A 57,671-nucleotide genomic window follows, 5' to 3' on the forward strand; every position below is an offset into this window, starting at 1 on the left:
GCCGGGAAATGCGTGCATTTTCCACCTGGGCACTTCGATGCCGTTGGCCCGCGAGGATCCACCTCCTGCTTCTGCTCCCACGTTCACGGGTGGGACGCGTTCATTTCAATTCTCCTTGCGAAGGGCCGACGTCGATTCCGTCTGGTCAGTCCAATTCAGAAGAAACCCATCGATTCACCCATCATTGGTCAAGCCAATTTATATATTCACATCCGATCTTACCAATGGTAAAAACCCGGACATCTGCATGGACAGGCTGCCGTCCGAGGCGATACGGCGCCCGTGATAGACTCGACCACGCGCGCCTGCGCGGAAAGCGTATTGACAAAGATCCATCGAATGAAATCGACAGAACCAAAGCGGCTTTACCAATCGGTCGCGGCCCAGATCGTCGCGTTGATTCGTCAGGGCGAATTCGTCGTCGGCGAGCGCCTGCCGCCCGAGCGCGAACTGGCGCTGACGCTCGGCGTCTCGCGCCCGTCGCTGCGCGAAGCGTTGATCGCACTGGAAATCGGCGGCCAGATCGAGATCCGGATGGGCTCCGGCGTCTATGTCCGCGATACGGCGGCCGACGATGTCGGCCCGATGGCCACGCTGGGCGACAGTCCGTCGGAACTGATGCAGGCGCGCGCGGCCATCGAAGGCAGCGTCGCCGCGCTGGCCGCGGCGCGGATGACGGCCGCGATGCTCGACCGACTGCGCCGCACGGTCCAGCGCATGAAGCGGCTCGCGGAGGCCGGCAAATCGCCCGTCGAGGCCGATCGGCAGTTCCACATGCTGATTGCGGAAGCCGCCGGTAATTCGGTGCTGACCCGCTTCGTCGGCGAACTGTTCGACAGCCGCCACGACCCGATCGCGGCGGCCATGCGCGGACACGCCGAGAATCCGCAGACCTGGACTGCCGCCGTGCAGGAGCACGAGGACGTGCTCCACGCGTTGCAGGCCGGCGACCCGATCGCGGCCCAGACGGCCATCCGCGCCCATCTGCGCGCGTCCGAAGCGCGATGGATCGACGGCGGCCTGAAATCCGACCCGGATTGACCCGCACACGGCTGCCTGCACGCGTTCGCGCCCTTTGCAGCGCGTCACACGGCACCGTGTGTAAACCCGATCTCAAAAATTAAATCAAATCCCCTATAATGGGATTTATATAATTTATTTCACGTTTATAAGCGGACTACAATCTGAATTGTCCCGCATCTCGGATTTTTATTTCATTCTCCTTGCAGCCGCCCGTTGCCATCCGCGACGCAACGCCTGCAGGTGACGCGGCCAGCGGCAGGCGCCGGCCAACGCGTCCACCCGACGTTTTATTTCTGGATATGATCGTCGGCACCGATCGGGTTGCACGATCCCGGCCGGGAGACGACAGACGGACCGCGCGTTGCGCAACCGTGCTGCTCGCGCCCGGGCAGCATGAGCCGGCTTCGGCTGGCATCGAATTTGAGAAGAGACGCACTGGCCATACCATGAACCTGCACGCTGAAACACTGCGCTTCTCGGATGTGTTCCTCCATTCCCAGGCGATCGTGAACTGGTCGCAGCACTACGACCAGATCAGTCCCGGCACCGCCACGACCACGCTGCGCCAGGTCGCCGGCCAGCGCTTTCACGTCTTTCGCGAACGCATCAACCAGCGCGTGATGCAGCACGGCCTGGCGCCGCGCGACCGCCTCTGCTTCGCGTTGCCGATCGCCAGTACCGTCGCGCCGGTGGTGCAGGGGCGCACCGTCGAGCGTCCGAGCCTGCTGACCTTGCGCGGCGGCGAGGAGTTCGTCGCGCATCTTCCGTGCGACACCGAAGTGCTCGCCTTCACGATCGATCGCACGCTCACGGCCGATCGCGGGCTCGACGAACTCGCGAACCTGCCGGCGCGCATCCTGAAGCAGCCGGTGCTCCCGATCTCGCCGGCGCGCTACGGCAATGCGCTGGACGGCCTCGAGCGTGTGCTCTGCCAGGCGCTCGACAGCGGCTCGCTCACGACTCGCGATGCGTTCGACGAACGCGTGCTCGCGCATAGCGTCGTCGGCATCCTGCTCGACCTCGTGCAGTCCGACGACCCGGATGCCGGTGCGCTGCCGTCGGCATCGACGCAAAGCTACATCGTTCGCCGCAGCCAGGAAATCGCGCTGGAAAGCGACGACGTACCGACCGTCATCGATCTCTGCCATCACCTTCGCATCAGCCGCCGCACGCTGCAATACAGCTTCCAGAACGTCGTCGGCACCACGCCGACGGCCTATCTGCGCTCGATCCGGCTGAACGCCGTCCGACGCTTCCTGATGACGACACCCGAAACGATGCGGATCGGCGATGCGGCAGCGCAATTCGGCTTTTGCCACTTCGGACGCTTTTCCTCCTACTACCAGCAACATTTCCACGAGCTACCGTCGCACACGCCCCGCCTGAGCTGAGGCCGCGCCTATGCGGTGCCCCGCATCCGGGTAATCCCCTGCCGCCCGATGCATGCGGATTGCCGATAGCGGACAACGTCCGGTATTTCGGCACCGTAAATTTTGTCGTCGGCTCGCTCGCGCGCTGCGCGCGCCTCACCGGGCGGCCGTCGAAGCGCATACCTGTGTCGCCGGCAAACGGCAGCCATCGCTGCCGGATCGTCAGGATCGGCCCGCGACGCAGGGACTTTGATCAGGCATGCCGCGGTCGATTCCTGACGGACGACCCGGTCAGCGGGACTACTCATGAACGAACTGTCATCCCGGTCCGAAGCGGGGCTCAGCAAAAACGCCGTCGGACTTTCACACATCGTCTTCTTCGTCGTCGCCGCGGCCGCGCCGCTCACCGCGATGGTCGGCGCAACGCCCGCCGCGTTCTCGCTCGGCAACGGTCCCGGCGTGCCCGGCGTATTCGTGCTGGCGGGCATCATGTACCTGATCTTCAGCATCGGCTACGCGGCGATGAGCCGGCACATCTCCAATGCGGGCGCCTTCTACGCGTATATCGCGAACGGGCTCGGACGTCCCGCCGGCGTGGGCGGCGCGTTCGTCGCGATCGTCGCGTACAACGCGGTACAGATCGCGATCTACTGCATGTTCGGCTTCTTCCTGAACGACAGCATCCAGCGGCACTACGGCGTCGACGTGCCGTGGTGGGCGTTCGCGCTCGCCTGCGTCGCCGCGGTCCACTTCTGCGGCGCGCGACGCATCGAGTTCAGCGGCCGGCTGCTCGGCATGCTGATGATCGGCGAGATCGCGATCGTGATGCTGCTCGATCTCGCGATCGTCGCGCACGGCGCGAGCATCGGCGGCTTCAGCGCGAAACCGTTCAGCCCCACGATGGTGTTTGCCCCCGGGCTCGGCACCGCGCTCGTGTTCGTCCTCGGCTCGTACATGGGCTTCGAGGCAACGGCCATCTTCTCCGAGGAAGCCCGCGACCCGAAGCGCACGATCCCGCGCGCCACGTACCTGGCCGTGATCCTCATCATGGTGTTCTACGCGCTGTCGTCGTGGGCGATCGTCGAGGCGTGGGGCGAGGGCCAGATTGCCGCGCAGGCTGCCCGCGATCCGGCCAATCTGTGGTTTGCGGTGAGCGGCCGGCTGCTCGGCGGCATCGCGACGGACGCGATGAACGTGCTGCTCGTCACGAGCCTCTTCGCGGCCATCCTGTCGTTCCACAACACGATCACGCGCTATTTCTACGCGATGGGCCGTGAACGCGTGCTGTGGCGCAAGCTCGGCCATACGTGCCCCGTGCATCGCTGCCCCGACGTCGCCGGCAAAGTGCAGACGCTGATCGCACTCGCGGCCATCGTCGGCTCGGCCGCCTTCCGCCTCGACCCGTTCGCCGTCGTGTTCTCGTGGATGAGCGCGCTGGCCACGATCGGCATCATTGCGGTGCAGATCCTCGTGGCAGCCTCGGTCATCGCGTTCTTCGCGCGCGACCATCGGGATGCGAGCGTGGTGCACCGCCTGATCGCGCCGCTCGTCAGCGTGATCGCACTCGGCGCGTGCCTCGTGCTGGTCGTGCGCAACCTGTCCGTGCTGAGCGGATCGGATTCGACCTTCGTCGCGATGTTTCCGTATTTCCTGCTCGCGATCGGCGCGCTCGGTATCCGTGCCGCATTGCGATTGAAGCGCAGCGATCCCGACCTGTATCGCGAGCTCGGACGCGCCACGCCGTAACCTCCGCCTGGCCGGTGCCGCACACGGCACCGGCATCGCCTTGCCCCACCCCTGACACTGTCTCGCCGTCGGAGTGCGATCCATCGCGTCGGCACTGCCCCTGCGCGGGTATTCCCTATCCCGGTCGTGCGGCAACGATTGCCGATAGCGGACAAGGCCGGCCATTTCATCGACATACAGTGGATCCGACGTTGAAGCCGTGCCGTGGCAGCCCTCATCGCCTCGACCGGCACGGCCCGACGACTCGCCCCTGTGAAATACGGACACCATGATGAAAATTCAGAACCTGATCGGCGGCCAGCATTGCGACGCATCTGCCGGCCGCACCTTCGAAAAGCTGGCGCCGGCGACCGGCGACTACGTCGCCGCCGTGCCGGCGTCGAGCGCCGAAGACGTCGACCGTGCCGTGCGTGCCGCACACGATGCGCTGCACGACGACGCATGGGCACGCGCGGGCGGCTCGGCCCGGGCGCGCTGGCTGCTTCGGCTGGCCGACCTGATCGAGCGCGACCGTGACACGCTGGCGGAATGCCTGGCCGTCGAACAAGGACGTCCGCTTGCCGAAATGCGCATGATGGACATCCCGATGAGCATCGACACGCTGCGCTACTTCGCCGGCTGGGCCGACAAGCTCGAGGGCCGCACGATTCCGACCGACGGCTTCATGGGCCGCCCGACACTGAACTACACGCGGCGTGCGCCGGTCGGCGTCGCCGGGCAGATCATCCCGTGGAATGCGCCGCTCATGATCGCCGTGTGGAAACTCGCACCGGCGCTCGCGGCCGGCTGCCCGGTGGTCATCAAACCGTCGGAGGACACGCCGCTTGCCCTGTCCCGGCTCGGCGAACTCGTTTGCGAAGCCGGCCTTCCCGCCGGGGTCGTCAACATCGTCCACGGCGTCGGTTCGGAAGTCGGCGCCGCGCTGGTCGCGCACCCGCTCGTAAGCAAGATCAGTTTCACGGGCAGCACCGAAGTCGGCCGTGCGATCGCCGCCGAAGCGGCCAGGACCTTCAAGCGCGTCACGCTCGAGCTCGGCGGCAAGGCAGCGCAAATCGTCTTCGCGGATGCCGATCTCGACCGCGCCATTCCGTCGCTGATGGCCGGCATGTTCGCGAATCAGGGGCAGACGTGCGCGGCCGGCTCGCGCGTGCTCGCGCACCGCTCGATCGCGCACGCGCTCGAAGAACGCCTCGCAGACGCCGCCCGCGCGATCCGCGTCGGCCCGCCGTCGGAACCCGGCGTGCAGATGGGCGCGCTCATCAACCCGCGTCACCTCGCACGCGTGCGAGCGCACGTCGACAGCGCGCTCGCCGAAGGCGCGGTCATGCTCGCGGGCGACGAACAGGTGCCGCCGCGCGGCTGCTTCATGCGCCCGACGATTCTGGGCGGCGTGCATCCGGACATGCGGATCGCCCGCGACGAAGTGTTCGGCCCGGTCGGCATGGTCATGCCGTTCGACACCGAGGACGAAGCCGTTCGCATCGCCAACGACACGCCGTTCGGCCTGTCCGCGTCGGTCTGGACGCAGGACATCGGCACCGCGCACCGTGTCGCCGAGCGGCTCGACGTCGGCGCGGTCGCCATCAATGCATGGAGCCCGATCGACGCGCGCCTGCCGTGGGGCGGCACCAAGCAGAGCGGGATCGGACGCGACCTGTCGAAGGCCGCGCTCGACTCGTACCTCGAGGAAAAGATCATCAGCGCAGCCCTGTGATCCCGCGGCGCACGCTGCGCCGCACTGTGTTCAAGCACTTCGTGAGAGAAAGACCATGGACTATCAAAAGCGACAAAAGCGATTCTGGCATCCGATGAGCTCGGCAGCCGCCGGGCACACAACCCCCACCGTGATCATCGAGCGCGGCGACGGCAATTACGTATACGACGTCGAGGGTCACCGCATGCTCGACGGCGTCGGCGGACTCTGGAACGTCAACGTCGGCCACAACCGACCGGAAGTGAAGGCCGCGATCGCTCGCCAGATGGACGAGCTGTCCTACTACCAGACCTTCGACGGCGTCGCCCATCCGCGCGTGTACGACCTGGCCGACCGCCTGTGCGCGATGTTCGCGCAGGAGGACATGCAGCGGGTGATGTTCGGCAGCGGCGGTTCCGACGCGGTCGAGACCGCGCTCAAGATGGCGCGCCAGTACTGGGTCGCCGCAGGCGAGCCGTCGCGCACGAAGTTCCTGTCGCTGCGCAACGGCTATCACGGCGTGCACGTCGGCGGCACGTCGATCGGCGGCAACGGCGTCTACCATTACAATCACGGTCCGCTGCTGCCCGGCTGCGTGCTGCTCGACACGCCGTGGCTCTATCGCAACCCGTGGAACTGCGACGATCCGCAGCAACTCGTCGAGCATTGCATCCGGCAACTCGAGGAAACGATCGCGTTCCACGGCCCGCAGACCATCGCCGCGTTCGTCGCGGAGCCGGTGCAGGGCGCGGGCGGCCTGATCGTCCCGCCCGCCGACTACTGGGCGCGCGTGCGCGCCGTGTGCGACCGGAACGGCATCCTGCTGATCGCCGACGAGGTGGTTACCGGTTTCGGCCGCACCGGCAGCATGCTCGGCAGCCGTGGATGGGGTGTCGCAGCCGATATCCTGTGCGTCGCCAAGGGCATTTCCGCCGGCTACGTACCGCTCGGCGCGACGCTGTACAACGGGCGCATCGCGCAGGCGATCGAACATGGCGCGGGCTTCTCGCACGTGATCATGCACGGCTATACGTACAGCGGGCATCCGCTCGCGTGCGCCGCATCGCTCGCGGTGCTCGACATCGTCGAAGCCGAGGATCTGCCGGGCAATGCGGCACGGGTCGGCCAGCGCCTGCTCGAGCAACTGCTGCCGCTGAAAGCCGACTTCGAGACCGTCGGCGACGTCCGCGGCAAGGGGCTGATGCTGGCGCTCGATCTCGTGACCGACAAGGCCAGCCGCACGCCGCTCGATCCGGGCAAGGGGTTCGCGGCGCGCGTGGCCGATGCCGCGCGCAGGCGCGGGGTCCTGGTCCGGGCGATCGCCAACAAGGTCGTGATGTCGCCGCCGTTGACGCTGCAGCAGGACGAGGCCGACTTCATCGCGGTAACGCTGCGCGAGGCGCTGCAGGAGTGCTGCGCGGATTCGCGATCGATCGCCTGACCGCTGGGACAGCCGGGCGCACGGATCTTTCGTCGAAGGTTCGTGCGCATCGCGATCCGGCTCGGGTTCGACGAAGATCGCCGCGGGACGCCGAAATGACGATCGGCGTCCCGCCCGTAGCAATTTCGCTTTCAAGGAAGACAAGCCAAATGGAAAACCAGGCCATTGCATTCACGGTCGAGAAATATCCGCTCGCGCTTCGGCTGCTGCACTGGGCCAGGGCGATCCTGATCGGCGCGCAGCTCTGGACCGGATGGACGATGGTCCGGCTCGACGACAACCTGCCGGCCAAGTTCGACTGGTACTACCCGACCCACAAGGAGTTCGGCGTGCTCACGCTGCTGGTGGTCCTGACGCAACTGGCGATTCGCTCGATGAAGCCGTTGCCGCCGCTGCCGGCGAGCCTGCCGAAGCTCGACCGCAAGCTCGCCAAGATCGCGCACTACCTGCTGTATGCGCTCGCGATCATCGTGCCGCTGATGGGCTATTCGATGTCCAGCACGTATACGCAGAGCGACGGCGTGCCGTTCTTCTTCTTCCGCGTGCCCGAGCTGCTGCCGAAGAACGACCACTGGTTCGAGGCATTCCAGTGGCTGCACCGGACACTGGCCTACACGCTGCTCGTGCTCGTCGTGCTGCATATTCTCGCCGCGCTGAAACACCGGTTCTTCGACTCGAATCGCGAGAACGACGTACTGCGCCGCATGCTGTAACACCGCTCCACTGCGTTGCCGCGATCCCGGCAACGTTCGACGTTCGGGCCGCTCGACGACAGCGACCCGATCTCTTTGATTTCATACATTTCGTTTTACTAACTACAAGCGGACCGTTTCGATCGTCCGGCGTACCCGCACGTCATCGAAAACAGCACCGCACGGCCCTACCGGCCCTCAACTGGAGATCGACGATGAAGAAGATGATTGTGGTCGTTTCGACCGCCGGCGCCATGGGATTCAGCCTCACGGCATACGCGCAAAGCACCGTGACGCTCTATGGATTGATCGACGAAGGCATCAATTTCACGAGCAACGCGGGCGGCAGCAAGGCCTACCAGATGGTCAGCGGCGATACCGTCGGCAGCAACTGGGGGCTGAAAGGCACGGAAGACCTCGGCGGCGGACTGAGGGCGCTCTTCCAGCTCGAGAACGGCTTCAACGCGAGCACGGGGGCGCTCGGCGTCACGTCGCGGATGTTCGGCAGGCAGGCTTACGTCGGGCTCGATTCCGACCGGTTCGGCACGCTCACGCTCGGCCGCCAGTACGATCCCACGCTCGATATGTGGAGCTCCTTTACGTCCACCGGCAACTGGCTCGGCGACTTCGGCGCCCACCCGTACGACAACGACAATGCCGACTGGGACTACCGTATCCAGAACAGCATCAAGTACGTGTCGCCCGCGTACGCCGGCTTCAAGGGCGAGGTGCTCTACGGCCTCTCGAACCAGGCGGGCGGGCTTGCCAGGAACCGTGTTTACAGCGCCGCGGTGCAGTACCAGATGGGCGCGTTCTCCGCAGCAGTCGCGTATCTGAAGGCCAACAACGGCGGCGCGAGCGCAGGCGGCGCATTGTCGAGCGACGATACGGTCTTCAGCGGCCGCTCGCAGCAGAACATCGATGCCGGCGCGTCGTACAAGTTCAGCGACAAGCTGACGCTGTCCGCCGCGTATTCGCACGTCGACGTGACCAACCCCGAGTCGAATCTGTACTTCGCGAACCAGCCGGCGACGGGCTCGCAGAACGCGTGGAAATTCGACAACTTCGAGGTCAACGGCCAGTATTTCTTCCGGCCGGACTTCTGGTTCGGCGCGGCGTATACCTATACGCACGCACATGTGACGACGACGGCGGGCGATGCATCGCCGAGCTGGCACCAGCTGTCGATGATGCTCGACTACGACCTCAGCAAGCGGACCTCGACGTACATTCAGGGCGCGTACCAGCATGCAACCGGCAACACCGGCACCGACTTCGACTACGCGCACGTGCTCGGCACCGCCGGGCAGTCGTCGGGCCGCAATCAGCTGGCCTTGCGCGTCGGGATGATGCATCGCTTCTGAACCCGTCAGGCAACGCACGGGCTCGCGCGCGGCGTACGCGGCAGCCCGTGTTTTCCCGTGCCGTCAGAACTGATGCCGCACCCCGACACGCACCGCGGTCTGCGTCGAGCCGGCCGCCGCGCCGCCGAGCGCGGCCTCGACCTGGGCGCCATAGGCGCTGTCGTGCCCGCGTGCGAACACCGCGTACAGGCCGGTACGCTTCGACAGCGAATAATCGGCGCTCAACGTGACCTGATTGGCCGAGCCGACGTCGCCGCCGCGCTGCTGGAACTGGAAGCCGCCGCCCAGCTGCAACGACGGCGTGAGCGCATAGGTCAGCCCGGCGTCGTAGGTGGTTGCCCGCAGCGGCGCGGCGGCGCTGATCCGAACGTCGGACACCATGCCGAAGACGCGAAGCCGGTCGAAGTTGTAGCCGGCCCCGCCCGAGAAGTTGCGAAGATTGCCGCCGCCGGTGACGTCGTGCTGGCCGAAATAAGCGAGCGCGGCGCTGAACGCGCCCTGCGTGTAGGACAGCATCGCGCTTTGCACGCTGCTGCGCGCGACCGTGCCGGGCACGTTGCCGAAGCCCCACATGCCGCCGAACGCGATACCGCCGAACGTCGGACTCACGTACTTCACGGCGTTGTTCACCTGAACGCCCCACACGCGGTTGTCGAGCGCACCGCCCGCCGACGCATTCGTCGGCAACCCCCACGCGAGTAGGCCAGCCGGCGTGTTCGCAGCGACCGCGAAGGCCGGCATGAGATCGCCGACGAAATCGAACTGGCGCCCGAGCGTCACGGTGCCCCAATCGCCGCCGAGCCCGACGTACGCCTGCGAGCTGAACGCGGAGCCCGGCACGGTCAGCGTGCCGTCCGACGTCTGGAACTGGCTTTCGAGCCGGAACACGGCGAAGTTGGCACCGCCGAGATCCTCCCTGCCCGTCAGGCCCCACACGTCGTTGCGCGACACGCCCGCCTGCAACGCGAGCTGACGCCCGCCGCGCGGGGCAGACGCCACGTCGCTCGTATAGGTCACGCCCGTGTCCAGCGAACCGTAGAGCGTCACGCTCGATTGGGCGAACGCCGGCGCAGCCGCACCGCAACCGCACAACGCCACCATCCGGAACCACGCTTTCATCTTCTTCTCCTCATCGAATTTTCCCGGTCGATGCGCCCGTGAACCGACCGGCACGGCAACGGCATTGATCCGGCATGCTTTTCACGATTAAAATAGGATTCCCTATCAATAGACGGCGAGGCGATCCAATTCACCGCATCCGGACCGCTTCCCGAACTCCGCTCATGCGGTTCAGGTTGCCGCCCGCGCGACATAAGTTAGACTACGGCCCTGTCGCCCCCGGTGCCGCACGCCGTGCCGCAGCCCGGCAGCCCGAACCGAATTCGTCCTTCCCGTTTCATTGCCGCAAGCCGTCTGAATCCCGGATCACGTCATGTCGAGCCTCACCAAAATGCTGTCCATCCTCGACGTCTTCTCTTCGTCCGCGACGTCGATGACGGCCGAGGAAATCGCCGAACACATGGGCTTTTCGCGAACCACGTGCTACCGCTACGTGAAGGAACTGGCCTCCGTCGGCCTGCTCGTCGGCAGCAACGGCCGCTATACGCTGGGCCCGCGCATCATCCATCTCGACTACAACATGCGGCAGTCGGACCCGACGCTCACCGCCGCGAAACCCGTCATCCAGAAGCTGGTTCAGGTCACCGGCGGCGACGCGCTCGTGTCGACGCTGTTCGACGAGCAGATCATCAACGTCATGCACGAAACCGGCGCGGAGAACCTGCAATTGGGCTTCGGCCGCGGCCGCATCATGCCGCTGTTCCAGGGCGCGTCGTCGAAGGTGATCGTGGCCGCGATGTCGCGCGCGCGCCTGAAGCGCCTGCACGAACGGCACAACGCCGAGCTCGGCGAGTTCGCGGCCGACTGGACGCAATTCTGGCGCGCCTGCCAGCAGATCGTCGACACGGGCTACTGGATCTCGCGCGGCGAGCTCGACGAAGGGTTCGTCGGCATCGCCGCGCCGATTCGCACCGCCAGCAGCGGCGAAATCAACAGCAGCCTGTCGCTGGTCTTTCGCGCCGAACACTTCGCGCTGTTCGACGAGCATGTGCTCGGCAAACTCCTGATCGACGCCACCGCACGGATCGGCGCGGCCACCTGAGCATTCGCGCGGCATCGCGCGCGACGCCACCCGTGATCGTCGGCGTGCGCGCCGTCAGTTCATCTGCGTGATGAATTTGGTGACCAGGTAGCCGTCGAACGTCTCCGTTCCTCCTTCGCTGCCGAAGCCGCTGTCCTTCACGCCGCCGAACGGGATCTCCGCCGGCCCCATCCCGAAGTGATTGATGTTGACCATGCCGGCTTCGAGCGAGCGGCTGATCCGGTGCGCGTTGCGCGCCGACGCCGTGAACGCATACGACGCGAGTCCGAACGGCAAGCGGTTGGCCTCGGCGAGCGCATCGTCGAGCGCGTCGAACGGCACGATCCCGACGATCGGGCCGAACGGCTCCTCGTTCATCAGGCGCGTGTCGCGCGCCGCACCCAGCACGACCGTCGGCGCGAAGTAGTGCCCCGGCCCCGGCAAGACCGTTCCGCCCGCGGCAATATCGGCCCCTTTCGCCCTTGCGTCGGCGACGAAGGCGTCGATCTCGGATACGCGTCGCGCATGCGCGAGCGGCCCCATCGTGGTCCCCTCTTCCAGCCCGTAGCCGACGCGAATCCGGCCGACCGCGTCGAGATACGTGGCGACGAACCGTTCGAACACCGGGCGTTGCACGAAAAACCGCGTCGGCGATACGCACACCTGCCCGGCGTTGCGAAACTTGTACGCGGCCAGCATCGTCGCGGCGCGCTCGATGTCCGCATCCGCGCAGACGAGCACCGGCGCATGCCCGCCCAGCTCCATGGTCATGCGCTTCATGTGCGACGCGGCAAGCGCGGCCAGCTGCTTGCCGACCGGCACCGAGCCGGTGAACGAAATCTTGCGCACCAGCGGCGACTCGATCAGCTGCTTCGACACGTCGCCCGGCACGCCCCAGACGATGTTCAGGCAACCCGCAGGCAATCCGGCATCGTGAAAGATGTGCGCGAGCGCGACGATCGCGCTCGGCGATTCCTCGGGCCCTTTCAGCACCAGCGTGCACCCTGACGCAAGCGCGGCCGCGATCTTGTGCATCGCCTGGCTGAACGGGAAATTCCACGGCGAGAACGCCGCGCACACGCCGATCGGTTCCCGCAAAACCGTCTGCGCGACGTCGGGAGAACGCGACGGCACGACGCGGCCGTAGGTGCGGCGCCCCTCTTCCGCATGCCATTCGAGCTGTTCGGCGGACGACATGACCTCGGCGATCGCCTCGCGAAGCGGCTTGCCCTGGTCCATCGTGATATGACGGCCGATCGATTCGGCACGCTCGCGCACGAGCGCAGCGGCGCGGCGCAGGATGTCCGAGCGCGCAAGCGGCGATTCGCGCCGCCACGCCGCGAACGCGCGATGCGCGGCGCGCGCCGCGGCGTCGATATCGTCCGGCGTCGCATGCGGCAGTTCGCCGAGCACGCGGCCGGTTCCCGGATCGAGAACGGGCTGCGTGCGCCGGCCGTCGGCCTGCAGGAACCGGCCATCGACATACAGATGGAGCGGAGCGTAATCGCGTGGCGCGTCAGGCGTCATGCGCGATGTCAGCGGTGTAAACGGAATCAAGACGGATACCTCGGTAGAGACTGCACGATGGGCGCGGACGGTGCGGCGACCGCATCACGCGGCCGGGCTCGGCGCACGCAACAGGCCGCCGATTTCCTGCCGGAGAATCTGGTTTTCCTGCCTGACGAGCAGATGCCGGACCTTGCCGCGAAACGTCCTGAACTCGGGATCGGCCATCAGCGCGGCGCGACGCCGCGCACGATCGTCCAGCGAATCGAATGCCCACAGATAGACAAGCTGGTTCAGCGGCCCGACTTCGGTCGCAAAACAGCCGACCATCGTGCCGAGCGCCTGCTCCTGTGCCGTGCGCCCGCATTGCGCGTACACGCGCAGATATTCGGCGACGCCGCCCGGCACCAGCGTATAGGTGCGTTGCTCAACAAACATGTGCTTCCTCTCGTTGTCGCGGCGCGAACGCCTGAAAGGCTTCGGTCACGCGAGCCATCCCCACCGCATCCGTCTGCGCGGCCACATAGCGATCCGGGCGCACCACCACGAGCGGGCCCGCATGCCGGTCGAACCAGTCGGCCAGTGCGTTATCGACGTCTTCGACGCACGTGCTGCCGTGGCCGCTGGCCAGCCGCCCCGCGCGGCCGGTGCCGCTGCGCGAGCGGTTGACCTGGACGAAGGTCGCGCCCAGCGCCGCCCAGTACGCCCGATCGTCGTCGCTCAGGCAGGCCTGCGGATCGCATTGCCAGCCGACGATCGAGAACCACGGGCCCAGCACGTCGTCGAGCTTGCGGCGCACGCCGTCGGCCGTCTCGACGTCCGGCTGCGCGATCATCCTGCCGACTGCGGTGTCCGGCGCGCCCGGCAGCACGACGCCGCGCGTATAGCTCGGCATCGGCTTGAAACGCATCTGCAGGATGTAGTCCTTCAGGCCCGGTGCGTAACGCGTAAGCCCGAGGAAACGATCGCGCAGGAATGCGACGAGCCGGTTGGTCGGCATCAGCATCGCGCCGAACGTGTCCGCCAGGTCGATCATCGCCTTCGCGTGGTCGCGCCGCTCCGATTCGTACGTGTGGATCACGCCGGGATGCAATGCGCCGTTGACCACGCCCGCCAGCTTCCACGCGAGATTGCCCACGTCGCGCAACCCCGCGTTCAGGCCCTGGCCGATCCACGGCGGCGTCAGGTGCGCCGCATCGCCGATGAGCGCCACGCGGCCGACGACGAACCTTTCGGCCACGCGCGAATGGTGCGTGTAAGTCCGGGCGCGCACGATCTCGAGGCGGTCGACATCGTCGACGTAAGGCGCGATCAGCGCGCGTATCGATTCCGGTTTCGCGATCGCCTCTTCGTCCTCGTGCGGGAACACGAGAAACTCCCAGCGCCGGAAATTGAACGGCAGATAGATGCAGACGTTCGGGCGGCGCGGGTCGCAGTTCAGCGCCGTGCACGGCTGGTCGAGCCCGGCATTCTTCACGTCGACCACGACCCATTTCATCGGATGGGTGGTGCCGGCCAGCTTGACGCCCAGCCATTCGCGCATCGGGCTGCGGCCGCCGTCGGCCGCCACCACGTAGTCGGCCTCGAGCGCGTAGTGCTGGCCGTCGGCGCGGCGCACCTGCAGCGTGACACCTTCGTCATCCTGATCGATGCCGACCACTTCTTCGCCGGTGCGCAGCGACACGTGCGGATAGCGCGCCAGCCCGTCGCGCAGCGTTCGCTCGGCCAGTTGCTGCATGAAGATGTTGCGCCGCCACCAGCCGAACTCGCGCATCGACGGACGGATGTCGGCAAAGCATTCGCCGTTCGCCTTGAACATGCGCAGCGGCACGTTCTGGATGATGTCACGGCTCAGTTCGTCGGCGAGGCCCGCGGTCTGGAACAGCCGCAGCGCCTCGTCGTCGATACCGACCGCACGCGGGAACTCGACGATCTGCGGCGCCTTCTCGATGATCACCGTCGCGATGCCATAGAGGCCGAGCAGGTTCGCCATCGCCGCACCGTTCGGCCCCGCGCCGACGATCGCGACCGACGTCCGGTTCGCATGGTTCATGTTCATTCGTCAGACTCCCGCCCGCCACGCCGGATCGTCCAGGCGATCGAGCCAGGTGCGCAATGCGTGATTGAACGCGGCCGGCTGATCGTCATGGACGTAATGCGTCGCACCGGGAATATCGATCCGCTCGATTCCCGTATTGGCGGCCGTCATTTCGGCCGCCACGTCCGCGGACAGGAAATCCGATTCGCCGCCGCGCAGCAACAGGGTCGGCACGTGCAGGTTGAGGATCAGCGGCCACAGATGGACGAGTTGCTCCGGCGTTGCGGTGAGCCGCGCCGCCGCAATCCCGTCGGCGTCGTGACGCCATACGATCCGCCCTTGCCCGGCCTCTTTCAGCGAGTGCGCGATGCGCGAATCGAGCGCGGATTCCGTGATGTTCGGCCGCTGGCGCCGCCAGAACGCACGCGCCTCGTCCCACGACGCGAACGCGTCCGGCGTTTCCTTCAGCTCGCGCTTGATGCGCTCCGAGCCCTGCGAACCGGCCGACGCGCCCGGGCCCATGTCCTCGATCGCGAGGCCGGCGAGCCGTTCCGGTTGCGCCGCGGCATAGACGAACGCATTGGCGCCACCCATCGAATGCCCGACCAGCACGAATCGTTTCAGGTTCAGCGCGCGCACCAACGCGTCGAGATCACGCACGTAGGCCGCTGCGTAATAGTCACGCTGCGGATCCCAGTCGCTCCGTCCGCGTCCGCGCTGATCGAGCGCGACGACCCGGTAGCGGTCGACCAGCGCGTCGGCGACGGGCGCCCACGTATGTGCGTAACTGCGCAAGCCGTGCAGCATCACCACGGCCGGCGCATCGTCGCGCCCCCAGCTCACGTAGTGCAGCCGCAGCCCATCGCTGTCGACCCACCCATCCTTGACGGATGCCGTATTCATCATGTGCTCCCCGGCCTGCATCCGTGATCAGACCAGGCCGTCGCGGCCGACGATCTCGCTCGCCTTCAGCCCGCCGAGCCGTGCATGCAGGCGGCCGCGCGTCGCGAATGCGAAGATCACCAGCACTTCGTCGTCGTTGGGCGCATCGGGGAACAGGCACGTCACCGTGTCGTAGTGCGAGCGCACGTAGAGCGCATCCTTGTGCGCGAGCGGTACGTCGATCACCGTGTTGATCGGGCCGCGCTTGCCGCTCGACGGCACCCACGACTTCCCGCCGCCCAGCGCCGCGCGGATCGGCTCCGCGAAGATCGACGTCAGGAACGCGTTGCCGTGTTCGTACTCGCCGGCCGAGCCGACCAGGCAAGCCTTGCCGTAGCTCTCGATCGCACGGCCCGCCGCGAGCGACTCGATGCGCCGCGCGAACTCCTTGCCGAGCGCGGGCGACGGGCGCACGAGGTCGTCGAGGTTTTCGCTGAACCGCCCCGCATACGGGTTGTGAACGGCCGCGGCGATCACGATCTTGCGCAGCGGCTCGCCGTCCGCGAGCTGGCCGGTTTCGTTCGCGAGCGAATCCTCGATCTGCGTGTACCACTTGCGGATATGAAAGCCTTCGAAATTTGTGATCTTGCTCATCAGGAATCCTCTATTCAATGTCGGTTATGCGGAAATGAAAGGCCGGTGCATCAGTCGAACAGCGGCTCGAGTTGCACGGGGTCGCTCGGCGCGTTGTACCGGTGCAGCACGCGCTTGCCCTCTTCGTCGTCGGTGACGGTCTCGCAGAAAAATTCGAGGCGGTTGCCGTCCGGGTCCGCGAAATACACGCCGATCCCGACCTTGTGGTCGGTGATCTTGACGATCGGCACGTTGCGGCGGATCAGCATGCCGTACAGGCGACGCAGCTCGGTCAACCCGCCGGCGATCTCGAGCCCGTAGTGCTGCAGGCCGATCGTGCCGAGCTCCGCGTCGGACGCCGCGCGAATCAGCGCGATGTCATGGTGCTTCTGGCCGAAGGACATGAACACCCACTGCTCGCCGCGCGCGGTTTCCGTCATGCCGAGCACCTCGGCATACCAGGTGCTCGAGCGCACGGGGTCGCGCACGAACAGCGACAGGTGGGTGCGCTGCACGCGCGGCGTCGGCAGCGGCAGCCCGCTCGCGTTCGCGCGCTCGGCGTGTTGCTGGATGTCGGACGGTGTCATCGTTCGCTCCGCTCAATTCAATTGATCGACTGCGCGTGGGCAACGAGCGGCGCTTCGAACGGCGTCCACGCGACGGCCGTGATCTCGCTGAAGTCGCGCCATTCCTTGGTCCAGTTCCGGCCGCCGTCGCGCGAACGGAACAGGTGCCCGTACTTGGTGCCCGCATAGACGAGCGCCGGTCGGGCCGCATGGACGCCGAATGCCCAGAACGTGGAATTCGGCGGCGTCTGCAGATCCGCTTCGTGCCACGCGTAGCCGCGATCGGTCGAGCGGTAGATGCGGCTGCGGGTGCCCGGCGTGCCGTCGCCGATCGCCATCAGCAGGTCGCCTTCCGGCTCCGGCAGTTGCACGACCGTACGCGTGTAATAGAGCCCGTCGAAGCGGTCGCGCGACGCCTTGGCGTCCCAGGTCTGCCCGTCGTCCTCGCTCACGTACACCGCGTTGACCGTCAGCAGCACGGTGGTTTTGGGCCGGTCCGCCGTGGCGGACAGCACGGCGATCGCATGAATGTCGCTGTTGCGGATCGCCGTGCCGGGGCCGTCCACGCGCGTCCAGCTCGCACCGGCATCGCGGCTGCGCCACGCACCGCCCTCCTCCACGCCATACCAGACGTTGCGGCCGTCGTCCGGATCCACGCAAATCGTCAGCAGCCGCGGGCGATTGACGCCCGCGCAAAACTCGGGGAACTCGGGCGCCGTTCGCTCCCACGTCAGGCCCGCGTCGCTCGACTTGTACAGCGCGGCGCGTGACGGCGCGCCGGTGCCCGCATAGAGCACCGCGGGGTTCGCCGGATCGATCGCGATGGACCAGACAGTCTGTCCGTTCAGCACGTTCTCGGGCCGAAACCAGTGCGCGCCGCCATCCTCGCTGATGCACAGCCCCGCATCAGCGCCCGCATAGACGCGCGACGGCGTCGCGGAATCCACCGCGAGCGCGCGCACGATGCCGTCGAACTCGATCGGCTCGGCGAGCCCGAGGCGATGCCAGGTCTTGCCGTCGTCGTTCGAGCGCAGGATGCCTTGCCCGGCCGTGGCGACCAGTACGGTTGCGGTCATGAAATGCTCCTTGTGTCAGAGAAAAATGCCGCGCGTGAGCCCGCCGTCGCAGCCGATCGACTCGCCGGTGATCGACCCGGATTTCGGCGATGCGAGAAACGCGACGATCCACCCCATTTCTTCGGGTTGCAGCACGCGCCGGATCGGCGTGACCTTCACGTAGTTCGCCTCGACCTCCGCGGCCGTGAGCCCCTGCTTCTGCGCCTCTTTCTCGTAGAGTTCGTGGATGTGCGGCGTCTCGACCACACCCGGGTGAATCGTGTTGACCGTGATGCCGAACGGGCCGAGCTGGTCGGACAGCGTCTTGGTGAGGTGCACGATCGCCACGTTGCGCATGCCGGACAGCTGCTTGCTGCCACGGCCCGTGAGGCCGCCGATGTTGACGATCCGGCCAAAGCCGTTGCGCCGCATGTAGGGCGCGGCCGCCTTCGCGCAACGCAGGTAGCCGACCACCTTGATGTCGATGTCCTGGAGCAGCCCCTGCGGGTCGGCGTTTTCCAGCTCCGCCCGCACGAGGCCGCCCGGATGCGCGGCGCCGTTCAGCAGGATGTCGAGCCGGCCGAAGCGCTCGACGCTCGCGGCCATCGCCGCCTCGACGGACGCCATGTCGGTCGTGTCCACCGTGACGGGCAGGATCGCCCCCGCCGTGTCGCCCAGCGGCGCGAGTTCCGCGCGAATGTCGGCGGCGGCCGCTTCGAGGTGTTCCATGCGCCGCGCGGCGATGGTGACGTTGACGCCTTCGCGGGCCAGCTCGAGCGCGACTGCCTTGCCGATGCCCATGCTGCCGCCGGTGATGAACGCGGCTTTTCCGTGGAGTTGCAGATCCATAGCGATGAAAGGTGAGAGTCGGGATTGAAGGGAAAAGCGGGTGGCGCGATCAGGACAGGCACATTTCGATGAGCCTCGGCCCGTCGGTATGGGCGAGTGCGTCGTCGAGCGCCTGCGCGAGCGCTTGCGTCGTGCTCGCGCGCTCGGCCGGCACGCCGTAGCCGCGCGACAGCGCGAGCCAGTCGATCGGCGGATCGTCCAGCAGCGTCAGGCGGCTGGCGTGCGGCGTGTCGGCCGGCAGGCCACTGCGCGCGAGTTCGGTCTGCAGGATGCCGTAGCGCCGGTTCGACGCGATCAGCATCACGATCGGCAAACGCTCGCGTGCCATCGTCCACAGCGCCTGGATCGTGTACTGCGCACTGCCGTCGGACTGCAGCGCGAACACACGGCGTTCCGGACACGCGACGGCGGCGCCGAGCGCGACCGGCAAACCCTGGCCGATCGCGCCGCCCGTGTTCGTGAGGATCGTGTGACGACGGGCGCGTGCCGATGCGGTCACGAACGGATAGCCGCACGTGCCGCCCTCGATCGACACGATCGCCTCGTCGGGCAATGCGTTCGCCAGCACGCGGCCGACGGCCTGCGGCGTCAGCGGCCCCTCTTCCACCTGCCAGCGCTCGACCGGCACGCCGTCGGCGTTCTCCGGTGCGCCAATGCGGTCCGCCAGCGCTTCGAGCGCGTCGTCGGCCGCGTCGCCCGCTGCGGCGAGCGTCACGATGTCCTCGGGCCGCGCGAGTTCACCCGGAATGCCTTCGTAGCCGAAGTAGGTGACGGGCGGAAGCGCGCCCGCCAGCACCACGCGCCGGCAAGCCAGCGCGGCCAGCGCCGGCTCGGGGAAATAAGGCAGCCGGTCGATGTCCGGCAGGCCGCCGCCGCGCTCGGCGCGCGCCGGGAAGGTCTCGCTGAAGCAGGTCGTGCCGGTCGCCGCCGCGATGCGCGCCGCCGCGCGCTGCCCGCGAGCCGACAGTGCACGGCCGCCCATCAACAGCACGGCGCGATGGCCGCTGAGCAGCAGATCCGCGACCCGCTCGACCTGCGCAGGGTCGAACGACACCTCGGCCGGGCGAACGACGGCGGGTGACACCGCATCGCGCACCTTGGCCGACTGGAGATCGACCGGCAGCACGAGGGTCGCGACGCCGCGCTGCGCGCCCATCGCGGCCGAGATCGCATCGGCCGTATCCGTCGCGAGATCCGTGTCGCGCGCGACGCTGCGGTACCACACCGACACGGGGCGGGCGAGCGACTCGATGTCCGACGTGAGCGGTGCGTCGTACTTCAGATGGTCGCGCGTGTGATCGCCGACGATGTTCAGGATCGGCGTGCGGGCGCGGCGCGCGTTGTGCAGGTTGGCGATGCCGTTTGCGTGGCCCGGCCCGAGATGCAGCAGCGTCATCGCCGGCTTGCCGGCCATGCGGCCATAGCCGTCCGCCGCGCCCGTGCAGACGCCCTCGAACAGCCCGAGGATCGAGCGCACGCCCGCCACGGTGTCGAGCGCGCCGACGAACGGCATCTCGGTGGTGCCGGGATTGGCAAAACAGACGTCGACGCCGGCATCGCGCGCCGTCTCGAGCACGACGCTCGCTCCGCTTCGTGTTTCGGTATCGATGTCCAACTGTGGGATGTTCATGCGGCAGCTCGACGGTTTGAATGGGATGGATTTTACTTTAATCCCGAAATACGGGATTTGTCAAACATCAAAAGCGTCGCCGCCGCGGCAACACGATCCACGTTAACCCGATCTGCGTCGCGTATTTACGGGGAAATTCACCAGCCCCCGGCTCTCCACACATCGCTAAGGGTTAACAAAATTCCCGCCATTCGGAATTTAGCGACAAGAGCGATCGAGCAAACGCCCGCGACCGCCGTCCCGTTGCCGGTTGCTTCGCATTGCACGCCTGGATCCAAACTTACGATTGCAAATGCCTCTCATTTGCATTAAATTTCCGCGCGAATGTACTGTTTGGAACACGGACGTCGGCGCGAGGTCATCGGCCATGCCCGAACGCAGATCACATCAAAGGACGGGGTATGAGCAGGAAGAACTGGGCGGCCGCACCGATGGCCATCGTCGTCGGCACGGCCGGCCTGAGCGCAGCCGATGCGCAGGAGTTGTCGCTGCCCGCCATCGAGGTCTCGGGGCAACGCGCGAGCGCGCCGTTTCGCGCGCCCGAATCGACGAGCGCGACACGCACCGAGACGGACGTGATGGAGATCCCGTTCGCGGTCAGCAGCGTCGATACGAAACTGATCAAGACAGTGGCCGCGACGCGCGGCGAAGACCTGTACGACTGGGTCGCGGGCGTCGCGCGGCAAAACAACTTCGGCGGCCTGTGGGACAACTACGCGGTGCGCGGCTTCGCCGGCGACGGCAACACCTCGGGCACCGACTACCTCGTCAACGGCTTCTCATGGAATCGCGGGATCAGCGTCCCGCGCGACACCGCCACCCTCGAGCGCATGGAAGTGCTCAAGGGGCCTGCGTCCGCGCTGTACGGCCGCGGCGATCCGGGCGGGCTCATCAGCTACACGACGAAACAGCCGCAGTTCGCGCGCTCGAACACCATCGGCGTGTCGGCCGGCAGCTACGGCGCGCTGCGCCAGACGCTCGATTCGACCGGGCCCGTCACGAAATCGCTCGCGTACCGCTTCGTCGCGATGAACGAGAACAACGGCAGCTTCCGCGATACGGTGTCAAGCAAACGCTACCTGTTCGCCCCCTCGTTCACGTGGGACATCGGCACGGACACGACGCTCCACTACGAGTTCGAAAGCGTGCGCCAGCGCGCGCCGCTCGATCGCGGCGTGGTGGCGGTAAACGGCCAGCTCGGCGTGATCCCGGCGTCGCGCTTTCTCGGCGAGCCGCGCGACGGCGACTACGACGTGCGCAACACGGGCCACCAGTTCACGCTCGAGCATCGCATCGATGCCCGCTGGTCGATCAACGCCGGCTTTGCACAGCGCGACACCGACCTGTCCGGACGCTCGTCCGAGGCATTCTCGCTGCAGCCGGACGGCCGCACGCTATGGCGCCGCTATCGGCAGGTCGCGTTTCACTCGAACGACCTGCAAGGCCGGCTCGAAACGACCGGCAAGTTCCGCACCGGCGGCATCGGCCACACGCTCGTGATGGGTGTCGATGCGTATCGCTTCAACTACGACCAGTTCGTTGCGCGCTCGACGCCGACCGCCGCCGCGCCGTATGCGATCGACATCTTCGATCCGGTCTACGGCCAGCCGGCGCCCGCGCTGCGCACCGCGACCAACCTGCTCGAGCGCGACGACGGGCAAGGCGTCTACGCGCAGGACACGCTGGCGTTCGGGCCGCACTGGAAAATCCTCGCCGGGCTGCGCTGGGATCGCTTCCACCAGTCGGTCGAGAACCGCCTCAAAGGCGTGACGACCAGCCAGTTGCAGACCGCGCTGAGCCCGCGCATCGGCGTCGTGTACGAAATGAGCCCCGCGCTGTCGCTGTATGCGAACACGGCGTACTCGTTCCGGCCGAACAACGGCGCCGATGCCGACGGCCGCGCGTTCGATCCCGAGAAAGGGCATGGTTACGAAGCCGGCGCGAAATGGGCCGGCACGCGCTGGCTCGCAACCGTCGCGGCGTTCCATGTCAACAAGCGCAACGTGCTGACCGCCGATCCGGCGAATGCCGGCTTTTCGCGCGCGGCCGGCGAAGTGCGCAGCCGCGGCGTCGAATTCGAATGGAACGGCGACCTGGGCCACGGCCTGCGCGGCATCGTCAACCTCGCGTACGTCGATGCCGAAGTCACGCGCGATACGGTGCTGACGCCCGGCGCGCGGCTCGTCGACATACCGCGCCTGAGCGGCAGCGCGCTGCTCATGTACGAAACCGCGCTGCCGTTCGCGGAGAAGGCGGGGGTCGGCACGGGCGTGATCTATGTCGGGCGCCGCGCCGGCAACACCGCGAACACGCAGGACGGCTTCGCGCTGCCCGCCTATGCGACCGTGCAGCTCAACGGCTACGTGCAGCTCGACAAGCATCTGCGTGCGTCGGTCGTGCTGAACAACCTGTTCAATCGCACGACCTACGTCAGCTCGTACAACAGCTTGTGGGTCACGCCGGGCGCGCCGCGCAGCCTGTTCGCGTCGCTCGCTTACTCGTTCTAGGTCGAATCGGGCGCGTGGCGTGCGTAACGTGCGTGATGCATCACGCGCCGAGCGCGAGCCGCGTCACCAGCGCGATCAGCAACGCCGGCAACATCACGCACGCGCCGACCGCGAGAAATTCTCCGAAGCCGACCCGCTGCCCTTCGCGGCGAATCGCCGCGAGCCACAGAATCGTCGCGAGCGATCCGGTGATGGACAGGTTCGGGCCCAGGTCGACGCCGATGAGAATCGCGTCGATCACCGATTGCGGACTGTGCGCGGCGCCGATCGTCGAACTCGCGATCAGTCCGGCAGGCAGGTTGTTGACCAGGTTCGACGCCAGCGCGATCGCGATGCCCGATGCGGCTGCAGCCACCTGCTCGCCGCTTGCCGTCCACTCGCGCAGCAGCCCGGCCAGCGCGCGCACCGCGCCGGTCCGGTCGAGCGCTTCGACGAGCACGAACAAACCCGCGACGAGCGGCAGCACGCTCCATGAAATTTCTCGAACGATCGGCACGCACGCCGCGCGATCGCGATACAGGACGCACGCGACGGTGACGATTCCCGCGATCGCGGTCGGCAGCCCGAGCGGGCGATCCTTCATCGACACCGCCATCAGCGCGACGGCCGTGACCGCGATGCCGGCCAGCGCAATGCGCCCGCCTGCGGTGAGCGGCCGCACCGGCAAACCCGACGCGCAATGGCCGCGAAGCGCATGTCGCTGAGTGATCCGAAGCATCAGGAACGTGCACGCGATCGATGCGACGGACGGCAGCGCGAAATGCGCCAGCCATACGCCGAGCGCGGGCATGCGCGAACCGTACAGCACGAGATTCGCCGGGTTCGAGATCGGCAGCACGAAGCTCGCCGCGTTGGCGACGAACGCGCAGATGTACAGCAGCGGCATCGGGTCGGCCTTCGCTCGGCGCGCGGCCGCGAACACGGCCGGCGTCAGCACGACCGCGGTCGCATCGTTCGACAGAAAGATCGTCGTCACGGTGCCGACCAGGTAGACGAGTGCGAACAAGCGCCGGGGCGAACCCTGCGCGAGATTGACGACGTGCGTCGCGACCCAGTCGAACAATCCTTCACGACGCGCGACCTCGGACAGCAGCATCATGCCGGTCAGGAACAGATACACGTCGCCCCCCTTCGCCACGGCGTCGAGCGCCGGATGCACGGGCAACAGGCCGAACACGACCAGCAGCAGCGCGCCGCTCACGGCCCAGGTCGCTTCGGGCCAGCCGAAGGGTCGCGCGATGACGCCCGCGGTGGCGAGCGCGGAAATCAGCCATGCAAGCGAGGCAGGATTCATTGGCAGGTAAGGAACGGCAGAAGGTTCGAAATGATCTTCAGGACGAAGCGGCGGGCAGATCGGCCGGCTTGCCGCATACGCCGCTCAGCGATCGCGCATGGCCGAGCCAGAGCGCGAGCGAGCCCGTCGACACGGCACCCAGCACCATGAACGCAGCCGGATAACCGAAGTGCTGCGCGAGGACACCGCCCAGCGCGGGGCTGAGCGCCGCGCCGACACCCTGCGCAGTCGCGACGGCGCCCTGCCCGACGTTCACACGGCCGGAGCCGTGCAGCAGGCGCACGACGAGCGCCGGTACGACGACGCTTTGCAGGCCGGCGCCGATGCCATCGAGAATCTGCACCGGCCACACGCCCGCTTCGCTCATCAGCGCCGCGGCGAGCGCACCGCGCACCGGCAACGACAGAAACGAAATCAGCAACACCCGCCAATAGCCGTACGCACGAATCAGGCGAGGCGCGAACCAGGCCGCCGCGACCATCACGAGCTGCGCGATGACGATGGTTTGCGCGGTGAACGCGCTCGCGTTGCTGCGGTGCGTGGCGACCACGCCCATCCCGTATAGCGGCAGCATCGCGGCGTTGCCCAGATGAAACAGCGCGAGCGACGCGCCGAGCAGCACCAGCGGCCGGTTCTCGAATAGCGTACGCAACCCGCCGACGCGAGGCGTCGGCGCGCCGTCGAATGCCTGGCCGTGTGGACCGGCGCTTTGCGCGTCGAGACCGCGCGCGCATGCGTGATCGATGGCACGCCCCGGAATCGCCAACGTACTCGCGATGGCGAACATCGTGAAGACGACGACGAGCGCGAACACGGCGTCGAATCCCGCATGCCAGCCGAGCCAGCCCGCGAGCGCCGCACCGATGACGTTGCCCGCGTGGTTCGCCATCTGGTTGCGGCCGAACTGCCGATCGAAGCCTGGCCGACGCGCGATGCCGAGCGTCACGCCCGCGACGGCCGGCGCAAGCGCCGCGCCGCTGACGGCAGCCAGGATCTGCGAAGCGGCCACCGCCGGATAGCTGTCGACGAACATCAGCGCCAGCGACGCCAGCGCGGTCGCCGCGGTCGCCGCGACGATCAGCGCCCGCTTCGCTCGCAACGCATCGACGAGCGCACCGGCCGGCGGCGTCGCGGCCATCGCGGCGAGCCCGGCCAGCGTCATGACCGAGCCGATCGCGTCGGCACTCCAGCCGCGCGACAGCAGGATGACGCCGACGAACGGGCCAATGCCGGCCTGCACGTCGGCCAGGAAGAAATTGAGCGCTTCGAGCGCGCGTGCCGGGCGCATGGTCACCGACGCACCGTCACTCATCAGGCGCATCGACGAGCTCGGCAATCTCGTGCACGTCGAGCGTCGTGCCGTGCGGCGTCGCGATGCCATGCCCCCACACCTGTACATGGGTGCCCGCGCGAAGATAATCGCGCAGCTCGGCCGCCGCATGCGGCGGCATCCGCAATGCGACACCGCTCGTCAGCAATGCGCCGTTCAGCTCGCCTTTCGGGCCGTGCAGCGCAAGCGCGACTTCGCCCCGGAGCTCCATCGGCTTGCGGGCGGGTCGCGATGGTTTCGGCGCGTCGTGCACGGGCCCGTCGTCGACGATGTCGACGCCGCCGCGCCCGGTCAGCTGTACGGCGGCGATCATCCCGGCGCCGCGCGCCTTGACGCCGCGCACGCGGATGCGATCGCCGACCGCGACATGCCGGGTCAGCTTGCGGCCAAGATGCGGCGGCACGTGAACCTGCAGGTCGCCGTTCAGGATCAGGCCGTCGATTTCTCCGTGCGGGTTGAGCAGGAATTGCGTGACGCGGCCGCGCGTTTCGGGCAGGCAGGCGGGATCGATCCAGTGCATGCAGGACTCCTTTTCAAGGGATATTGGAACGGCGTCGCGCCCTCAGCGCGCGACATCGTCATAGAGATTCACGACATGGCCCGGCGAGCCGAATGCCGTCGCCTGCAGCGCTTCGCCGTAGGCATTGCGCGTGCCGTAGCCGACCGCGGCAACGCGCGCACCGGGTACGAGCAGCCCGCCGAACTGCTGGGCGGCGGGCACGGTCAGCTTGACGATCGCGCCGTTGTCGAGCATCACGCCATCCGGCTCGCCGCGCGGCGCGCGCGTCACGCGACGCACGACGCCGGACACGCTGAGGCGGGCGAGATTGACGCCGCGCAACGCGGGAGGCATCGGTGCGGAAAGCGGTGGCGGCTGGTCGGAAAGCGACGCGCCGGTGCCGTCGTTGCGGACCACGCGCGCGTGGATGTCATCGCCGAAGCGGCGAATGCCTGCCACCGTCACGCGCTCGCCGGGCCGCGCGAATGCGATCAGCTGCGTGCCGAGATGCGGCGGAAGATGGACGAGCGTCCCGTCGGCCAGCACGAAGCCGTCGACCGCGCCCTCCGGGTTGATCGTCAGGCGCGACAGCGTGCCGGACACGAGCGCATCCGGTGCGACGTCACCCCCGGGCGCAACGGGCGAAAGCGCGGGAGGCGGAGGGGGAGGCGGCGCGACACCCGCCGGGTCCGCCGCCGCGCGCGGCGCCGGCGGCATCTGAGCCGCACTGGCCGTCGCCGCGGCAATCAGCACGACAGCGGAAAACGCTCGATAGGTCCGGCGCACGGCGGTGCCGCATGGCGACGGCAATCGAATGGCAAACGGATGCGACATCATGGCGGGCTTCGGCGAAGGATTGCGATGCCATCCCTTACGCAACCCCTGTGCCAGCCCTCGAACGCCCGCGTGGCGGTGCGTCGAACGGTGAAGCGCGCCGAAGGTGTCCGGTTTCCCGACACCTCTCCCCGCCGAGTGTCGAGAATCCGACCGTGGAGGCCGCGGGCTAGTCGCCGCGGTCGATACCCAGATTCGCCATGCGCGCGTAGAGCGACTGGCGGCCGATGCCGAGTTGCCGCGCCGCCTCCGCCCGATTGCCGTTCGAACGCTCGAGCGCGCGCAGGATCGCGGCACGCTCGAGCGCCGCGAGCGCATCGGGCAACGGCATGTCGAGCAGGTGCGCCGGAAGCCCGTCCGGCCCCGACGGCAACGCCGGCGCGGCGACGAGCCCGAGATCGGCCTCGGTGACGGCCGGCCCCGGCGCGAGCGCGGCCGCCCGCTCCATCACGTTACGCAGTTCCCGAACGTTGCCCGGCCAGCGATGATCGAGCAATGCCCGCTGCGCGCCGTTGGTCAGGTGCAACGGGCGCGTGCCTGCCGCGCACGCGAGGAAATGAGCCGCGAGCGGCAGGATGTCGGCCACGCGATCCGCGAGCGGCGGCAGGTGCAACGGAACGACGTTCAGACGGTAGAACAGGTCTTCGCGAAACGTCCCGTCCGCCACCGCCGCGGCGAGATCGCGGTGCGTCGCGGCCACCACGCGAATGTCGATCGCGGTGGGGCGATCCGCACCGAGCGGCGTCACCTGGCGCTCCTGCAGCGCGCGCAGCAGCTTGGCCTGCATGGCGGCGGGCATGTCGCCGATCTCGTCGAGGAACAGCGTCCCGCCGTCGGCCTCGACGAGCCGCCCCGCGCGATCGGCGTGCGCGCCCGTAAACGCCCCGCGGCGATGTCCGAACAATTCGCTTTCGAGCAGATCGGCGGGAATGGCCGCGCAGTTGACCGCGACGAACGGCTGCGCATGCCGCATCGACGCGGCGTGCAGCGCGCGGGCCGCTACCTCCTTGCCCGTGCCCGTCTCGCCGGTGACGAGCACGGTCGCGTCGCTCGTCGCGGCGCGGCCGACCTGCTTCTGCACGTCACGCATCGCGGCACTCACGCCCAGCAGCCGGGGGCGGTCCGAGCCCGACTCGCGCGCAAACCCGCCGCCCTGCGGTTCTGCCGCCGCCGGCTGGTTCGCGGTCACGATGCGCTCGAGCAGCTGCGCGACGTCGCGACGCCCGATCGGTTTCGTCAGGTGATCGAACGCGCCGAGCCGCATCGCGTCGATCGTGTTGTCGCTGGTCGCGTGCGCGGTGAGCATCACGACCGGAATCGCGGCCAGTGCCGGATCCTCCCGCAACTGCGCGAGCACGGCGAGCCCGTCCAGATCCGGCAGGCGGAAATCCAGGAACATGCATTCGACGCGCTCGCCGTCGCGCAGCGCGCTCAGCGCCGCGCGTCCGGACGCGGCCTCGACGACCCGATGACCGAGATCGGCCAGCGTCTCGGCAAGGCCGTCGCGAAATGCCGCGTCGTCGTCGACTATGAGGATGGTTGCCATGGAATCTCGATCACGAATGAGGCACCCCGCGGGGTATCGTCGAGCCAGGCCTGCCCGCCATGCGCCGCCGCCACTTCGCGGACGACGGCCAGGCCGAGGCCCGTTCCGTCCGCGCGCCCCGTCACGAACGGTTCGAAAATTCGCTCGCGCTGCGCGGCGGGAACGCCCGGACCACTGTCCGACACGGTGATTCTGAGCCAGTGGCGATCGGCGGACGTGCGACGCGCGGCTGCGAGCGTCACCGCGCCGCCGTCGCCCGCATGGCGCAGCGCGTTGAGCAGCAGGTTATCGAGCGCACGCTGCATCTGGTCGGGATCGAATACCGGGAAATCGGACGGCAGCGCGAGTCGCTCGCCATGCGCGCCGCGTGACAGCGCGAGATCGATCGTTTGCCGCTGCGCCAGCTCGCGGTGCGATTCGACGACCTGCGCAAGCCACGCGTCGACATCGACGCGCGTCGCATGCGGGCTGACCGGCTGCGTCAGCGCAAGCAAGCCCGACAATTGCGCATCGATACGCTCGATCTGCGCCAGAATCACGCGCAGCGCATCCTGCTGCCGTCGGCCGTCACCGGCCAGCGCATTTTCGGCCTTCAGCCGCATCGCCCCCATCGGATTGCGAATCTCGTGCGCAACCTGCGCGGCCAGTTTGCCGAGCATGCCGAAACGCTCGGCCTCGGTCAGCCGCGTGCGGAGTTCGGCGGTCTGCTGTTGCAGTTGTTCGGCACGTCGTGCGCGCGCGTTGAACGCATCGATGATCCGATCGAGATCCGGCTCGCCGACGTACGGCAGGTGCCGTTCGCGGCCATCGGGCACCAACCCGGCTTCGATCCGCGCGAGATTGCGCCTCCAGCGACGCAGTGCAACGGTCAGCGCCGCCGCAAGCGCGAGAATCACCGCGAGCACGGCGGCGAGGCCCGTCACCAGCAGTTCCCCGTGCCGTCCGAGCGGCGGACGGGCACGCGTCATCGTCCAGACGAACAGGCCCGACCCGGTGCGCACCGGACATGCCGCCGCAACGACCGCGTCCTGCGCGCCCTCGACGACGTTCGAGGTCGCGCCGTGCGTCGCGGCGGCGGCCCGCAGCGTCCGGAGGATCAGCGGTATTTCCGCTTCCGGGACGTCGCGCTTGATGCCGCTGCCCTGATAAGTGGGAAAGGAATACGCGAGAAAACCATCTGCGGCAGGCGCGCCGGCGGGCATCCAGAACCCGCCTTCCAGGTCCGGCGTGCGGGCCAGAACGATATCGAGGACCGCATGCATCAGCGCCAGATCGGGCCCGGCGCCGGCCGATGCAGCGGAAGCGTCGTAGCGCGACGCGACCGCTTCGCAGGCCGCCCCGCCCGCTGCCCTGGCGCCGGCGATCTGCTGGCTCTCGGCGGAATTTGCCATGACCCAGACGACCGCGACGAGCGTCGCACAGAGCGCCGCGACGAGTGCCCAGAGCATGACGAGTTGAGTGGAAAACGGCGGACGCTTCATCGGATCGGCCAGGCGATTGGGGCGACAGGATAACGTAAAGCATACGACGGCGGGAAAATGCGCGCGTCGTCGCTGCGATCCCTTTCGTTTGACCTGCTCCCCCGTCGCTGCGTGGTCGATCCCTCGGATTGCGGTGTTGCCCGCAGCAGGCCCCATTCGATTCGGATAACGAATTCATTGAAGCGGCATCGGCACTGCGTTCTTCGGGACGCACACGACGCGCCCGCACGGTGCCTGAACAGGCAGATCAGCTCGCTCGCGACGTGTGCGGCGGCGAGCGCGGCAATGTCCGCATGATCGTAGGCGGGCGCGACCTCGACCTCGACCACGTCCGCGCCGACCATGTCGATCGACGTGAGCCCGCGGATGATCGACAGCGCCGGCGTCGTAGCGTCCGTGACAGCGGATACTGCGCAACGGCGCCGACAGCAGCGCGGACCGCATCGACACGACCAGCAGGCCGGTCGCGGTGCGCACGATCGAATCGTTTTCGCCCCACACGCGAATGATCAGCGGCACCGGCGAGCGGCCGGGCGATCCACGCGAGGCCGCTGTGGTTGATCACGCCCGCAAGCAATGTCGCGCCTCAACGCGGGCCGAGCCGATTCCATCAGGCATGCCCGCAATCAGGTCGATCGCCGGCACGGTGGTGCGCCTTGCAATTTCATTACGCAACAATTCCTCATTACGGAATTTATGAGACATTTCGTCTAAATATTCACCCAATAACATTGACGAAAATTCCAAATTACGGGATGTAGTGGAAACCACCGAGAGCGCGATGCCGCATCGACAACCTAGAATTCGCCGCAGGATCGAGCGTGATGGCAGCAACCCGTACGGGCTTGCGTGCCTCGGTCCAAGCGACCATTTCTGTCGTGCCGGCGTCCGCCGCTGCGGTCGACGACATTGACGGATATGTGCCCCGAGATTCGCTCACCGTGCCAACCGGCGCGCACACGGCAAGGATCGAGTCGTTATCCAGCCCTGACGAAGAGGAGTGCCAATGTCCCTGTTTCGGTCCTCACGGCTCTACCAGAAGATCGCGCTGCGTATCTTGCCGTTCTTGTTTCTGTGTTACGTCCTGAACTTCGTCGACCGGGTGAACATCAGTTTCGCCAAGCTGCAGTTCCTGACGGATCTCGGTTTGAGCGAGACTGTCTTTGGTGTCGCGACGGGCGTGTTCTACGTGAGCTATGCCGCGTTCGAGTTGCCGAGCAACCTGTTGCTCGCACGCATTGGCGCGAAGCGGACGCTGCTGCGGATCATGGTGCTCTGGGGCCTGTGTACGGTTGCGCAGATGTTCGTGAGCGGTGCTGCGTCGCTTTACTTCGTGCGCTTCTTGCTGGGAGCGGCAGAGGCCGGATTTTTTCCGGGCCTGATGTTGTATCTCTCGTACTGGTTTCCCGATGCGGTGCGGGCGCGCGTCAACAGCATCCTTCTGCTCGCCGTGCCGATCGCCGGTATCACGGGCGGCCCGCTATCGGGCTGGATCATGAACCAGATGCAAGGCAGCTGGGGGCTGCGCGGATGGCAGTGGCTGTTCCTGCTCGAAGGCCTGCCGGCCATTGCACTCGGGATACTCGCGCCGTTCCTGTTGAGCGATCGTCCCGAAAGCGTGACCTGGCTTTCCAGTACGGAACGAGACATGCTCGCGCGCGATCTCCAGGCCGCGCAAGACAACGCGATGGTTTCAGCGGGCCGGGCAACGTTGCTTTCGATCCTGTTCGACCGGCGCGTGATCGGATTGACCGTCGTCTACTTCAGCGTTCATCTGGGCCTGAGCACCGTCACGTTCTGGACACCCACGATCCTGAAGGCGGCGGGCGTCTCCAGTATTGCGACCATCGGCTCGCTGTCCGGCCTGATTTCCGTCTTCACCATGGTGGGCAACGTCGTGATTGCGTACAGCTCCGATCGCTACCTGGAGCGACGCTGGCATCTGGCCGGCTGCTTCCTTGCCACCGCGCTATGCCTGTTGCTGCTGCGGATCACGGTGGGTGATATCCGTGCCACGGTCGTGCTGGTCTGCATTGCACAGCTCGCCATGTTCACGGTGCCGATCCTGTTCTGGACGATTCCGACCGCGCAACTCGACAGGCGCAGTGCGCCAGCCGGCATCGCCATGATCAGCGCGTTGGGATCGCTCGGTGGCGCGTTCGGCTCGGGACTGATGGGCATGCTCACGAGCCGCTACGGCACGCCGTATGTCGCCCTCTCGGTGGTGGCGAGCCTGCTGCTGCTGGGGATGCTTCTCCTGATTCGCCTGGTACCCGCGCGAGTCGCCACGGTATCGGCCAGTCATGCCATCTAGCTTTGCCCTCCCGATGTGATCGCGAGCGGCGGCTCAATGCCGCCGCATGCCACCGAACCCGTGGCCACCGCCGACGAACGCCGGCTCACGGTGAAAGCCCCCGCCCATCGGAACGCCGACCCGGCCGCGCACGCCCCCGTCGAAGTGACCGACGCGACCGAAGTGGTCGAAGTGATGGCGATGATGGAAGCGGTCGATGAAGACGAAACTCACGCCCGTGCCGACGAACACCGCCGGCCCCCAGTACCACGGGTCGGTGTACGGATAGGCGGTGTCCGGATACCACACGATGCTGCCGTCCGGGCTTTGCTCCATCTGCCAGGTGCCGTCGCCTTGCCGGCACGCACGCCCGACGATCTGCTGCTCCGTGCCGTCGATTTCCGCTTGCGCGACGACCGCACGGCAACGGACGCCTTCGTCCGGCGAGTCGTCGTACGTTTGCGCAAGGACGCACACCGAACACCCGAGACAGACGATGCCCATCCCGAATCGAAACAAGTTGCACATGATCGGCTCCTGCATGGTTGCCCCCGACCACTCGACCCCTGGCGTCACGCACGGCGCCCGCCTTCGTATAGGGTCACCCGACCATTAAACGATAGGGCACGCCGGGTTATTCCAGGGGTCGTGATGCGAAAGTGCGACGCGGCGAGCGCCGACGATCATGCGCGCGGCGAACGCCGGACGATGCAGTAGACGCCCGCCGCGCTCACGCCGAAGACCAGATGAGCGACCAGCGTGATCGCGCCGCGCACAGGAACGAACCACGGAAAGATCGCGGTGAACGCGTACAGGTTGACGCCGTAGAGAACGAGTCCGAACGCGCCGCCCGCAAACAGCGCGGCGCCGGGCGACAGGTTGCGGACCAGTTTCGCCAGCACGGCCGCATAGGCAAGCGACAGCGCGGCATGCACCAGCGTCGCCACGCCCATGATCGCGGGATCGAACCCCGCGGACGCGCCGAGCACGGAGCGCCCCATCACGATGGCGGCCGTCAGGCGTGCGTCGCGCAGCAGGTTGTGAAGCGCGTCTTCGCCGGCGATCGGCCAGAGCATCAGCTCGATGACGGTCGAGCCCAGCGCCGCGCCGAACGCCGCGCAGAGAATCGGGACCGGACCGTTCCGTTTCATTTGCCCTCCGCGATCGCGGCGCGCCGTGCGGGCTTACAGAGGCCGTTCGCAGTCCGTCCAGTACGCGAACGGATCGCGATGCTTCGGATAGTGCTCGTCGAGCCATTTCAGCAACGTCGCACGCGCGTTGTCCAGATCGGCCTTCGACGACGACGTCGTCAGCTCGTGCACTTCGACGGACTTTTCCCGATCCATCACGTAGCAGTTCCAGTCGGGACCGTCGAGATCCGGATCGTCGGACGCCTTCGACGACTTGCGCCAGCCGAAGCCCTTGCGCGCGTCGATGTAGTAGCGCGGATGCACTTTCAGGTACGACATCTCGCCGCCCTGCAGGCTGCTTTCCGCGCGCAATACGTCGCGTTCGTCGACGATCTGCGTGACTTCCGGAAGCCGGCGCGAGCGCCAGCCGGCCGGCAGCGTGGCCGTTGCACGCACGGCGTCGTACGGGCCCCATGTGAGGCCCCAGGCTTCGGCCATGCGCTTCATGAACGCATCCGCGCCCGGATAGCCGCGCAGCTGGATTCGCGTCGACAACGTGACTTCGACCCGTCCGTCGGCGCCGGCGGGGTCGCCTGCCGCTTCGAACGGATTGCCCGGACGCGACGCGCGCTGCTGCGCGTCCGCGGGCGCCATGCCCGAAAACAGCTGGTCGAGCGCCTCACGCGCTTTCGACGACTTGTCTGGTCTATTCATTACTTACTCTCTCCCTCTGCATCCACATGTCTGCTGAAACTCTCGATTTTCGTTCATTTTCGGGATCTCGCGGATTTTCGCGGTCGCATTGTCGGCGATCCGGCATCCCGAGTCGAGCAGCAGCGACGTCGACACACGCTTCGTTGCGCACGCCGACACGCTGCCGCCTGCGCTAGCGCCGCCCGCATCCGCGCCATCAGCGCGAGCCCTTCAAGCCGGGCCCCGTCATCTGCGAAGCGAATGACATGCGCTGCTCGTGTGGGTCGACGCCAATTTGTCAACGCCGCCGGGATTGACCGTTAGTTGCATCAATCAAGTGACGGCCTCGGCGCTGCATTGCGCTGCGCGCGATTGCGCATTCCCGCGCAGCGCCAAAAAGTGTGCAGACAAATCGACCGAACAGTTCGCGATTGATTGCATCGCACTGTCCATGGCCATCGATATCGGCCAAGCCGAATAATCGGAACAATCGACGGCGCGAGACGGCGAGACGGCCACACCCTCGCACGACGGGCCGGCAGACAGCCGCGCGATCGCGTCACATTTGCGCAGGATTGCGCAATTCGCCGAAGCATGCGTTCGGATATATTCAGCCCCATTGCATATCGTCAGATGAATTCGCCCGCTCGCTCGGACACTGCATGGCGCCAGCGTCGTTCGTCGACATCGACTGCCTGGCGGCATGCAAACCAAACCCGTCACGGGTCATGAAGATTCGTCCGGCACGCCGATCGCCTCACAAGGGCGCGCGGACGGCCGGACGGCGATAGAACTATCAATCAACGGAGATGGCAGATGGAACGAAGCACTGTCGGCATGCGCTGCAAACCCCTGATCACCGTCGCACTGGCAGCCGCCGCATTCGCGGCCGCGTCGGGCGCGATGGCCGACCAGGTCGTGAAGATCGGCAGCGTCGAACCGACGACGGGCGGCATTTCGCACCTGGGCAAGGACAACGAGAACGGTGCGCGCCTCGCGGTCGAGGAAATCAATGCGAAGGGCCTGACGATCGGCGGCAAGAAGATCACGCTGCAGCTCGACGCGCAGGATGACGCGGCCGACCCGCGACAGGCGACGCAAGTCGCGCAGAAGCTCGTCGACGACAAGGTCGTCGCCGTCATCGGCCACCTGAACTCGGGCACGTCGATCCCGGCGTCGAAAATCTACAGCGACGCGGGCATCGTGCAAATCTCGCCGTCGGCCACGAACCCAACCTATACGCAGCAGGGCTTCAAGACGACCTACCGCGTGGTCGCGACCGACGCGCAGCAGGGCCCGGCACTCGCGAGCTACGCGCAGTCGAAGGGCGTGAAGAGCGTCGCCGTGATCGACGATTCGACCGCGTATGGCCAGGGTCTCGCGAACGAATTCGAGAAGAAGGCGAAGGCGCTCGGCCTGAAGGTGCTGTCGCACGATGCGACCAACGACAAGGCCGTCGACTTCCGCGCGATTCTCACGAAGGTCAAGGGCGAGAACCCCGACGCGATCATGTACGGCGGCATGGACGCCACCGGCGGCCCGCTCGCGAAGCAGGCGAAACAGCTCGGCCTGCGCGCGAAGATCCTGTCCGGCGACGGCGTGTGCACCGACTCGCTGGCCGAGCTGGCCGGCCCGGCGGCCGACAACGTGCTGTGCTCGCAGGCGGGCGCGGCGCTCGAGAAGATGCCGGGCGGCGCGGCGTTCCTCGCGAAGTACCAGAAGCGCTTCAACCAGGGCATCAAGTTCGATGCGCCGTTCGCGTACGACGCGGTCTACATCGCCGTCGACGCGATGAAGCGCGCGAATTCGACGGACCCGGCGAAGATCCTCGCCGTGATGCCATCGACGAAGTACGAAGGCGTGATCGGCACGACGACGTTCGACGCGAAGGGCGACCTGACGCACGGAATCATCTCGATCTACGGCTACAAGAGCGGCAAGAAGACCTTCCTCGACCAGGTGAAGATGTAACACCGCGCAACGCCGGCACGACGGGAACGCCACCCGTCGACGCCGGCGCCGCGCGGAGCCGATTCAAGTCTCGCGGAGATGAAGCGACATGTGTGCAATGGCGTATGCGGAATTTCAACAGGAGTTGAAGAAAGCGCAGTTGACGGCGCGCGAATTCGCCCGTCTGATCCGGATGAACGAAAGTTCCATCACGAACTATTCGAGCAAGGGCATCGTCCCTTCCCACCTGGCGGTCATCGCGACCCTCATCGGCGCGCTCGCCGCGCACGAGATCGATTTCCGGCACGTGATCGGCAAGACGGCCATCGAACCGAAACGGCCGCGCGGCGTCGGCGCATTTCCGGCGGCGGCCAAGCCGCGTGCCGGAAAGCGCCGAAACGACGATTCATGAACTGCCGCGGCCGATCGGCCGCTGCTTCACGCCGAACTGCGCGCCCACCGCGCGCCGCGCGAATCTGCCCGCATGACGCACGACGGCGAGCCCGGCCCGACAGTCGGCCTTGCGCGCCGCCGATGAACGTCAGGCGATCGCGGCCGATCGCATCGGCATCCGGTATGTCTGCAGCAACCGCTCCCGCTTGTGCTCCGCTGCCGCCATGTTGCGCGCCTTCACGTGGCCGAAGCCGCGAATGTCGTCGGGAAGGTTGGCGAGTTGCAGCGCGACCGGAAGGCGCTCGGCATCGAGCGTCGCGCAAAACTCGTCGACGAGCGCGATGTAGTCGGCAATCAGCCGGCGCTCGTCGCGCCGTTCGGCGGTGCGACCGAATATGTCGAACGGCGTGCCGCGCAGCCCCTTCAGTGTCGCCAGCATACGGAAGACCGGCAGGACCCACGGGCCGAAGCGCTTCTTCTGCAGGTGCCCGTGTTCATCGCGCTTCGCAAGCAGCGGCGGCGCAAGATAAAAGTTCAGCGTGTAGTCCCGCCCCGGGACACCGTCGAACTGCTGACGCAGTTTCTCCAGATAAGCCGGATCGGCATACAGACGCGCGACCTCGTATTCGTCCTTGTACGCCATGAGCTTCGCCAGGTTCGCCGCAACGGCGCGCGTAAGCGGCAGTGCCGAAGCGCCGGTGATCGCCGCCTCCTTGGCCCGGATGCGGTCGATCACGTCGCGATAGCGCCGCGCATACGCGTCGTTCTGGTACGCGCTCAGCAACGCCACGCGCGTGCCGATCAGCGTGTCGAGCGACTCGGGCATCCGCACCACGGTTTGCCGCGGCGCGGCCACGGGCTCGATGATCGGCTGCATCGCGGCAGCACCGTGATGCGCGATATAGCGTCCGAGTTTGAACGCGTGCTGGTTCTTCTCGACCGACACGCCATTGAGCTCGATCGCGCGCAGCAAGCTCGCCAGTTCCAGCGGCAGCCAGCCTTTCTGCCACGCGAAGCCGAGCAGCAGCGGATTGCTGTAGATCGAATCGCCGAGCAGCGCGAGGGCGAGCTTGTTCGCATCGATGAACGCGCACCCGTCCCCGATGCTCTCGCGCAGTTCGGCCTCGGTCTGCGTACCCGGGAACACCCATTTCGGATTCTTGACGAATTCCGCGGTCGGGGTCGCGCCGCTGTTGATCGCGGCAACCGTCACCCCATGCCGCGTGCGCGACAGCACGTCGTTCGATGCCGACACGATCGCATCGCACCCGATAACGAGCCGTGCTTCGCCGGTCGCGATGCGCGTCGCGTGCAGCGCGTCGGGCGTCGCCGCGATCTGCACATGGCTGAGAACCGCGCCGCCCTTCTGCGCGAGACCGGCCATGTCGAGCACCGTCACACCCTTGCGTTCGATATGGGCGGCCATGCCGATCAGTCCGCCGATCGTCACGACGCCCGTGCCGCCGACGCCCGTCACGAGAATCCCGTATGCGCCCGCGAGGGTCGGCAACGACGGCATCGGCAACGCATCGAAGTCGAAAGCGTCCGCGCTGCCGCCGCTTGCCGCCGCAGGCTTGCGCAGCTGCGCACCCTCGGCCATCACGAAGCTCGGGCAAAAGCCCTTCACGCAGGAGAAATCCTTGTTGCACGACGACTGGTTGATCTTGCGTTTCGTGCCGAGCGGCGTCTCGAGCGGCTCGACGGACAGGCAATTCGACTGCACCGAACAGTCGCCGCACCCTTCGCACACGGCATCGTTGATGAACGCGCGGCGCGCAGGATCGGGATAGGCGCCGCGCTTGCGGCGCCGCCGCTTCTCGGTCGCGCAGGTCTGGTCGTAGATCAGCACCGTCGTGCCCGCGATGTCGCGCAGCATGCGCTGAACCGAATCCAGCCGGTCGCGATGATGCACGTCGACGCCGGCGGGCAGCGCGACACCGGCGTCGTACTTCTCCGGCTCGTCCGTCACGATCACGATGCGCTTCGCGCCTTCCGCGCTCACCTGGTGCGCGATCTGCGGCACCGTCAGCACGCCGTCGACCGGCTGGCCGCCCGTCATCGCGACCGCGTCGTTGTAGAGAATCTTGTACGTGATGTTCGCGTTCGACGCGATGGCCGCGCGAATCGCGAGGAGGCCCGAATGGAAGTAGGTGCCGTCGCCGAGATTCACGAACACATGCTTGTCGCCGGAAAAGTGCATCTGGCCCAGCCACGCAACGCCCTCTCCGCCCATCTGGCTGAACGTTTCCGTCTTGCGGTCCATCCACATCGACATGTAGTGGCAACCGATCCCCGCCAGCGCGCGCGAGCCTTCCGGCACGTTCGTCGACGTATTGTGCGGACAGCCCGAGCAGAACCACGGCTTGCGCTCGACGGACACGCGCGGCTTCGCCGCGTCGCGCTCCTTCGCATCGATGATCGCGACGCGCGCGAGCATGCGTGCGCGCACCTCGTCGGGCAGCTCCGCACGCGACAGGCGCCGCGCAATCGCCTTCGCGATGAGTGCCGGCGACAGCTCGTAGTGCGCGGGCAGCAGCCAGTCGCCGCGCGGCACCGACCATTCGCCGCCTTCGTTGTCGCGTTCGTCGAATTTTCCGTAGATCTTCGGACGCACATCCTCGCGCCAGTTGTACAGCTCTTCCTTCAGCGCGTATTCGAGAATCTGGCGCTTTTCCTCGACGACGAGGATCTCCTCCAGGCCCGTGGCGAATGCACGCGCGTCCTGCGCATCGAGCGGCCACACGCAGCCGACCTTGAGCACGCGCAGGCCGATCTTCGCGCAGGTTTCGTCGTCGAGGCCGAGATCGCTCAGCGCCTGGCGCACGTCGAGATACGCCTTGCCCGCGGTGATGATGCCGATGCGCGGCGTCGGCGAATCGATCACGATGCGGTTCAGCCGGTTCGCGCGAACATAAGCGAGCGCCGCATACCACTTCTCGTCGAGCAGCCGCGCCTCCTGCGCGAGCGGCGCATCGGGCCAGCGGATATTGAGGCCGTCTTCCGGCATCGCGTAATCGGTCGGCGTGACGATCTCGACGCGGTCCGGATCGAGGTCGATCGATGCGGTGGATTCGATCACGTCGGTCACGCACTTCATCGCCACCCACAGGCCGGAGTAGCGGCTCATCGCCCAGCCGTGCAGCCCGTAGTCCAGATATTCCTGCACGTTGGCCGGATAGAGCACCGGAATGCCCGCCGCGATGAACGCGTGCTCCGACTGGTGCGCGACCGACGACGACTTCGCCGCGTGGTCGTCGCCCGCGAGCACCAACACGCCGCCGTGCGCATCGCTGCCGGCGGAGTTCGCGTGCTTGAACACGTCGCCGGTACGATCGACGCCGGGGCCCTTGCCGTACCACATGCCGAACACGCCGTCGCGCGTCGCGCCCGGCCACAGGTTGATCTGCTGCGTGCCCCAGACGGCGGTTGCCGCAAGGTCCTCGTTCACGCCCGGCTGGAACACGATGTCGTTCGCCTGCAGGTGACGTTTCGCCTTCCATAGCGATTGATCGAGCGCGCCGAGCGGCGAGCCGCGATAGCCGGACACGAAGCCGGCCGTGTTCAACCCGGCCTTCAGGTCGCGCGCCTTCTGGAGCATCGGCAGCCGCACCAGCGCCTGCGTGCCGCTGATGTAGACGCGGCCCTTTTCGAGCGTGTACTTGTCGTCGAGCGAAACGGAAGGGTCGGGCGCGGCGGACGTGGCGGCCGTTTCGGCCGGCTGGAGCGACACAACGGCGGGATCTGGCGCGTTCATGGCAGGGCTGTCTCCGGGGGAACTGGTGATTTTTCAGCGCAGTATAGGAAGCCGAATTGGTATCGTAAAATCACAAATAGACAATCCTGGTATCCGAAAATCAGATGGCATTCGATCTCACGCTCCGGCAGTTGCGCTACTTCGCGGCGGCCGCCCAGACCGGCCAGTTTTCGATGGCGGCGGCGAATGAACATGTGTCGCAATCGGCGATCACCAATGCGGTGCTGGCGCTGGAACACGGTCTCGGCACACGGCTCTTCGAGCGGCTGCCGCAAGGCGTCGCGCTCACGCCCGACGGCCAGGATTTCTACAACCATGCGCGCCGCGTGCTCGACGCCGCGCGCGATGCGGTGCACAAGCCGCCGTTCCGCTCGCACGACATGCGCGGCACCGTGCGCATCGCCGCGTCCTACACGGTGCTCGGCTATTTCCTGCCGGAACTGCTCGCCCGCTTTCGCGCGACCTATCCGTTCATCGAATTCGACCTGCGCGACATGGAGCGGGCCGATAGCGAACGGGCTGTGCTCGACGGCGACGTCGACATCGGCGTGGTGCTGCTGTCGAACGTCGACAAGCTGAGCCGGTTCGGCAGCCAGGTCCTGATCCGCTCGCGGCGGCAGCTGTGGGTCGCGCCGACCCATCCGCTCGCGCAGCTCGACGCGCCGTCGCTGAAGGACATCGCCGCGCATCCATACATCCTGATCACGGTGGACGAGGGCGAGCAGTCGACGCTGCGCTACTGGAAAAAGAAAGGGATCGTGCCGAACATCGCGTTTCGCACCAGCTCGATGGAAGCGCTGCGCGGACTGGTCGCGCACGGCTTCGGCGTGACCGTGCTGTCCGACATGGTGTTCCGGCCGTGGTCGCTCGAAGGCAAGCGGATCGAAGCGCGGCCGATTCTGGACGCCGTGCCGCAAATGGACGCCGGCATGATCTGGGCGAAGGGCGCGCAGCTGAGCGCGCCGGCCGCCGCGCTGCAGCAGTTCCTGATTCATGCGTGCGGCACGTGAACCGCATCGCGCGCGGCGGCCCGCGACATCGGCCGCTGCGCACGCGGTTTGCCGCTCAGTGCGAAATGCGTTCGAGCGACTGGCCGAGCGTTCTCGGGCCCATCAGTCCGATCGCGAGCATGACGAGCGCCATCGCGCCGGCAATGAATACGAATACCCCCGTGACGCCGAATTCCTTCAGCGTGAACGCGATGACGAACGAGCTGAACACCGCCGACAGGCGGCTCCACGAATAGACGAAGCCGACCGCACGCGCACGAATGGCCGTCGGATAAAGCTCCTGCTGGTACGCGTGATACGTAAACGAGATGATGTTGCCGGCCAGCGTCAGCAGCACGCCCAGCGTCACGATCGCCACCGCCGCTGACGCCTGGCTGAACAGCAACCCGCTCACGATGTTGAGCGCGGCCATGCACACGATCACGTGCTTGCGCTCGAAGCGGTCGGCGATCCAGTAGCCGAGCAACGGCCCGAGCGGCGCGGCAAGGCCGATGATCGTCGTGTACAGCAGGCTCGACGTCACGGTGATGCCCTGCTTGACGAGCAGCGTCGGCACCCAGTTCGCGAAACCGTAGAAACCGACGGTCTGGAAGATGTGGAAGATCACGAGCATCAGCGTGCGTTTCCGGTACGGCGGCCTCAGCATGTCGGCGAATCCCGCGTTGCGCGGAACGGGGTCGGCCGGGCCGGGCTCGGGCAGCGGCCGCCCGTACTGCCGCGCGACCTGTTCTTCCAGGCGCGAGAGCACTTCGTCGGCGTCCCGGATGCGGCCCTTGCCCGCGAGCCAGCGCGGGCTTTCCGGCAGATTGCGACGGAAGTACCAGACGAACAATGCGCTGATCCCGCCGAGCAGCACGACCCATCTCCAGCCGTCGACGCCGAACGGTGCCGCGGGCACCAGCAGATAGGACAGGAACGCGACGACGGGCACGGCCGAGAAGCCGATCGTCTGGCAGATCGCGAACGCGCGACCGCGCAGATGCTTGGGCGCGAGTTCCGACATGTACGTGCCGATGGTGACCAGCTCGACGCCGATGCCCATCCCCGACACGAAGCGCCAGAAGTTCAGGCCGCTCGCGGTGTCCTGGAACGCCATCACCGTGTTGGCCGCGACGTACCATAGCAACGACCACGTGAAGATCGACCGCCGGCCGAAGCGGTCGGCGAGGAAGCCGCAGGCAGCCGTGCCGAGAAACAGCCCGCAGAACAGCGCGGCGATGAAACTCGCCACGCCCGACGTGCCGAACAGGCCGGCCGTCGTCGGCGTGAGAATGTGGCTCTTCACAAGACCGGGTGCGATGTAGCCGGTAAAGAGCAGATCGTAGAGCTCGAAAAAGAAGCCGAGGCTGAGCAGCAGAATCAGTTTCCAGACCGCACGCGTCGCGGGAAGCCTGTCGAGGCGTGCCGAAATCGCGCCCATGTCGGCCGCCGACGCGGCCGATGCGGCCGCCGCGGCTCCTGTGTGTTCGGCGACGCGCAGGTTCGATGCGCGCTCCAGAATGGCCATGTCTGTCTCCTTGTCTCTTGATTGGAATGTGCGAACGCGCGCGTGCGGCACCGCGCCGCCTACGGGTACTGCGCCTGCAATTCGGCAAAGGAAGCGATGCGGCCCGCCAGTGCGCTCGCGACGACGGTCGGCGGGCTCGCGAGCCACACCTGGCCCGGCCCGGAGCGGCCCGGAAAGTTCCGGTTGATCGCGCTGATCGTCACGTGCTCCGCAGCCGTCGACGCACCCGGCCCGCAGTTCGCGCACGCGCCGCACGACGGTTGCAGCAGGATCGCGCCGACCCGTTCGAAGGTGTCGAGGTAGCCGCGCCGCGCGCAGTAGTCGCGCACGTCCGACGTGCCAAACTGCAGATAGAGGCTGACGCCGGCCGGCACGCGCAGCCCGCGCGCCGCCGCCCACGCCAGCACTTCGTGATAGCGGTCGAAGTCATCGCGCTTGCCTGCCGTGCACGAGCCACCGTACGCAATGTCGATATGCGGACGCTCCGCGAGGTCGCGCAGCGCGACGCCGTTACCCGGATCGCCGGGTGCCGCGAGCATCGGCGTGATATGCGCGCAGTCGATTTCGATCACGTCCGCGTAGGGTGCGCCGGCGTCGCTGCGCATCCAAGGCTCGATCACGAAGTCGATGCCGCGCCGCTCCTTGAGGAAGCGCACCGTTTCCGCATCGGGCGCGACGATGCCCGTGAAGCCGCCGAGTTCGGCCGTCATGTTCGTGAGTGTCGTGCGCTCGTCGGTCGTCAGTTGCGCGATGGCGGTGCCGGCGAACTCGAACACCTTGCCGACCCCTGCGCCGGCGCGGATCTTCGGATCGGCAAGCAGATGCAGCACGAGATCCTTCGCCGTCACGCCGCGCGAAAGCGCCCCGTTGTATTCGATCCGCAGCGATGGCGGCGCGGTCATGCGCACCGCACCCGTGACGAACGCGTTCGCCATGTCCGTGGTCCCGACGCCGAACGCGATGCAGCCGAGGGCGCCGCTGTGCGGCGTGTGCGAATCGGTGCCGACGACGACCTGGCCCGGCAACGCATAGCGCTCGGCCATCATCGCGTGCGAAATGCCTTCGGATCCCTCAATGATGCTGCTGCTGCCGGTGCCGGTTTCGGCCAGGTAGCCGTGATTCGTCAGCCCATAGTCCTCCGCGAATCGCCGGTGCGCGTCCGACAGTTCGCGCACATCGGGAAGCAGCCCGTTGCGCACGTGCAGCTCGCTGCGATGCGCATACGACAGGTGATCCTCGAACGCGAGAATGGTCCCGGGTTCATGCAGCGACAGCGGCTTGCCGAATGCGGCATGCAGCATGTGCGTGGCCATGCCCGTGTAGTACTCGTGGATGAAGCGCCAGTCGGCGCGAACGAACGCGCCCTCGCCGGGTGCGAGCGACGTTCCGGTTCCTCCGACGCGCAGCGCGTGGCGCGCGAGAATTTTCTGTGCGAGCGTGCGCGGCGCGGCATCCGCCGTATCCGCTGCGTCGGCCGTCTCGCCCGCGATCCCGATCTCGCGCATATGTTGCGCACCGTAGTGCAGCAGGCCGCCGCTGCGCAGGATCGACGCGGCCAGGCTATCGCGCGATGCGACGAGTTCCTCGATGTCGATGGGTTCTCCGCGCCGGATGCGTTCGATCAATCCGAAATCCGTCGATGTGAACAGCCCGAGGTTGTCCGCGTTCTGCCGGTAGATCCGCTCGAAGCTCTTCGCGATCACGAGCCGGATGCCTGCGCGATATTCCGCGAGCGGACTGTGCTCGCGCGACGAACCCTTGCCGTAACGATTCCCCGCGACCGTCACACGAAAGCCGCCGGCGAGCACGGCCCCGGGCCCGACCGGGTTGCGACCGCCGGCTCGAAAGCCGAGATACGGAAAGCGGCCAAGGCGCTCGTCGAAGCGCGTCAGCACGCTCATCGGCGTGATTTCATCGGTCGATACGTCGTCCCGCAGCGGCCCCGCCGCGGCCTCCGTCAGGTCGGCGCCGCCGAGTTGCCGTTCGACCCGCTCGGGATCGTCGCAAAGAAACAATATCCGGCCCGCCATATCTACTGTCGCCATCTGATTTCTCCTTGAACGGAAATCTAGACGGCTGCGATAGCGGAAACGAAGTGCTCGATCGGCAAGCGGGGCATCGCAAATCGCGATGTCCGCGTAAACCCGCGGCGTCAGGCGCCCGCGAGCGCGTCGATCAACGCCTGGACGGCCTTCAGGCGCGACGATTTGCGGAGCGCGTGGACATGCAGCGCACGCTCGCGCGCCCACGGCTCGTCGAGCGGCCGGCGCACGAAACCCTTCGACCCGGCGAACGCCGACGCCGCGCTGGTCGGCACGATGCCGATGCCGAGCCCGGCTTCGACCATCCGGCATTGCGCGTCGAAACTGTTGACCGTCACCGACAGGTTCAGCGGCATGCGCATCGCATCGGCGCGTTCCTTCAGGGTCTGGTCGAGCGAGCCGCCGGCCTGCAACGCAACGAGCGGAAAGCGAAGCACGTCGCCGAACGTCGGCGCGGGGAATGCGGCGAGCTCATGATCGAGCGGCAGCACGACCATCAACGGATCGTCGGCGAAGTGCCACGACTCCAGCCCGCCCGGCATCTTGGCGCACGCCGAGATGCCGACGTCGGCACGATCGTCCACGCACGCGCGAACCACCTCATCGCTGATCTTTTCAGTCAACGCGATCTGCACGAGCGGGTAGCGCGCCTGAAACGCCTTCAGCCGCTCCGGCAGGAAGCCGACGATCGCCGACGCGTTCGCATGGAGCCGCACGACGCCGGCGACCTGACCGCTCAGCGACTGGACCTCGCGTGCGAGCGACTGCAACTGATCGTGAACCGACACGGCACGAGAAAACGCGTGACGACCGGCTTCGGTCAGCTCGACACCTGAGGGCGAGCGGATCAGCAGCGGCACGCCCATCGCCGCTTCGAGATCGGCGATACGCCGACTGAGCGCCGACGGCGCGATATGGTTGCGGCTGGCGGCCCGAGCGATGGAACCTTCCTGAACGACGGAAATGAACAGTTCCAGGCTGTACGGATCGATACGCATGCGGCGGGATCCTTGGGAGACTTGCGTGCTTGTCGTGTGGACACATGCGGACGAGCAAGGCCGTCCGTCTCCAGCCATATTAGCAGCGGGAATGCGTCACGCTGCCCGATGCGGCCCGCGCGGACATCGCGGTGCCGATGCAATCATCCGGCCGCGCCATCACAACAGGCCGGGCGCGACCTACCCATGCCACGCCGGGCCAATCGCGTCACCCCGCCGCACGGACATGCTGGAGCAGCGCCTGCAGCGGATGACGCACCTGCCGCGCGGACATGCGCTTCACCTGGCTGCGGCACGAATAGCCGGTCGCGAGCGCTTCGCCCTGCTCTTGCGGCGCATCGACCTGCGCGGCCCACGATTGCGCATAGATCGTCCTCGACGTCTGCAGGTTGCGCGCCTCGTGCCCGTAGGTCCCCGACATCCCGCAGCAGCCGGCCGCCTGAACCGCCAGGCGCAGCCCGCGACGCGCGAACACCTGCGCCCACTGCTTGCCGCTGTCCGGCGCGTTGGTCTTCTCCGTGCAATGCGGCAGCAACCGGTACGCTGCCGACACATCACCCGCGCCCACGCCCGCCCCGGCCGCCGGCATCGCATCCAGCAGCCACTCCTGCGGCAGCGCGACCTTCGGCACGTCGGCCAGCCCCGTCACCTTCAGGTATTCCTGCCGATACGTGAGCGTCATGGCCGGATCGAGGCCGACGAGCGCGACACCCGAGCGCGCAAGTGCGGCCAGTTGCGTCGCGTTGCGAATCGCCGCGTTCTCGAACGCGCGCAGAAAACCCTGCACATGGAGTGCCTTGCCGTTCGGCGCGAGCGGCGCCAGCCACACCTGGAAGCCGATGCGCGCGGCCAGCTCGATCAGCGTCGCCAGCTGCTCGGTGTCGAAATAGCGCGTGAAGGTATCCTGCACGATGACGACGCTGCGCGCGCGCTGCGCATCGCTCAGCGCGGCGAGCGCCTGCGGATCGGCCGGCCGCACGTTCCACTGCCGGATCACCGCTGCGAGGTCGAAGCGGCTCAAGAGCGGGCTATCGACCATCCCGACGTGCCGCTCGAGCAGCATGCGCACCCAGCCGGCACGCATCAGCCCGTTGTACAGCGCCGGCACGCGCGCCATCCACGGCATCGTGAATTCGAGCGAGCCGATCAGGTAGTCGCGCACCGGCCGCAGATAGCGCTGGTGATACAGCTCGAGAAAGCGCGAGCGGAACTCGGGCACGTTGACCTTGACCGGGCACTGTCCCGCGCACGATTTGCACGCGAGGCAGCCGGCCATCGCGTCGTACACCTCGTGCGAGAAGTCGGCTTCACCGTTGCGCGCGGCGCGGCTGTTGCGCCAGCGCGCCACGAGACCGCGCAGGAACGGCTGCCGCGCGCGCGCCGCCGCGACGACGTCGACGCCGGCCTGTCCTTGCAGGCGCAACCATTCGCGCATCAGCGACGCGCGCCCCTTCGGCGACTGCACGCGTTCGCGCGTCGCCTTCCACGACGGGCACATCGCGTCATCCGGATCGAAGTTGTAGCACGCACCGTTGCCGTTGCAGTGCATCGCCGTGCCGTAGCTCTGCCACACGCGCTCGTCGATCTGCCGGTCGTGGTCGCCGCGCGTGGGTACTTCGTCGATCTTCAGCAGCCGCAGCGTGTGGTCCGGCGGCGTCGCGATCTTGCCCGGGTTGAACTGGTTGTGCGGATCGAACGCGGCCTTCAACTGCTGCAACGACGCATACAGCTCGCCGAAAAACGCCGGCGCATATTCGGAGCGCACGCCCTTGCCGTGCTCTCCCCATAACAGGCCACCATGCCGCTGCGTGAGCTCGGCCACCGCGTCCGACACCGGCCGCACCAGCGCGGCCTGCTTCGGGTCCTTCATGTCGAGCGCCGGGCGCACGTGCAGCACGCCCGCGTCGACGTGGCCGAACATCCCGTACTGCAGCCCGTGGCCGTCCAGCAGCGCGCGGAATTCGGCGATGTACGCGGCCAGGTTCTCGGGCGGCACCGCGGTGTCCTCGACGAACGGCTGCGGGCGCGCCTCGCCCTGCACGTTGCCGAGCAGGCCGACCGCGCGCTTGCGCATCGCATACACGCGCTTCACCGCATCGTCGCCGGTCGCGAGCGTATGGCCCAGCCGCTCGACGCTCGTGTCGGTGCGCAGGTGGTCGACGAACGCGCGCACGCGCGCATCCACGTCCTGCGCATCGTCGCCGCTGAATTCGATCAGGTTGATGCCGAGCGTCGGACGCGCGTCGTCCTGCGGGAAATACTCGGCCACGCTGCTCCACACGAAATCCTTCATCGCAAGCATCAGCACCTTCGAGTCGACCGTCTCGATCGACAGCGGCTTGAGCGCGAGCAGCGCGCGCGCATCGCGCAGCGCGTCCATGAAGCCGGCGTAGCGCACGTTGACCAGCACCGAATACGTCGGGATCGGCAGCACGTTCAGCTTCGCTTCGACGACGAAGCCGAGCGAGCCTTCGGCGCCGCACAGCACGCTGTTCAGGTTGAAGCGGCCGTCCGGTTCGCGCAGGTGCGCGAGATCGTAGCCGGTCAGGCAGCGATTGAGCTTCGGAAACTTCGCGTCGATCAGCGCGGCCTTTTCGTCGCTGATGCGGCGCGCGGTGCGATAGACCTTGCCGACCCGGTCCTGCCGCGCGCAGCGGCGTTCCAGTTCGTCGTCCGCGAGCGCGTCGCTGTGCAGCCGCTCGCCGCCCATCAGCACGAAGTCGAGCGCGAGCACGTGGTCGCGCGTCTTGCCGTATGTGCAGCTGCCCTGCCCGCTCGCATCGGTATTGATCATCCCGCCGACCGTCGCGCGGTTCGACGTCGACAGCTCCGGCGCGAAAAAGAGACCGTGCGGCTCGAGCGCGGCATTGAGCTGGTCCTTGACGACGCCCGCCTGCACGCGCACCCAGCGCTCGCCGGCGTTGATCTCCAGGATCCGGTTCATGTTGCGCGACAGGTCGACGACCACGCCGTCGGTCAGCGACTGCCCGTTGGTGCCGGTGCCGCCGCCGCGCGCGGCCACCGCGACGTCGCGGTGCGCGGGTTCGGCCAGCAGCCGCGCGACGAGCCGCACGTCGTCCGCATGCGCGGGACAGATCACCGCCTGCGGCAGACGCTGGTAGATCGAGTTGTCGGTTGCCTGCACGGTCCGGTTCGCATGGTCCGCGCGGATTTCGCCGGCGAATCCGGCGGCCTGGAGCGCGGCGAGAAAGTCGCGGTAACGGCCCTCGGGCGGGCTGACGGGACGGGGCAACGAAGCGATCGACATGGAATGAAAGCGCGAGGTGGGTGGGGCTGGTGCGCGGCCTCGGTCAGAAACATGAGTTTTGAGCAAGATTCCACGCTACCCGGAAATCCAGTATCTTGCGAATCAGCACGAGAAACAAACGAATTCTCCCCCGTCAAAACTTGCATAAAACTCATGAATTACCGCCGCCTGACCCCGTCCATGTCGCTGCTGCTGGTATTCGAGGCCGCCGCGCGGCATGAAAGCTACACGCGCGCGGCCGACGAGCTGTCGCTGAGCCAGAGCGCGATCAGCCGGCAGGTCCAGACGCTGGAGGACCAACTCGGCGTGCCGCTGTTCCGGCGTGAGGGCCGCTCCGTGAAGCTGACGGAAGTCGGGCGGCGCTACTTCGTCGAGCTGAGCGGCGCGCTCGGGCGCATCCGCGGCGCGACGCTGCAGGCGATGTCGCACCAGGCCGGCGCCGGCACGCTGCGGCTCGCGACCTTGCCGACTTTTGGCTCGAAATGGCTGCTGCCGCACCTGCACGACTTCTATGCCGCGCATCCGGGCGTGACCGTGCACCTGCATTCGCGAATCGGCGGCATCGACTTCCATACCGACGATCTCGACGCGGCCATCACCGTCGGCGCGGGCGACTGGCCCGGCCTGCACGCGCACCGGCTGTACAACGAGTTCCTGATCGCGATCGCGAGCCCCGACGCGGCCGGGCGCCGCAAGGCCGGGGTGCGCGCGCCGGCATGGGCGGCCGGCCAGACGCTGCTGGGCGTAACGAGCAATCAGCATGCGTGGGCGGAATGGTTCTCGCATTTCGGGCTCGATCATCGCGAGATGCGGATCGGCCCGAGCTTCGAGCTGACGTCGCACCTGATCCAGGCCGTGCGGGCCGGGATGGGGATCGGCCTCGTGCCGAAGGTGCTGGTGGAAGACGAGCTGAGCCGCAACGAGCTCGTATCGATCGGCGACGCGATCACCAGCCAGCGCAGCTACTACCTCGTGTACCCGCCGGAAAACGACACGCTGCCGTCGCTCGTGGCGTTTCGGGAATGGCTGCTGAAATCGTGCTGACGTTCGGGCGGACGGACAGCGCGATCACGCACGCCATTCATCGAGAATCTGTTCGGCAAGATAGTCGCATGGCGGGCGCGCCGACTGCGCGCTGCGCGCCAGCACGACCTCGATCTCGCCCAACGGCGGCAACCCTTCGTTAGGCGACAGCTGCACGAGGTGCGCGGGGATGCTGCAGCGCGCGAGCGGCGCCACCGCGAGGCCGGCCTCGACCACGCTGAGCAGCCCGAGGAAGCTCGGGCTTTCATACGACATCCGGAACGGAATCTTCTGCCGCTTCAGCGCCTTGATCGCGTGATCGCGCGCCATGCTGCCGTGCGCGAACAACGCGACCGGCAGCGGACGCTCTTCCCACACGTTGCGCTTCGCCGATCCCGTCCACACGATCGGCTCGCGCCGCACCAGCTCGCCGGTCACGCCCTTGACCCGGGTGAGGCAAGCGAGGTCGACGGCGTTGTCCTTCAACATCGGCACCAGCGCACTGCTCGGCTGGCCGATCACGCGCACTTCGACGCGCGGATGCATCGCGGCGAACTTGCCGAGCACCTGCGGCAGCAGCGACGAGATGTAGTCGTCGGGCACGCCGATCGTCACGCGGCCGCGAATCTCCGGCCGCACGACCGACGCCCACGCCTCGTCGCGCATCGCCAGCATCCGGCGGCCGTATTCGGCGAGCATGCGGCCGTCGTCGGTGGCCGTGACGTTGCGCGTGTCGCGGATGAACAGCGGCTTGCCGAGCGCATCCTCCAGCGCCTTGATCTGCATGCTCACCGCCGACGGCGAACGATGCACCGCCTGCGCGCCCTGCGCGAACGAGCCTGACTCCGTCACGGCCACCACCATCGCCAGCACGTCGAGATCGAGCTTTTTCATTTCATTCAGAAAATCTGATCAATTGATTCAGTTTATCCCGTTTTACTGTCTTTCTCCACGGCCGGACAATGGATGCCATCGACGTTCATTGCAGGAAGCAGCCATCATGCAAACCTCCAGCTCGCTCTATGGATTCCTGGTCATCGGCGGCATGCTCGCGGTCACGCCGGGGCCGAACATGGTCTACGTGATGTCGCGCTCGATCGCGCAAGGGCGCACCGCCGGGCTGATTTCGCTGGCAGGCGTGATGGTCGGCTATCTGTTCTACATGTTCGGCGCCGCGTTCGGGATCACGACGCTGTTCCTGAGCGTGCCGTATGCGGGCACCGTGCTCGGCGTCGTGGGCGCCGCGTATCTGCTCTACCTCGCGTGGCAGGCGGTGCGGCCCGGCGGCCGCTCGCCGTTCGAGGTGCAGGCGCTGCCGAACGAGCAGCCGCTGCGGCTGCTCGCGATGGGTGCGACGACCAGCGTGCTGAATCCGAAGCTCGCGATGCTGTTCGTGTCGCTGCTGCCGCAGTTCATCGACTACCGGCAGGGCAGCGTGTTCGGCCAGTCACTGTTTCTCGGTTCATTGCTGATCGCCGCGTTCGCGTCGGCGAACGGGCTGGTCGCGATCTGCTCGAGCGGCATCGCGAAGTTCCTGCACGGGCGTCCGACGCTGCTGCTCGCGCAGCGCTGGGCGATGGGCGCGGTGCTCGGCAGCCTCGGCGTGCAGATGCTCGTCGAGGCGTCGAGAATGGCCGGTGCGGCGTGATGACGGCAGGTCGCGGATCGGTAAGGCACCGACCCGCCCGCGCCGCCCGTCGTGAAGCCGCGATCCTTGATGCCCAGTGACACGCCTCGCCGGCCATCACATTCAGACGATCGCGCCGTCCCTGGCGATCGCGGCCGGCTGCCGCACACCCGCGCGCATCACGCGGCAATCGCCTGTCTCCACGCTTCGAACTCGCGCACGAGCGGCAGCACGCGTTGGCCGAAATACTCTACCTCCTCGATGAAACGCAGGAACCCGGCGAGCACGAGATCGACGCCGATCGCCTTCAACGCGGTGATCCGCTCGACGATCTGCTGTGGCGCGCCGATCGGGTTCGTGCGGAAGCCGTCGTTGGCAAGCCCGCTCACCGCACCATGCGCAACTACTTCCCGACGCCGCCGAGCACGCCACCAAGCAGCGACGTCACCGGCGCCAGCGGATTCGCCGCGGAACCCGCGCTCGATCCCGCGCCGCCCGCCACGCTCCCAAGTGTGCCGGTGACCGTCGAAACGAGACTCTTCACCGGTGCCAGCGGACTTGCCGCCCCGGCGCCGGGCCCGCCGTTCAGCGAATCGAGCGGTGTCGATCCGAGCCCCGACAGCAAGCCGCCGAGCGGCCCCGCTCCACCCGACCCGCTCGTCGGCCCGTTCTGCACGGTCGTGACCGAAGCACCGGCGAGGCTCACGATGAGGCCCGCAATCGGCGCGATGCCGTTCGGGCCATCGTCATTGACGAGCCCGCCTGCATTCGTCACGGTATTGCCGATTGCGCCGACGAGCCCGCCCGCCGCGCCGACGATCTGACTCGTCGGGCCGGCGGCCGGCTGCGTCGGGATCCCCAGCCGCCAGCCCACCGTCGACACCGCGCCGCCGGCCTGCCCGAGCACCCCGGCCACCGGTTGCCCGAGACCCGTCGTCGCGCCGATCTGCTGCGTGGCCTGGCCGGCCGTGATCACGAGCGGCGTGACGGCGGAGCTGAGCGGTTGCGTGACCTGTCGCACGGCGCCCGACGCGAGCGTCGCGCCGATCGTGCTGCCCGCCGCGCCGAGGCCGCCCGCCACGGTATCGAGCACCGCGCTGGCGGGTGTCGTCAACGGCGCGAGCGGTGCCAGCGGCCCCGACCCGAGCGCGCGGGCCGTCTGCGCGAGGCCCGCCACCGGATTGCCCGTCGTGGCGACGACTTCGCCCAGCCCGGCGATCGTCGTGCCGACCGGGTCGGCAGTCGAGCCGATCCGCCCGAGGCCGTCGCTCAACGCATTGCTCGCCGCGCGAGTGATCGTGCTGACGCTCGAAATCGTGTCGCCGGCGCTGCGCGTCGCGTTGTTGCCGAGTACCGGCAATGACGTGCCGGCGACAGTGTTGCCGACGGCGATGGCGAGCTGACCGGCCGTGCTGACGGCGCCGTTCGTGCCCGGCGCGCCGCTGGTTCCCCAGCCGCCATCGGTCACGTTACCGTGGTGGGTGTCGGTGACGGTCGTACCGCTGGTGCCGGCGGCTGCACTCGACGGCGCGGCAACGTCGTTGCCGCCACAGGCGGTCAATACGCCGGCGGCGGCCAGCACCGCAGCGGACGTGAACATGCGGGTTCGATACATGGTGGTCTCCTCGCGGTCCGGGCGATGGAATGTTCGAATAAGGACCGGGGAACACTCAGCATTTTCCATGCCATTGGCGCGGGCGAACGGGTGGCGCGGCGGCCAGGCCAGCATCCGCACGGCGTACGCGCCGAGCGCCCGCGATCGCGAACGACGCATTCCGGGCCCATGAGCGGCGCCGTTTTCGTTACATTCGTGCTACGAATGCTTCGATGTTACGTAACGCGGACCATCCGGCGCACCGTTTTCCGATCGCGCCGCCTACGATCACAGTACGTCGCCCGACCTGCGCCGCATGCGTGCCGCCGTCCCACCGTCAGGAAACCATCGCCATGAAAAAGCTCGTGAACCGCCCGTCCGATGTCGTGCGCGAAATGCTCGAAGGCATCGCGCGGCAGTCGCCGCATGTCGCGATCCTCGGCGACGAGCATGTGCTCGTGCGCCAGCCGCTGCCCGAGCCGCCGCAGCGCCCCGTCGCGATCCTGTCCGGCGGCGGCAGCGGCCACGAGCCCGCGCACGGCGGCTATGTCGGCGAAGGGATGCTGAGCGCGGCCGTCTGCGGCGAAGTGTTCACGTCGCCGTCGACCGATGCCGTGCTCGCCGCGATTCGCGCGAGCGCCGGCCCGAACGGCGCGCTGCTCGTCGTGAAGAACTACACCGGCGACCGACTCAACTTCGGGCTGGCCGCCGAACTCGCACGCGCCGAGGGCATTCCGGTCGAGACGGTGATCGTCGCCGACGACGTGTCGCTGCGCGGCCGCGTCGAGCGCGGGCAGCGGCGCGGGATCGCGGGCACCGTGCTGATCCACAAGCTGGCCGGCGCGGCCGCCGCGCGCGGGCTGCCGCTTGCCCGCGTCGCGAAAATCGCGCGCGATGCGGCGGCCGAGCTCGGCACGATGGGCGTCGCGCTCGACGGCTGCACGCTCCCCGGCGCCGACAAGTCCGGGTTCAGCCTCGCCGATCACGAGATCGAGCTCGGCCTCGGCATCCACGGCGAGAAAGGCGTCGAACGCACCGCACCGCTGCCGGCCGACGCGCTCGTCGAGACGCTGCTGTCGAGCATCGTCGCCGACCTCGTGCTCGATCGCGGCGAACGCGTCGCGCTGTTCGTCAACGGTCTCGGCGCGACGCCGGACATGGAGCTCGCGATCGTGCTGCGCGCCGCTTACGACAACCTGAGCCGGCGCGGCATCATGGTCGCGCGCGCATGGGCCGGCACGTTCCTGTCCGCGCTGAACATGCCCGGCTGCTCGATCTCGCTGCTGCGTCTGAACGACGAACGCGCCGCGCTGCTCGACGCGCCGACGCAGGCACGCGCATGGCCCGGCGGCGGCACCGTCAACGCGCAGATTCGCGTGGCCGCGGCGGCCGCGCACGATGAGCCGCTGCCGCCCCTCGATGCGGCCGGCCGCGCGTGGGCCGCGCGGCTGCAACCGGCGCTGCGTGCGGTCGCGCAAGCGTTGATCGACAACGAAGCGACACTGACCGAACTCGACACGGCCGCCGGCGACGGCGATCTCGGCGCGAGCATGTACCGCGCCGCGCAGGCGATCCTCGCGTTGCCGGAAACTGCCTACGGCACGCCGGCCGGTACACTCGCGGCGCTGGGCGCCGCATTGCGCCGCGCGATCGCGGGCAGCTCGGGACCGTTTTATGCGACCGCGCTGCTGCGCGCGTCGCGGCGCCTCGGCGACGCTGCCGAACCGTCGGCGCGCGACTGGGCAGCGGCTTTCCACAGTGCGGTGGATGCGATCGGCGAACTGGGCGGCGCACGTGCCGGCGACCGGACGATGCTCGACGCGCTGATACCGGCCGCCGATGCGTTCGACCACGCGCTCGATCATGATCGCGACCCCGCGAGCGCATGGGCGGCCGCCGCGCAAGCCGCGGAACACGGTGCGCAGCAAACGGCAGGCATGACGCCGCGCGCGGGACGGGCGAGCTATCTCGGCGAGCGCGCGATCGGCACGCCGGATGGCGGCGCCGTGGCCGTTGCGTACTGGCTGCGCGCGTTGCTGCCGCACGTGCGCTAAGCGGCGAGCCGGGCGATGCGCCGGCCTCGCGAGCCGGCGTTCGCAGTCACTCGCGCGAGAGATGCGACGCATTCCATTCGGAGACCTTATCGCGGCGTCGCACGATCGCGTAACCGAACGCTGGCGAATATCCCGAATCGATCGACGACGACGCAATACAGGACGATCACGCGCGTGGTGCATCGCGAACCGGTGCGCGAACACGCCCGCGCACCGGCCTGCCGAGCCGCCACGCTGTTTCCCGGCAGCACCGCCAGCGCGACGCTGTTCGCGACCATTTCCGCGATGTTCCCGGCCCATGTGCGCTATGCGGGCATGGCGATCGCGTACAACGTGTCGACCTCGCTGTTCGGCGGCACCGCGCCGATCGTCAACGACTGGCTGATCGGCAAGACCGGCAATACGATGATTCCCGCGTACTACATGATGGCGGCCTGCGCGATCGGGCTCGTCGCGCTGGCGGACGTGATCGAGACGCGCGGGTGCTCGCTGCGCGGGGAGACGGTGCCGGGACAACCGGGTTGATATTCGATCGATCGGTTACTGCTTCCCATAACCGGCAACCTTCGCATCGCTCGCCGTCCGGTAATGGACGGCGGGCGATGTGCGTTTCGGGGGCAGCGATGTCGGAACCGTGTGTGCGCGTTGCCGGATGGCATCTCTTTCGGCCGCTCGCCCAGGCTACGGCGTGATCACCGTCATCCTGAAATTAGGTGATTGAGTAAAGCTACTGCACCGTGGCTGGTGCATTGAAGGCGGCAGGGAATCACGGGCAGAGCAGATACCGAGTCAATCCACTTTCTGTTTCGGCGCGTCACTGCGGACGGCAATTTCACCCGTCCGCCAGTTCAACTCTCGGACCGTTTCAGCCTCATGGAAACGGAAAATCGTTCGGCCGGGTGAATGCTGATCGAGATTTCGAACGCAACGCCCGTCGAATCGAGATAGCGCCGCACGATTTCGAGCGCGGCCGTTCCCGCCGGGATCTGCAGTCGCGCAGCCATTTCCGGCGAGACGTTTACCGCCTGCACGTTCTGCTGGATCTCCGCAACGCATCGCCCGTAACGCGTCTCGATCAATGAACTGATCAACGTATCCGGCTCGTGGCGAGCCGTCTCCGCGATTTCCACATAACCCGGATCGATATAGACGTCCGTCCAGCCGATTGGCGGACGCGTCGTGTCGCGTTCCACGCGCAGGCTCGAAATGCGCAGCCAGCGTGCGCCTTCTTCGCACTTCAGAACCTTCGCGAGCTTGCCCTGCGCCGCAAGCGCCTCGATCGACTGCACCACGCGCAGGTTCTCCGAACCGAACTGGACGAGATCCTCGATCGAAGCGAGCGACGGCCGGAAGTCGTTTTTCGGTTGCGCCGATTCGACACGCGTTCCCGCGTTCTTGCGCCGAGACACGAAGCCAAGTTGCTGCAGCTCGTGCAGCGCCGCGCGGATCGTGTGCCGGCTCGTCTTGTACAGATCGCGCAATTCAAGCTCGGTCGGCAAGTACGAGCCGACCGGAAAGCGGCCAGACGCGATGCCTTCGGTCAGGTCGCGCGCGATCTCGGCGAAATGGGGTCTGTTCATTTTCTCTGCGTATCGATCATCGCCGACAGTTTAAGGGTAAACATCGCTTGAGCGATATGTCCGGACATAATAGCCTTCTATATGTCCGGACATATCGACGCATTCGGTTTCAAGGTCCGATGCCTTTTCCCCGTTTTCCGTTTTCAGAGGTCGCCATGCCAAGCCGCACCATCCCTGTCTCCAGCACCGTCGTCGATTCGATTCTGTTTCGAGACGCCTTCGGCACCGCGAAGATGCGCGCGCTGTTTTCCGATTACTCGCTCGTGCAGCGCTACATCGACGTCGAAGTCGCGCTCGCGAAGGCCGAAGCACGCGCCGGTGTGATTCCAGCCGAAGCGGCCGACGTGATTGCACAGGAAGCGAGCATCGAGCGCATCGATTTCGATCACATGCGCGAGGAGACGGACATCGTCGGCTATCCGATCCTGCCGCTCGTGCACCAGCTCGTCGCAATGTGTGGCGACGCGGGCCGCTATGTGCATTGGGGTGCAACGACGCAGGACATCATGGACACCGCCGTGTCGCTGCAAGTGCGCGATGCGCTCGATTCGATCGACGGCGACATCCGCGAGCTGCGCGGCATCCTTGCCGATCTCGCGATCAAGCATCGCGATACCGCGATGGCGGGTCGCACGC

Annotated in this window: 47 protein-coding genes and 2 pseudogenes (1 of these 49 running past the window's edge); 19 read left to right on the forward strand and 30 right to left on the reverse strand. The window is 67.2% G+C overall.

All coding sequences use genetic code 11. The annotated features are described in order from the left end of the window. Positions 1-339 precede the first annotated feature (339 nt). From DIE15_RS26905 to DIE15_RS26935, 7 genes are all read left to right on the forward strand, one after another. Entirely contained in the window at positions 340-1,041 is a 702-nt protein-coding gene (locus tag DIE15_RS26905) for a FadR/GntR family transcriptional regulator (protein WP_124834775.1), read from the forward strand. Positions 1,042-1,469: 428 nt separating this feature from the next. After that, positions 1,470-2,414: a helix-turn-helix domain-containing protein gene (locus tag DIE15_RS26910; RefSeq protein ID WP_057928804.1), complete on the forward strand. Its 945-nt coding sequence runs from the start codon at positions 1,470-1,472 to the stop codon at positions 2,412-2,414. A gap of 285 nt (positions 2,415-2,699) precedes the next feature. After that, complete coding sequence (locus tag DIE15_RS26915; protein ID WP_124834776.1) at positions 2,700-4,139, forward strand: APC family permease; 1,440 nt, start codon at positions 2,700-2,702, stop codon at positions 4,137-4,139. Between the two features lie 268 nt (positions 4,140-4,407). Further along, positions 4,408-5,853 (forward strand): aldehyde dehydrogenase, encoded by a 1,446-nt coding sequence (locus DIE15_RS26920; protein ID WP_124834777.1) that lies wholly within the window; start codon positions 4,408-4,410, stop codon positions 5,851-5,853. Between the two features lie 55 nt (positions 5,854-5,908). Then, a complete protein-coding gene (locus tag DIE15_RS26925) occupies positions 5,909-7,273 on the forward strand; it encodes an aspartate aminotransferase family protein (protein WP_057928801.1) in 1,365 nt (454 codons plus the stop codon). Positions 7,274-7,422: 149 nt separating this feature from the next. Next, on the forward strand, positions 7,423-7,986 hold the full coding sequence (locus DIE15_RS26930; protein WP_057928800.1) for a cytochrome b: 564 nt from the start codon (positions 7,423-7,425) through the stop codon (positions 7,984-7,986). A 194-nt stretch (positions 7,987-8,180) separates the two neighbouring features. Continuing rightward, a complete protein-coding gene (locus DIE15_RS26935; RefSeq protein WP_124834778.1) occupies positions 8,181-9,329 on the forward strand; it encodes a porin in 1,149 nt (382 codons plus the stop codon). Between the two features lie 63 nt (positions 9,330-9,392). Here the strand turns inward: DIE15_RS26935 and DIE15_RS26940 are convergent, their stop codons facing one another. Continuing rightward, the gene (locus DIE15_RS26940) at positions 9,393-10,448 is read right to left on the reverse strand and encodes a porin (protein ID WP_124834779.1); all 1,056 of its coding nucleotides are present in this window, start codon (positions 10,446-10,448) and stop codon (positions 9,393-9,395) included. Positions 10,449-10,761: 313 nt separating this feature from the next. Here DIE15_RS26940 and DIE15_RS26945 point away from each other — a divergent pair, with 313 nt between their 5' ends. Continuing rightward, positions 10,762-11,490 carry an IclR family transcriptional regulator gene (locus DIE15_RS26945; protein WP_057928797.1) on the forward strand — a complete coding sequence of 243 codons (729 nt, stop codon included), beginning with the start codon at positions 10,762-10,764 and terminating at the stop codon, positions 11,488-11,490. Between the two features lie 54 nt (positions 11,491-11,544). On the opposite strand, the gene DIE15_RS26950 is transcribed toward DIE15_RS26945, so the two are convergent. The 9 genes from DIE15_RS26950 to DIE15_RS26990 form a co-directional block, all read right to left on the reverse strand. Continuing rightward, on the reverse strand, positions 11,545-12,996 hold the full coding sequence (locus DIE15_RS26950; RefSeq protein ID WP_175826804.1) for an NAD-dependent succinate-semialdehyde dehydrogenase: 1,452 nt from the start codon (positions 12,994-12,996) through the stop codon (positions 11,545-11,547). Positions 12,997-13,080: 84 nt separating this feature from the next. After that, a complete protein-coding gene (locus DIE15_RS26955; RefSeq protein WP_124834781.1) occupies positions 13,081-13,413 on the reverse strand; it encodes an NIPSNAP family protein in 333 nt (110 codons plus the stop codon). Further along, entirely contained in the window at positions 13,403-15,034 is a 1,632-nt protein-coding gene (locus tag DIE15_RS26960) for a bifunctional 3-(3-hydroxy-phenyl)propionate/3-hydroxycinnamic acid hydroxylase (protein WP_057928794.1), read from the reverse strand. Before DIE15_RS26960 ends, DIE15_RS26955 begins: the two co-directional genes overlap by 11 nt. A 3-nt stretch (positions 15,035-15,037) precedes the next feature. Continuing rightward, a complete protein-coding gene (locus DIE15_RS26965; RefSeq protein WP_173938511.1) occupies positions 15,038-15,916 on the reverse strand; it encodes an alpha/beta fold hydrolase in 879 nt (292 codons plus the stop codon). A gap of 27 nt (positions 15,917-15,943) precedes the next feature. Next, positions 15,944-16,549 carry an amino acid synthesis family protein gene (locus DIE15_RS26970; RefSeq protein ID WP_124834782.1) on the reverse strand — a complete coding sequence of 202 codons (606 nt, stop codon included), beginning with the start codon at positions 16,547-16,549 and terminating at the stop codon, positions 15,944-15,946. 50 nt (positions 16,550-16,599) lie between these two features. Next, the gene (locus DIE15_RS26975) at positions 16,600-17,115 is read right to left on the reverse strand and encodes a VOC family protein (protein WP_057928791.1); all 516 of its coding nucleotides are present in this window, start codon (positions 17,113-17,115) and stop codon (positions 16,600-16,602) included. A gap of 17 nt (positions 17,116-17,132) precedes the next feature. After that, positions 17,133-18,170, reverse strand: a complete 1,038-nt coding sequence (locus DIE15_RS26980) for a VPS10 domain-containing protein (RefSeq protein WP_124834783.1) — start codon at positions 18,168-18,170, stop codon at positions 17,133-17,135. Between the two features lie 15 nt (positions 18,171-18,185). Continuing rightward, positions 18,186-18,998, reverse strand: a complete 813-nt coding sequence (locus DIE15_RS26985) for an SDR family NAD(P)-dependent oxidoreductase (RefSeq protein ID WP_124834784.1) — start codon at positions 18,996-18,998, stop codon at positions 18,186-18,188. Between the two features lie 49 nt (positions 18,999-19,047). Then, positions 19,048-20,628, reverse strand: coding sequence for an acetolactate synthase large subunit (locus tag DIE15_RS26990; RefSeq protein WP_057928788.1), 1,581 nt, complete (start codon positions 20,626-20,628; stop codon positions 19,048-19,050). Positions 20,629-21,029: 401 nt separating this feature from the next. Here DIE15_RS26990 and DIE15_RS26995 point away from each other — a divergent pair, with 401 nt between their 5' ends. After that, complete coding sequence (locus DIE15_RS26995; protein ID WP_124834785.1) at positions 21,030-23,135, forward strand: TonB-dependent siderophore receptor; 2,106 nt, start codon at positions 21,030-21,032, stop codon at positions 23,133-23,135. Between the two features lie 40 nt (positions 23,136-23,175). Here the strand turns inward: DIE15_RS26995 and DIE15_RS27000 are convergent, their stop codons facing one another. The 8 genes and pseudogenes from DIE15_RS27000 to DIE15_RS37180 form a co-directional block, all read right to left on the reverse strand. Further along, entirely contained in the window at positions 23,176-24,429 is a 1,254-nt protein-coding gene (locus tag DIE15_RS27000) for an arsenic transporter (protein ID WP_057928786.1), read from the reverse strand. Positions 24,430-24,466: 37 nt separating this feature from the next. Beyond that, the gene (locus DIE15_RS27005; protein WP_124834817.1) at positions 24,467-25,717 is read right to left on the reverse strand and encodes an MFS transporter; all 1,251 of its coding nucleotides are present in this window, start codon (positions 25,715-25,717) and stop codon (positions 24,467-24,469) included. Between the two features lie 16 nt (positions 25,718-25,733). Continuing rightward, a complete protein-coding gene (locus DIE15_RS27010) occupies positions 25,734-26,279 on the reverse strand; it encodes a hypothetical protein (protein ID WP_057928785.1) in 546 nt (181 codons plus the stop codon). A 42-nt stretch (positions 26,280-26,321) separates the two neighbouring features. Next, positions 26,322-26,861 carry a hypothetical protein gene (locus DIE15_RS27015; RefSeq protein WP_242431905.1) on the reverse strand — a complete coding sequence of 180 codons (540 nt, stop codon included), beginning with the start codon at positions 26,859-26,861 and terminating at the stop codon, positions 26,322-26,324. A gap of 400 nt (positions 26,862-27,261) precedes the next feature. Continuing rightward, positions 27,262-28,638 (reverse strand): sigma-54 dependent transcriptional regulator, encoded by a 1,377-nt coding sequence (locus DIE15_RS27020; RefSeq protein ID WP_057928783.1) that lies wholly within the window; start codon positions 28,636-28,638, stop codon positions 27,262-27,264. After that, the gene (locus DIE15_RS27025) at positions 28,620-30,119 is read right to left on the reverse strand and encodes a HAMP domain-containing sensor histidine kinase (RefSeq protein WP_124834787.1); all 1,500 of its coding nucleotides are present in this window, start codon (positions 30,117-30,119) and stop codon (positions 28,620-28,622) included. Before DIE15_RS27025 ends, DIE15_RS27020 begins: the two co-directional genes overlap by 19 nt. A gap of 218 nt (positions 30,120-30,337) precedes the next feature. Continuing rightward, a pseudogene (locus tag DIE15_RS27030) lies at positions 30,338-30,511 on the reverse strand (arginase family protein); the annotation flags it as partial. Between the two features lie 169 nt (positions 30,512-30,680). After that, entirely contained in the window at positions 30,681-30,851 is a 171-nt protein-coding gene (locus DIE15_RS37180; RefSeq protein WP_160327481.1) for a hypothetical protein, read from the reverse strand. A 274-nt stretch (positions 30,852-31,125) separates the two neighbouring features. On the opposite strand from DIE15_RS37180, the gene DIE15_RS27035 reads away from it, so the two are divergent. After that, a complete protein-coding gene (locus DIE15_RS27035) occupies positions 31,126-32,433 on the forward strand; it encodes an MFS transporter (protein ID WP_124834788.1) in 1,308 nt (435 codons plus the stop codon). Between the two features lie 33 nt (positions 32,434-32,466). Here DIE15_RS27035 and DIE15_RS27040 read toward each other — a convergent pair whose 3' ends face one another. The 3 genes from DIE15_RS27040 to DIE15_RS27050 all read right to left on the reverse strand — a co-directional run bounded on the left by DIE15_RS27040 (position 32,467) and on the right by DIE15_RS27050 (position 34,256). Continuing rightward, positions 32,467-32,940: a hypothetical protein gene (locus DIE15_RS27040; protein WP_124834789.1), complete on the reverse strand. Its 474-nt coding sequence runs from the start codon at positions 32,938-32,940 to the stop codon at positions 32,467-32,469. A gap of 155 nt (positions 32,941-33,095) precedes the next feature. Beyond that, positions 33,096-33,563: a sodium:proline symporter gene (locus DIE15_RS27045; RefSeq protein ID WP_124834790.1), complete on the reverse strand. Its 468-nt coding sequence runs from the start codon at positions 33,561-33,563 to the stop codon at positions 33,096-33,098. A gap of 33 nt (positions 33,564-33,596) precedes the next feature. After that, complete coding sequence (locus DIE15_RS27050) at positions 33,597-34,256, reverse strand: hypothetical protein (RefSeq protein ID WP_057928778.1); 660 nt, start codon at positions 34,254-34,256, stop codon at positions 33,597-33,599. Positions 34,257-34,512: 256 nt separating this feature from the next. On the opposite strand from DIE15_RS27050, the gene DIE15_RS27055 reads away from it, so the two are divergent. From DIE15_RS27055 to DIE15_RS27065, 3 genes are all read left to right on the forward strand, one after another. Next, complete coding sequence (locus DIE15_RS27055; protein ID WP_124834791.1) at positions 34,513-34,716, forward strand: hypothetical protein; 204 nt, start codon at positions 34,513-34,515, stop codon at positions 34,714-34,716. 335 nt (positions 34,717-35,051) lie between these two features. Further along, a complete protein-coding gene (locus DIE15_RS27060; RefSeq protein WP_124834792.1) occupies positions 35,052-36,206 on the forward strand; it encodes a branched-chain amino acid ABC transporter substrate-binding protein in 1,155 nt (384 codons plus the stop codon). A gap of 88 nt (positions 36,207-36,294) precedes the next feature. Next, positions 36,295-36,597, forward strand: a complete 303-nt coding sequence (locus DIE15_RS27065) for an XRE family transcriptional regulator (protein WP_124834793.1) — start codon at positions 36,295-36,297, stop codon at positions 36,595-36,597. 129 nt (positions 36,598-36,726) lie between these two features. On the opposite strand, the gene DIE15_RS27070 is transcribed toward DIE15_RS27065, so the two are convergent. After that, on the reverse strand, positions 36,727-40,332 hold the full coding sequence (locus DIE15_RS27070) for an indolepyruvate ferredoxin oxidoreductase family protein (RefSeq protein WP_124834794.1): 3,606 nt from the start codon (positions 40,330-40,332) through the stop codon (positions 36,727-36,729). Positions 40,333-40,436: 104 nt separating this feature from the next. On the opposite strand from DIE15_RS27070, the gene DIE15_RS27075 reads away from it, so the two are divergent. Beyond that, positions 40,437-41,342, forward strand: a complete 906-nt coding sequence (locus DIE15_RS27075; protein WP_057928771.1) for a LysR family transcriptional regulator — start codon at positions 40,437-40,439, stop codon at positions 41,340-41,342. A 55-nt stretch (positions 41,343-41,397) separates the two neighbouring features. Here DIE15_RS27075 and DIE15_RS27080 read toward each other — a convergent pair whose 3' ends face one another. From DIE15_RS27080 to DIE15_RS27095, 4 genes are all read right to left on the reverse strand, one after another. Beyond that, positions 41,398-42,849, reverse strand: coding sequence for an MFS transporter (locus DIE15_RS27080; protein ID WP_057928770.1), 1,452 nt, complete (start codon positions 42,847-42,849; stop codon positions 41,398-41,400). 59 nt (positions 42,850-42,908) lie between these two features. After that, positions 42,909-44,894: an aconitase family protein gene (locus tag DIE15_RS27085; RefSeq protein WP_124834818.1), complete on the reverse strand. Its 1,986-nt coding sequence runs from the start codon at positions 44,892-44,894 to the stop codon at positions 42,909-42,911. A 107-nt stretch (positions 44,895-45,001) separates the two neighbouring features. Then, positions 45,002-45,889, reverse strand: a complete 888-nt coding sequence (locus DIE15_RS27090; RefSeq protein ID WP_057928768.1) for a LysR family transcriptional regulator — start codon at positions 45,887-45,889, stop codon at positions 45,002-45,004. A gap of 208 nt (positions 45,890-46,097) precedes the next feature. Next, positions 46,098-49,157, reverse strand: a complete 3,060-nt coding sequence (locus DIE15_RS27095) for an FAD-binding and (Fe-S)-binding domain-containing protein (RefSeq protein ID WP_124834795.1) — start codon at positions 49,155-49,157, stop codon at positions 46,098-46,100. 153 nt (positions 49,158-49,310) lie between these two features. Between DIE15_RS27095 and DIE15_RS27100 the strand changes: the two genes are divergently transcribed. Then, positions 49,311-50,201 (forward strand): LysR substrate-binding domain-containing protein, encoded by an 891-nt coding sequence (locus DIE15_RS27100; protein ID WP_057928766.1) that lies wholly within the window; start codon positions 49,311-49,313, stop codon positions 50,199-50,201. A gap of 24 nt (positions 50,202-50,225) precedes the next feature. Here DIE15_RS27100 and DIE15_RS27105 read toward each other — a convergent pair whose 3' ends face one another. Continuing rightward, on the reverse strand, positions 50,226-51,074 hold the full coding sequence (locus DIE15_RS27105; RefSeq protein ID WP_057928765.1) for a LysR substrate-binding domain-containing protein: 849 nt from the start codon (positions 51,072-51,074) through the stop codon (positions 50,226-50,228). 106 nt (positions 51,075-51,180) lie between these two features. Between DIE15_RS27105 and DIE15_RS27110 the strand changes: the two genes are divergently transcribed. Beyond that, positions 51,181-51,828, forward strand: a complete 648-nt coding sequence (locus DIE15_RS27110) for a LysE family translocator (protein WP_057928764.1) — start codon at positions 51,181-51,183, stop codon at positions 51,826-51,828. 158 nt (positions 51,829-51,986) lie between these two features. Here the strand turns inward: DIE15_RS27110 and DIE15_RS27115 are convergent. Both DIE15_RS27115 and DIE15_RS27120 read right to left on the reverse strand, forming a co-directional pair. Further along, positions 51,987-52,181, reverse strand: a pseudogene (locus DIE15_RS27115) (dimethyl sulfone monooxygenase SfnG); the annotation flags it as partial. A gap of 29 nt (positions 52,182-52,210) precedes the next feature. Next, the gene (locus DIE15_RS27120; protein WP_124834796.1) at positions 52,211-53,422 is read right to left on the reverse strand and encodes a collagen-like triple helix repeat-containing protein; all 1,212 of its coding nucleotides are present in this window, start codon (positions 53,420-53,422) and stop codon (positions 52,211-52,213) included. A gap of 332 nt (positions 53,423-53,754) precedes the next feature. Between DIE15_RS27120 and DIE15_RS27125 the strand changes: the two genes are divergently transcribed. After that, positions 53,755-55,455, forward strand: a complete 1,701-nt coding sequence (locus tag DIE15_RS27125; RefSeq protein WP_124834797.1) for a dihydroxyacetone kinase family protein — start codon at positions 53,755-53,757, stop codon at positions 55,453-55,455. 15 nt (positions 55,456-55,470) lie between these two features. Beyond that, positions 55,471-55,980 carry an MFS transporter gene (locus tag DIE15_RS38205; RefSeq protein ID WP_409364318.1) on the forward strand — a complete coding sequence of 170 codons (510 nt, stop codon included), beginning with the start codon at positions 55,471-55,473 and terminating at the stop codon, positions 55,978-55,980. A 323-nt stretch (positions 55,981-56,303) separates the two neighbouring features. On the opposite strand, the gene DIE15_RS27135 is transcribed toward DIE15_RS38205, so the two are convergent. Continuing rightward, on the reverse strand, positions 56,304-57,035 hold the full coding sequence (locus DIE15_RS27135; protein ID WP_124834798.1) for a GntR family transcriptional regulator: 732 nt from the start codon (positions 57,033-57,035) through the stop codon (positions 56,304-56,306). A 155-nt stretch (positions 57,036-57,190) separates the two neighbouring features. Here DIE15_RS27135 and DIE15_RS27140 point away from each other — a divergent pair, with 155 nt between their 5' ends. Next, positions 57,191-57,671: the start of an adenylosuccinate lyase family protein gene (locus DIE15_RS27140; protein ID WP_124834799.1), read on the forward strand. 890 nt of this gene lie beyond the right edge of the window; only the first 481 of its 1,371 coding nucleotides appear in the window; its start codon is at positions 57,191-57,193; its stop codon lies off the right edge, out of view.

Source organism: Burkholderia sp. Bp9031 (assembly GCF_003857965.1).
Taxonomy (GTDB): domain Bacteria; phylum Pseudomonadota; class Gammaproteobacteria; order Burkholderiales; family Burkholderiaceae; genus Burkholderia; species Burkholderia ambifaria_A.

Coding starts and splice junctions, on each gene's coding strand:
- DIE15_RS26955 (WP_124834781.1), bottom strand. CDS start 13,413: ATGTTTGTTGAGCAACGCACCTATACGCTGGTGCCGGGCGGCGTCGCC.
- DIE15_RS27105 (WP_057928765.1), bottom strand. CDS start 51,074: ATGAAAAAGCTCGATCTCGACGTGCTGGCGATGGTGGTGGCCGTGACG.
- DIE15_RS38205 (WP_409364318.1), top strand. CDS start 55,471: ATGCGCCGGCCTCGCGAGCCGGCGTTCGCAGTCACTCGCGCGAGAGAT.
- DIE15_RS27095 (WP_124834795.1), bottom strand. CDS start 49,157: ATGTCGATCGCTTCGTTGCCCCGTCCCGTCAGCCCGCCCGAGGGCCGT.
- DIE15_RS27050 (WP_057928778.1), bottom strand. CDS start 34,256: ATGAATAGACCAGACAAGTCGTCGAAAGCGCGTGAGGCGCTCGACCAG.
- DIE15_RS27100 (WP_057928766.1), top strand. CDS start 49,311: ATGAATTACCGCCGCCTGACCCCGTCCATGTCGCTGCTGCTGGTATTC.
- DIE15_RS26975 (WP_057928791.1), bottom strand. CDS start 17,115: ATGACACCGTCCGACATCCAGCAACACGCCGAGCGCGCGAACGCGAGC.
- DIE15_RS26970 (WP_124834782.1), bottom strand. CDS start 16,549: ATGAGCAAGATCACAAATTTCGAAGGCTTTCATATCCGCAAGTGGTAC.
- DIE15_RS26940 (WP_124834779.1), bottom strand. CDS start 10,448: ATGAAAGCGTGGTTCCGGATGGTGGCGTTGTGCGGTTGCGGTGCGGCT.
- DIE15_RS27040 (WP_124834789.1), bottom strand. CDS start 32,940: ATGTGCAACTTGTTTCGATTCGGGATGGGCATCGTCTGTCTCGGGTGT.
- DIE15_RS26920 (WP_124834777.1), top strand. CDS start 4,408: ATGATGAAAATTCAGAACCTGATCGGCGGCCAGCATTGCGACGCATCT.
- DIE15_RS26930 (WP_057928800.1), top strand. CDS start 7,423: ATGGAAAACCAGGCCATTGCATTCACGGTCGAGAAATATCCGCTCGCG.
- DIE15_RS26965 (WP_173938511.1), bottom strand. CDS start 15,916: ATGAATACGGCATCCGTCAAGGATGGGTGGGTCGACAGCGATGGGCTG.
- DIE15_RS27025 (WP_124834787.1), bottom strand. CDS start 30,119: ATGAAGCGTCCGCCGTTTTCCACTCAACTCGTCATGCTCTGGGCACTC.
- DIE15_RS27045 (WP_124834790.1), bottom strand. CDS start 33,563: ATGAAACGGAACGGTCCGGTCCCGATTCTCTGCGCGGCGTTCGGCGCG.
- DIE15_RS27000 (WP_057928786.1), bottom strand. CDS start 24,429: ATGAATCCTGCCTCGCTTGCATGGCTGATTTCCGCGCTCGCCACCGCG.
- DIE15_RS27005 (WP_124834817.1), bottom strand. CDS start 25,717: ATGCGCCCGGCACGCGCGCTCGAAGCGCTCAATTTCTTCCTGGCCGAC.
- DIE15_RS26985 (WP_124834784.1), bottom strand. CDS start 18,998: ATGGATCTGCAACTCCACGGAAAAGCCGCGTTCATCACCGGCGGCAGC.
- DIE15_RS27065 (WP_124834793.1), top strand. CDS start 36,295: ATGTGTGCAATGGCGTATGCGGAATTTCAACAGGAGTTGAAGAAAGCG.
- DIE15_RS27085 (WP_124834818.1), bottom strand. CDS start 44,894: ATGGCGACAGTAGATATGGCGGGCCGGATATTGTTTCTTTGCGACGAT.
- DIE15_RS27010 (WP_057928785.1), bottom strand. CDS start 26,279: ATGCACTGGATCGATCCCGCCTGCCTGCCCGAAACGCGCGGCCGCGTC.
- DIE15_RS26935 (WP_124834778.1), top strand. CDS start 8,181: ATGAAGAAGATGATTGTGGTCGTTTCGACCGCCGGCGCCATGGGATTC.
- DIE15_RS26995 (WP_124834785.1), top strand. CDS start 21,030: ATGAGCAGGAAGAACTGGGCGGCCGCACCGATGGCCATCGTCGTCGGC.
- DIE15_RS27035 (WP_124834788.1), top strand. CDS start 31,126: ATGTCCCTGTTTCGGTCCTCACGGCTCTACCAGAAGATCGCGCTGCGT.
- DIE15_RS26980 (WP_124834783.1), bottom strand. CDS start 18,170: ATGACCGCAACCGTACTGGTCGCCACGGCCGGGCAAGGCATCCTGCGC.
- DIE15_RS27125 (WP_124834797.1), top strand. CDS start 53,755: ATGAAAAAGCTCGTGAACCGCCCGTCCGATGTCGTGCGCGAAATGCTC.
- DIE15_RS27060 (WP_124834792.1), top strand. CDS start 35,052: ATGGAACGAAGCACTGTCGGCATGCGCTGCAAACCCCTGATCACCGTC.
- DIE15_RS27090 (WP_057928768.1), bottom strand. CDS start 45,889: ATGCGTATCGATCCGTACAGCCTGGAACTGTTCATTTCCGTCGTTCAG.
- DIE15_RS27020 (WP_057928783.1), bottom strand. CDS start 28,638: ATGGCAACCATCCTCATAGTCGACGACGACGCGGCATTTCGCGACGGC.
- DIE15_RS26945 (WP_057928797.1), top strand. CDS start 10,762: ATGTCGAGCCTCACCAAAATGCTGTCCATCCTCGACGTCTTCTCTTCG.
- DIE15_RS27110 (WP_057928764.1), top strand. CDS start 51,181: ATGCAAACCTCCAGCTCGCTCTATGGATTCCTGGTCATCGGCGGCATG.
- DIE15_RS27070 (WP_124834794.1), bottom strand. CDS start 40,332: ATGAACGCGCCAGATCCCGCCGTTGTGTCGCTCCAGCCGGCCGAAACG.
- DIE15_RS26950 (WP_175826804.1), bottom strand. CDS start 12,996: ATGACGCCTGACGCGCCACGCGATTACGCTCCGCTCCATCTGTATGTC.
- DIE15_RS37180 (WP_160327481.1), bottom strand. CDS start 30,851: ATGTTATTGGGTGAATATTTAGACGAAATGTCTCATAAATTCCGTAAT.
- DIE15_RS26925 (WP_057928801.1), top strand. CDS start 5,909: ATGGACTATCAAAAGCGACAAAAGCGATTCTGGCATCCGATGAGCTCG.
- DIE15_RS26905 (WP_124834775.1), top strand. CDS start 340: ATGAAATCGACAGAACCAAAGCGGCTTTACCAATCGGTCGCGGCCCAG.
- DIE15_RS27080 (WP_057928770.1), bottom strand. CDS start 42,849: ATGGCCATTCTGGAGCGCGCATCGAACCTGCGCGTCGCCGAACACACA.
- DIE15_RS26910 (WP_057928804.1), top strand. CDS start 1,470: ATGAACCTGCACGCTGAAACACTGCGCTTCTCGGATGTGTTCCTCCAT.
- DIE15_RS27135 (WP_124834798.1), bottom strand. CDS start 57,035: ATGAACAGACCCCATTTCGCCGAGATCGCGCGCGACCTGACCGAAGGC.
- DIE15_RS27120 (WP_124834796.1), bottom strand. CDS start 53,422: ATGTATCGAACCCGCATGTTCACGTCCGCTGCGGTGCTGGCCGCCGCC.
- DIE15_RS27075 (WP_057928771.1), top strand. CDS start 40,437: ATGGCATTCGATCTCACGCTCCGGCAGTTGCGCTACTTCGCGGCGGCC.
- DIE15_RS26915 (WP_124834776.1), top strand. CDS start 2,700: ATGAACGAACTGTCATCCCGGTCCGAAGCGGGGCTCAGCAAAAACGCC.
- DIE15_RS26960 (WP_057928794.1), bottom strand. CDS start 15,034: ATGAACATGAACCATGCGAACCGGACGTCGGTCGCGATCGTCGGCGCG.
- DIE15_RS26990 (WP_057928788.1), bottom strand. CDS start 20,628: ATGAACATCCCACAGTTGGACATCGATACCGAAACACGAAGCGGAGCG.